Origin of the sequence: Escherichia sp. KTE96 (genome assembly GCF_000408525.1) — a bacterium.
Taxonomy (GTDB): Bacteria; Pseudomonadota; Gammaproteobacteria; order Enterobacterales; family Enterobacteriaceae; genus Escherichia; species Escherichia marmotae.
In genome coordinates this window covers 363,562-421,232 of the sequence record NZ_KE137146.1, presented here as the reverse complement: position 1 = coordinate 421,232, position 57,671 = coordinate 363,562, and the positions used below count along the sequence as shown (strand labels likewise).

General features: G+C 51.2%; 54 protein-coding genes (1 of these 54 running past the window's edge). 37 read left to right on the top strand and 17 right to left on the bottom strand.

What is annotated here, in order from left to right:
• Positions 1-54 precede the first annotated feature (54 nt).
• Positions 55-603 (top strand): NUDIX hydrolase YfcD, encoded by a 549-nt coding sequence (yfcD, locus tag A1WG_RS19315; protein ID WP_000437936.1) that lies wholly within the window; start codon positions 55-57, stop codon positions 601-603.
• 6 nt (positions 604-609) lie between these two features.
• Here the strand turns inward: yfcD and A1WG_RS19320 are convergent, their stop codons facing one another.
• Positions 610-1,629, bottom strand: coding sequence for a LacI family DNA-binding transcriptional regulator (locus A1WG_RS19320; protein ID WP_001516786.1), 1,020 nt, complete (start codon positions 1,627-1,629; stop codon positions 610-612).
• A 251-nt stretch (positions 1,630-1,880) separates the two neighbouring features.
• Here A1WG_RS19320 and A1WG_RS19325 point away from each other — a divergent pair, with 251 nt between their 5' ends.
• The 5 genes from A1WG_RS19325 (at position 1,881) to A1WG_RS19345 (ending at position 5,860) form a co-directional block, all read left to right on the top strand.
• Positions 1,881-2,324: a PTS sugar transporter subunit IIA gene (locus tag A1WG_RS19325; RefSeq protein WP_000935564.1), complete on the top strand. Its 444-nt coding sequence runs from the start codon at positions 1,881-1,883 to the stop codon at positions 2,322-2,324.
• A gap of 79 nt (positions 2,325-2,403) precedes the next feature.
• Positions 2,404-2,676 carry a PTS sugar transporter subunit IIB gene (locus A1WG_RS19330; RefSeq protein WP_000699821.1) on the top strand — a complete coding sequence of 91 codons (273 nt, stop codon included), beginning with the start codon at positions 2,404-2,406 and terminating at the stop codon, positions 2,674-2,676.
• 22 nt (positions 2,677-2,698) lie between these two features.
• A complete protein-coding gene (locus A1WG_RS19335; protein WP_001516785.1) occupies positions 2,699-4,087 on the top strand; it encodes a PTS ascorbate transporter subunit IIC in 1,389 nt (462 codons plus the stop codon).
• Positions 4,084-4,914, top strand: a complete 831-nt coding sequence (locus A1WG_RS19340; protein WP_001101102.1) for a transketolase — start codon at positions 4,084-4,086, stop codon at positions 4,912-4,914. The genes A1WG_RS19335 and A1WG_RS19340 overlap by 4 nt, the downstream gene beginning before the upstream one ends.
• Entirely contained in the window at positions 4,907-5,860 is a 954-nt protein-coding gene (locus tag A1WG_RS19345) for a transketolase family protein (RefSeq protein ID WP_000593041.1), read from the top strand. Before A1WG_RS19340 ends, A1WG_RS19345 begins: the two co-directional genes overlap by 8 nt.
• Before the next feature lie 40 nt (positions 5,861-5,900).
• On the opposite strand, the gene yfcC is transcribed toward A1WG_RS19345, so the two are convergent.
• The 3 genes from yfcC to ackA all read right to left on the bottom strand — a co-directional run bounded on the left by yfcC (position 5,901) and on the right by ackA (position 11,032).
• Positions 5,901-7,421 carry a putative basic amino acid antiporter YfcC gene (gene yfcC / locus A1WG_RS19350; protein WP_032159403.1) on the bottom strand — a complete coding sequence of 507 codons (1,521 nt, stop codon included), beginning with the start codon at positions 7,419-7,421 and terminating at the stop codon, positions 5,901-5,903.
• A gap of 189 nt (positions 7,422-7,610) precedes the next feature.
• Positions 7,611-9,755 (bottom strand): phosphate acetyltransferase, encoded by a 2,145-nt coding sequence (gene pta / locus A1WG_RS19355; RefSeq protein ID WP_000086737.1) that lies wholly within the window; start codon positions 9,753-9,755, stop codon positions 7,611-7,613.
• Between the two features lie 74 nt (positions 9,756-9,829).
• Entirely contained in the window at positions 9,830-11,032 is a 1,203-nt protein-coding gene (gene ackA / locus A1WG_RS19360) for an acetate kinase (protein WP_000095712.1), read from the bottom strand.
• A 337-nt stretch (positions 11,033-11,369) separates the two neighbouring features.
• Between ackA and yfbV the strand changes: the two genes are divergently transcribed.
• From yfbV to A1WG_RS19380, 4 genes are all read left to right on the top strand, one after another.
• Positions 11,370-11,825, top strand: a complete 456-nt coding sequence (gene yfbV, locus A1WG_RS19365; RefSeq protein ID WP_000106629.1) for a terminus macrodomain insulation protein YfbV — start codon at positions 11,370-11,372, stop codon at positions 11,823-11,825.
• An 83-nt stretch (positions 11,826-11,908) separates the two neighbouring features.
• Positions 11,909-12,403, top strand: a complete 495-nt coding sequence (locus A1WG_RS19370; RefSeq protein WP_000426118.1) for a YfbU family protein — start codon at positions 11,909-11,911, stop codon at positions 12,401-12,403.
• 10 nt (positions 12,404-12,413) lie between these two features.
• Positions 12,414-13,064: a hexitol phosphatase HxpA gene (gene hxpA / locus A1WG_RS19375; RefSeq protein ID WP_001516781.1), complete on the top strand. Its 651-nt coding sequence runs from the start codon at positions 12,414-12,416 to the stop codon at positions 13,062-13,064.
• An 86-nt stretch (positions 13,065-13,150) separates the two neighbouring features.
• Positions 13,151-14,983, top strand: coding sequence for an SLC13 family permease (locus A1WG_RS19380; RefSeq protein WP_001012850.1), 1,833 nt, complete (start codon positions 13,151-13,153; stop codon positions 14,981-14,983).
• A gap of 70 nt (positions 14,984-15,053) precedes the next feature.
• Here the strand turns inward: A1WG_RS19380 and yfbR are convergent, their stop codons facing one another.
• Both yfbR and alaA read right to left on the bottom strand, forming a co-directional pair.
• The gene (yfbR, locus tag A1WG_RS19385) at positions 15,054-15,653 is read right to left on the bottom strand and encodes a 5'-deoxynucleotidase (RefSeq protein WP_000813873.1); all 600 of its coding nucleotides are present in this window, start codon (positions 15,651-15,653) and stop codon (positions 15,054-15,056) included.
• A gap of 83 nt (positions 15,654-15,736) precedes the next feature.
• Complete coding sequence (alaA, locus tag A1WG_RS19390; RefSeq protein WP_000074519.1) at positions 15,737-16,954, bottom strand: alanine transaminase AlaA; 1,218 nt, start codon at positions 16,952-16,954, stop codon at positions 15,737-15,739.
• A gap of 922 nt (positions 16,955-17,876) precedes the next feature.
• Between alaA and lrhA the strand changes: the two genes are divergently transcribed.
• The 14 genes from lrhA to nuoN all read left to right on the top strand — a co-directional run bounded on the left by lrhA (position 17,877) and on the right by nuoN (position 34,455).
• On the top strand, positions 17,877-18,815 hold the full coding sequence (gene lrhA, locus A1WG_RS19395; protein WP_001516780.1) for a transcriptional regulator LrhA: 939 nt from the start codon (positions 17,877-17,879) through the stop codon (positions 18,813-18,815).
• A 614-nt stretch (positions 18,816-19,429) separates the two neighbouring features.
• Positions 19,430-19,873 (top strand): NADH-quinone oxidoreductase subunit NuoA, encoded by a 444-nt coding sequence (nuoA, locus tag A1WG_RS19400; protein WP_000062991.1) that lies wholly within the window; start codon positions 19,430-19,432, stop codon positions 19,871-19,873.
• Between the two features lie 15 nt (positions 19,874-19,888).
• Complete coding sequence (gene nuoB, locus A1WG_RS19405; protein WP_000386733.1) at positions 19,889-20,551, top strand: NADH-quinone oxidoreductase subunit NuoB; 663 nt, start codon at positions 19,889-19,891, stop codon at positions 20,549-20,551.
• A gap of 93 nt (positions 20,552-20,644) precedes the next feature.
• Positions 20,645-22,447, top strand: a complete 1,803-nt coding sequence (nuoC, locus tag A1WG_RS19410) for an NADH-quinone oxidoreductase subunit C/D (RefSeq protein WP_000247865.1) — start codon at positions 20,645-20,647, stop codon at positions 22,445-22,447.
• 2 nt (positions 22,448-22,449) lie between these two features.
• Positions 22,450-22,950, top strand: coding sequence for an NADH-quinone oxidoreductase subunit NuoE (gene nuoE / locus A1WG_RS19415; RefSeq protein WP_000545042.1), 501 nt, complete (start codon positions 22,450-22,452; stop codon positions 22,948-22,950).
• Entirely contained in the window at positions 22,947-24,284 is a 1,338-nt protein-coding gene (nuoF, locus tag A1WG_RS19420; protein ID WP_000789507.1) for an NADH-quinone oxidoreductase subunit NuoF, read from the top strand. The genes nuoE and nuoF overlap by 4 nt, the downstream gene beginning before the upstream one ends.
• Positions 24,285-24,336: 52 nt before the next feature.
• The gene (gene nuoG / locus A1WG_RS19425; protein ID WP_001516779.1) at positions 24,337-27,063 is read left to right on the top strand and encodes an NADH-quinone oxidoreductase subunit NuoG; all 2,727 of its coding nucleotides are present in this window, start codon (positions 24,337-24,339) and stop codon (positions 27,061-27,063) included.
• Complete coding sequence (gene nuoH, locus A1WG_RS19430; protein WP_000220077.1) at positions 27,060-28,037, top strand: NADH-quinone oxidoreductase subunit NuoH; 978 nt, start codon at positions 27,060-27,062, stop codon at positions 28,035-28,037. The genes nuoG and nuoH overlap by 4 nt, the downstream gene beginning before the upstream one ends.
• A 14-nt stretch (positions 28,038-28,051) precedes the next feature.
• Positions 28,052-28,594: an NADH-quinone oxidoreductase subunit NuoI gene (nuoI, locus tag A1WG_RS19435; protein WP_000172749.1), complete on the top strand. Its 543-nt coding sequence runs from the start codon at positions 28,052-28,054 to the stop codon at positions 28,592-28,594.
• 11 nt (positions 28,595-28,605) lie between these two features.
• On the top strand, positions 28,606-29,160 hold the full coding sequence (gene nuoJ / locus A1WG_RS19440) for an NADH-quinone oxidoreductase subunit J (protein WP_000393511.1): 555 nt from the start codon (positions 28,606-28,608) through the stop codon (positions 29,158-29,160).
• Positions 29,157-29,459 carry an NADH-quinone oxidoreductase subunit NuoK gene (gene nuoK, locus A1WG_RS19445; RefSeq protein ID WP_000612644.1) on the top strand — a complete coding sequence of 101 codons (303 nt, stop codon included), beginning with the start codon at positions 29,157-29,159 and terminating at the stop codon, positions 29,457-29,459. Before nuoJ ends, nuoK begins: the two co-directional genes overlap by 4 nt.
• Entirely contained in the window at positions 29,456-31,297 is a 1,842-nt protein-coding gene (gene nuoL / locus A1WG_RS19450; protein WP_001516778.1) for an NADH-quinone oxidoreductase subunit L, read from the top strand. The genes nuoK and nuoL overlap by 4 nt, the downstream gene beginning before the upstream one ends.
• Positions 31,298-31,461: 164 nt before the next feature.
• A complete protein-coding gene (gene nuoM, locus A1WG_RS19455) occupies positions 31,462-32,991 on the top strand; it encodes an NADH-quinone oxidoreductase subunit M (protein ID WP_001516777.1) in 1,530 nt (509 codons plus the stop codon).
• 6 nt (positions 32,992-32,997) lie between these two features.
• Positions 32,998-34,455, top strand: a complete 1,458-nt coding sequence (nuoN, locus tag A1WG_RS19460; protein ID WP_001516776.1) for an NADH-quinone oxidoreductase subunit NuoN — start codon at positions 32,998-33,000, stop codon at positions 34,453-34,455.
• 67 nt (positions 34,456-34,522) lie between these two features.
• Here nuoN and A1WG_RS19465 read toward each other — a convergent pair whose 3' ends face one another.
• Together A1WG_RS19465 and A1WG_RS19470 are read right to left on the bottom strand one after the other, a co-directional pair.
• On the bottom strand, positions 34,523-35,026 hold the full coding sequence (locus A1WG_RS19465) for a YfbM family protein (protein ID WP_000525379.1): 504 nt from the start codon (positions 35,024-35,026) through the stop codon (positions 34,523-34,525).
• A 101-nt stretch (positions 35,027-35,127) separates the two neighbouring features.
• Positions 35,128-36,084, bottom strand: coding sequence for a M28 family metallopeptidase (locus tag A1WG_RS19470; protein ID WP_016242525.1), 957 nt, complete (start codon positions 36,082-36,084; stop codon positions 35,128-35,130).
• Positions 36,085-36,221: 137 nt separating this feature from the next.
• Between A1WG_RS19470 and A1WG_RS19475 the strand changes: the two genes are divergently transcribed.
• Positions 36,222-37,985 carry a vWA domain-containing protein gene (locus A1WG_RS19475; RefSeq protein ID WP_016242524.1) on the top strand — a complete coding sequence of 588 codons (1,764 nt, stop codon included), beginning with the start codon at positions 36,222-36,224 and terminating at the stop codon, positions 37,983-37,985.
• Between the two features lie 121 nt (positions 37,986-38,106).
• On the opposite strand, the gene rbn is transcribed toward A1WG_RS19475, so the two are convergent.
• Positions 38,107-39,024 carry a ribonuclease BN gene (rbn, locus tag A1WG_RS19480; RefSeq protein WP_000420121.1) on the bottom strand — a complete coding sequence of 306 codons (918 nt, stop codon included), beginning with the start codon at positions 39,022-39,024 and terminating at the stop codon, positions 38,107-38,109.
• A 64-nt stretch (positions 39,025-39,088) separates the two neighbouring features.
• On the opposite strand from rbn, the gene A1WG_RS19485 reads away from it, so the two are divergent.
• The 9 genes from A1WG_RS19485 to pmrD all read left to right on the top strand — a co-directional run bounded on the left by A1WG_RS19485 (position 39,089) and on the right by pmrD (position 47,360).
• Complete coding sequence (locus A1WG_RS19485) at positions 39,089-39,550, top strand: GNAT family N-acetyltransferase (RefSeq protein WP_000568147.1); 462 nt, start codon at positions 39,089-39,091, stop codon at positions 39,548-39,550.
• A 54-nt stretch (positions 39,551-39,604) separates the two neighbouring features.
• Positions 39,605-39,910 carry a stress response protein ElaB gene (elaB, locus tag A1WG_RS19490; RefSeq protein WP_000070671.1) on the top strand — a complete coding sequence of 102 codons (306 nt, stop codon included), beginning with the start codon at positions 39,605-39,607 and terminating at the stop codon, positions 39,908-39,910.
• A 78-nt stretch (positions 39,911-39,988) separates the two neighbouring features.
• Complete coding sequence (menF, locus tag A1WG_RS19495; protein ID WP_001516773.1) at positions 39,989-41,284, top strand: isochorismate synthase MenF; 1,296 nt, start codon at positions 39,989-39,991, stop codon at positions 41,282-41,284.
• An 88-nt stretch (positions 41,285-41,372) separates the two neighbouring features.
• Entirely contained in the window at positions 41,373-43,043 is a 1,671-nt protein-coding gene (gene menD, locus A1WG_RS19500; protein WP_000116403.1) for a 2-succinyl-5-enolpyruvyl-6-hydroxy-3-cyclohexene-1-carboxylic-acid synthase, read from the top strand.
• Complete coding sequence (gene menH, locus A1WG_RS19505; RefSeq protein ID WP_001516772.1) at positions 43,040-43,798, top strand: 2-succinyl-6-hydroxy-2,4-cyclohexadiene-1-carboxylate synthase; 759 nt, start codon at positions 43,040-43,042, stop codon at positions 43,796-43,798. The genes menD and menH overlap by 4 nt, the downstream gene beginning before the upstream one ends.
• Before the next feature lie 14 nt (positions 43,799-43,812).
• The gene (menB, locus tag A1WG_RS19510) at positions 43,813-44,670 is read left to right on the top strand and encodes a 1,4-dihydroxy-2-naphthoyl-CoA synthase (RefSeq protein ID WP_000640000.1); all 858 of its coding nucleotides are present in this window, start codon (positions 43,813-43,815) and stop codon (positions 44,668-44,670) included.
• A complete protein-coding gene (gene menC / locus A1WG_RS19515; RefSeq protein ID WP_001255642.1) occupies positions 44,670-45,632 on the top strand; it encodes an o-succinylbenzoate synthase in 963 nt (320 codons plus the stop codon). Before menB ends, menC begins: the two co-directional genes overlap by 1 nt.
• Positions 45,629-46,984 (top strand): o-succinylbenzoate--CoA ligase, encoded by a 1,356-nt coding sequence (menE, locus tag A1WG_RS19520; protein ID WP_001516770.1) that lies wholly within the window; start codon positions 45,629-45,631, stop codon positions 46,982-46,984. Before menC ends, menE begins: the two co-directional genes overlap by 4 nt.
• A 109-nt stretch (positions 46,985-47,093) precedes the next feature.
• Positions 47,094-47,360: a signal transduction protein PmrD gene (gene pmrD, locus A1WG_RS19525; RefSeq protein WP_001516769.1), complete on the top strand. Its 267-nt coding sequence runs from the start codon at positions 47,094-47,096 to the stop codon at positions 47,358-47,360.
• Here pmrD and arnF read toward each other — a convergent pair.
• The 7 genes from arnF to arnB are packed head-to-tail and all read right to left on the bottom strand — an operon-like array spanning position 47,354 to position 54,704.
• The gene (arnF, locus tag A1WG_RS19530) at positions 47,354-47,740 is read right to left on the bottom strand and encodes a 4-amino-4-deoxy-L-arabinose-phosphoundecaprenol flippase subunit ArnF (RefSeq protein ID WP_000523874.1); all 387 of its coding nucleotides are present in this window, start codon (positions 47,738-47,740) and stop codon (positions 47,354-47,356) included. The genes pmrD and arnF overlap by 7 nt on opposite strands.
• A complete protein-coding gene (arnE, locus tag A1WG_RS19535; RefSeq protein WP_000638004.1) occupies positions 47,740-48,075 on the bottom strand; it encodes a 4-amino-4-deoxy-L-arabinose-phosphoundecaprenol flippase subunit ArnE in 336 nt (111 codons plus the stop codon). The genes arnF and arnE overlap by 1 nt, the downstream gene beginning before the upstream one ends.
• Positions 48,072-49,724 (bottom strand): lipid IV(A) 4-amino-4-deoxy-L-arabinosyltransferase, encoded by a 1,653-nt coding sequence (gene arnT, locus A1WG_RS19540; RefSeq protein ID WP_001516768.1) that lies wholly within the window; start codon positions 49,722-49,724, stop codon positions 48,072-48,074. Before arnT ends, arnE begins: the two co-directional genes overlap by 4 nt.
• Positions 49,721-50,614, bottom strand: a complete 894-nt coding sequence (gene arnD / locus A1WG_RS19545; protein WP_000598503.1) for a 4-deoxy-4-formamido-L-arabinose-phosphoundecaprenol deformylase — start codon at positions 50,612-50,614, stop codon at positions 49,721-49,723. Before arnD ends, arnT begins: the two co-directional genes overlap by 4 nt.
• 2 nt (positions 50,615-50,616) lie before the next feature.
• Complete coding sequence (arnA, locus tag A1WG_RS19550) at positions 50,617-52,593, bottom strand: bifunctional UDP-4-amino-4-deoxy-L-arabinose formyltransferase/UDP-glucuronic acid oxidase ArnA (protein ID WP_000649097.1); 1,977 nt, start codon at positions 52,591-52,593, stop codon at positions 50,617-50,619.
• Positions 52,593-53,561 (bottom strand): undecaprenyl-phosphate 4-deoxy-4-formamido-L-arabinose transferase, encoded by a 969-nt coding sequence (arnC, locus tag A1WG_RS19555; protein ID WP_000459655.1) that lies wholly within the window; start codon positions 53,559-53,561, stop codon positions 52,593-52,595. Before arnC ends, arnA begins: the two co-directional genes overlap by 1 nt.
• A 3-nt stretch (positions 53,562-53,564) precedes the next feature.
• Positions 53,565-54,704, bottom strand: coding sequence for a UDP-4-amino-4-deoxy-L-arabinose aminotransferase (gene arnB, locus A1WG_RS19560; RefSeq protein ID WP_001516764.1), 1,140 nt, complete (start codon positions 54,702-54,704; stop codon positions 53,565-53,567).
• Between the two features lie 314 nt (positions 54,705-55,018).
• Here arnB and ais point away from each other — a divergent pair, with 314 nt between their 5' ends.
• Positions 55,019-55,621 (top strand): lipopolysaccharide core heptose(II)-phosphate phosphatase Ais, encoded by a 603-nt coding sequence (ais, locus tag A1WG_RS19565; RefSeq protein ID WP_001516763.1) that lies wholly within the window; start codon positions 55,019-55,021, stop codon positions 55,619-55,621.
• 39 nt (positions 55,622-55,660) lie between these two features.
• Here ais and nudI read toward each other — a convergent pair whose 3' ends face one another.
• Positions 55,661-56,086 (bottom strand): nucleoside triphosphatase NudI, encoded by a 426-nt coding sequence (gene nudI / locus A1WG_RS19570; RefSeq protein ID WP_001516762.1) that lies wholly within the window; start codon positions 56,084-56,086, stop codon positions 55,661-55,663.
• Between the two features lie 277 nt (positions 56,087-56,363).
• Here nudI and A1WG_RS19575 point away from each other — a divergent pair, with 277 nt between their 5' ends.
• Positions 56,364-56,906: a YfaZ family outer membrane protein gene (locus tag A1WG_RS19575; RefSeq protein WP_001516761.1), complete on the top strand. Its 543-nt coding sequence runs from the start codon at positions 56,364-56,366 to the stop codon at positions 56,904-56,906.
• Positions 56,907-57,005: 99 nt separating this feature from the next.
• On the top strand, positions 57,006-57,671 hold the 5' portion of the coding sequence (locus A1WG_RS19580) for a nicotinamide mononucleotide deamidase-related protein YfaY (protein ID WP_000921652.1). It continues 537 nt past the right edge of the window; only the first 666 of its 1,203 coding nucleotides appear in the window; it begins with the start codon at positions 57,006-57,008; the stop codon falls past the right edge of the window.

Below are 57,671 nucleotides of genomic sequence, written 5' to 3'. Positions count from 1 at the left end.
CCCCACAACTCAAAATGCGCCGTAAGAGCGCCAGAAAAAGAAGGTTTCCTGATAATGGAACAGCGTCGTTTGGCAAGTACTGAATGGGTGGATATTGTCAATGAAGAGAACGAAGTCATTGCACAAGCCAGCCGGGAACAAATGCGGGCACAGTGTCTGCGCCATCGTGCAACTTACATCGTTGTACATGATGGTATGGGCAAAATTCTTGTGCAGCGTCGTACCGAGACAAAAGACTTTTTACCCGGCATGTTAGATGCGACCGCAGGTGGCGTGGTCCAGGCCGATGAACAACTGCTGGAATCCGCACGTCGCGAGGCGGAAGAAGAGTTGGGCATTGCCGGAGTCCCCTTTGCCGAGCACGGGCAGTTCTATTTCGAAGATAAAAATTGCCGTGTCTGGGGCGCGTTATTCAGTTGTGTCTCCCACGGTCCTTTCGCTCTCCAGGAAGATGAAGTCAGTGAGGTTTGCTGGCTGACGCCGGAAGAAATTACCGCACGTTGCGATGAGTTCACACCAGACTCGCTGAAAGCCCTGGCATTGTGGATGAAGCGCAATGCCAGGAATGAAGTAGAAACGAAAGAAGATCCAGAAGAGGCTTAATAAGTTTCAGCAGCTTTCACGTAAACACAAACTGGGAGCGATGAGTACCTGATCGCTCCAGTTACCTTCTCTAATTCGTTCCAGCAAAGCCTTTCCTGCCTCCAGACCAATTTTCCTGTGAGGAACGGCCATTGTTGTTAATGGTGGTTGGCAAACTTTACTAACGTCACTGTCACCAAATCCCACTACGGCGAGATCGTCTGGTACTTTGATGCGTCTTCGTTGACATTCATACAGAACACCGCAGGCCAACTCATCTGACACACATACCAGGGCATCCAGTTCCGGCCATGCGAGTAAAAATTCCGGTAATTGTGATGCTCCGGTGGAAAAAACCGGTGGCAGAGCAGCGTTAATAACACGGTTGGGAGACATATGATGGCGTAACATAGCTTTATACCATCCCTGTAAATGCTGCTGAAAGATCCACTGTTCCTGGTTGGCGCATAGCAAACCGATATTCTGATAACCACGTTGTACCAGCATATCCGTCAGTTCGAACATTGCTGCGACATTATCAATGCCAATGTTCATATCAATCGGATCGGTACGAATGGCACCGATTTCCATAACGGGAATCGAGGCATTTTTGAGCCAGTTACGCACGGTATTATTATGCTCAACACTGAGCAAAATCGCTGCGGCGATATTAGAAGCCAGCAGAGTTTCCAGCAGTTTTTCTTCTTGCTCCAGACGATGGCGTGACTCAGCCAGGATTATCTGATACCCCGCTGGTTGTAGTACATGTTGCAGCCCGGCAAACATTTCCGTGCATCCTGCTTCAGCCAGGTTTGGTACGACCATTGCAATCGTGTGCGAAGATGCCGATGCCAGCGCGCTTGCAGTGAGGTTGGGCATGTACCCTAATTCATTAACTGCGGCTTCAATCTTCTCCCGCAGTTTATCGGAAACTTGTTCGGGAGTGCGTAACGCTCTGGATACAGTCATTGTGCCAACTCCTGCGAGTTGCGCGACATCGGCGATAGTGACTTTACCAGTACTACGACGTTTTCGGGTTATTGCCATACAAAATCCTGCTCAGCGACTACATATGGAGATCTTTTTTTACTTATCATCAACGGCTTCCTGTTGGTAGCAGAGTATACCCCTTAATTTCTGGTAGAAGTTTGGATTTCATCAGTGAAATCCGTTTTGATAGCGCTATCACAAATATGAATGATACATACTGATAGCGCTATCTTTGTGAGATTGATCTCAGATATGCCGCCGTTGCTTGCTTAAAGTCTGCTCATTGACACGGAAAATGAGGAGGACAAGTGCTTAATACCTGGCTTTCTGATTCAACAATCGCATTACGAAAGAATGTCACAACCTGGCAGCAAGCATTAGATATTTGTGCCAGACCGTTACTGGAGGCGGAGATAATTACGACGGATTATCTCAGTGCGATAAAAACACAACATGAAAAACTGGGGCCTTATTATGTCCTGGCGCCTGGGCTGGCAATGCCCCATGCCCGACCAGAAGAAGGTGCAAAAGGATTGGGGTTATCATTATTAAAACTCGAAGAAGGTGTCAGTTTTAATGCAGAGGAATTTGATCCTGTAGATGTCATCATTTTACTTGCCGCACCAGATAAACACAGCCATATCGAAATGATATCTGCACTGGCTGAGTTATTCTCCAGTGAGAAGGATTTACAGGAATTGCATCAGGCTCGCAACCTGGAGGAAATAAAAACGATAATTTCACGATTCTAATTACATTCAAAATTCAGTCTTGTCACAACATTACGCCGTTGCGTGATGAGAACTTCTACAACTTAACATGGTGAATATAATGAAAATTATGGCTATTTGTGGCTCAGGGCTTGGTAGTAGTTTTATGGTCGAAATGAATATTAAAAAAGTTCTGAAAAAAATGGAGATAGAAGCGGAAGTGGAACATTCCGATCTCTCATCAGCAACGCCAGGGGCTGCCGATTTATTTGTGATGGCTAAAGATATTGCCGCCAGTGCCAGCGTACCGGAAAGTCAGTTGGTGGTTATCAACAACATCATTGATATTAATGAACTTGAAACGCAACTGCGTAACTGGTTCGCAAAACAATAACCTTAATTGAAGCGAGGTGGATATGTTTATCCTTGAAACGCTGAATTTTGTTGTTGATATACTCAAAGTACCCTCGGTACTGGTCGGCTTGATTGCCTTAATCGGTCTGGTTGCTCAGAAAAAAGCATTTTCAGATGTTGTGAAAGGCACAATTAAAACCATTCTCGGATTTATTGTTCTGGGCGGTGGTGCCACTGTTCTGGTTGGTTCTTTAAATCCTCTGGGTAGTATGTTTGAACATGCCTTTAATATTCAGGGTATCATTCCGAATAATGAGGCTATTGTTTCTATTGCGTTGGAAAAATATGGCGCGTCGACGGCGCTTATTATGGCATTTGGTATGGTGGCGAATATTATTGTTGCCCGCTTTACCCGCCTGAAATATATTTTTCTTACCGGACACCACACATTTTATATGGCCTGCATGATTGGTGTGATTCTGACAGTGGCTGGTTTTGAAGGTATATCACTGGTATTTACCGGTTCTCTTATTCTGGGATTAGTGATGGCGTTTTTCCCTGCGTTAGCACAACGTTACATGAGGCGTATTACCGGGAATGATGAAATCGCTTTTGGTCACTTTGGTACTTTGGGGTATGTACTCTCTGGCTGGATTGGCAGCATGTGCGGTAAAGGTTCGCGTTCCACCGAAGAGATGAATTTGCCCAAAAATCTGAGCTTCCTGCGCGATAGCTCCATCTCTATTTCCCTTACGATGATGGTGATTTATCTGATCATGGCGATCAGTGCGGGGCGCGAGTACGTTGAAAGCCAGTTTAGTGGCGGTCAAAACTACCTTGTCTACGCCATTATTATGGCCATCACCTTCGCCGCAGGCGTATTTATCATTCTGCAAGGTGTGCGTTTAATCCTTGCTGAAATTGTTCCGGCATTTACCGGATTTTCAGAAAAGCTGGTGCCGAATGCGCGTCCCGCCCTCGATTGTCCGGTTGTGTATCCGTATGCGCCAAATGCAGTGTTAGTTGGCTTCTTATTTAGCTTTCTTGGTGGTTTGGTGGGGCTATTTTTGTTGGGACAGATGAAACTGGTGCTGATTCTTCCTGGTGTCGTTCCTCACTTCTTCACCGGAGCAACTGCGGGTGTATTTGGTAATGCTACGGGTGGGCGTCGCGGCGCGATGATTGGTGCTTTTGCGAATGGTTTATTGATTACCTTCCTGCCAGTGCTGTTATTGCCAGTTCTGGGGGCGATAGGTTTTGCAAATACGACCTTTTCCGATGCGGATTTTGGTGCTGTCGGCATCGTTCTCGGGAACCTGGCGCGTTATCTCTCGCCTTTTGCCATAACCGGACTTGTAGTAGCGCTATTTGTGCTGCTGGTTGCCTGGAACATTTTCGCCAATAACAAACTCGCTGCCAAAGTGCAGGAGAAGAGCGGAGCCAAATCATGAATGTTAAAGAAGTGACACAACTTGCACGGGATATTCGTATCCAGACGCTTAAATCATTAACTCATCTTGGCTTTGGTCATTATGGTGGCAGCATGTCTGTTGTGGAAACGCTGGCAGTTCTTTATGGCGCGGTGATGAAAATTGATCCTGCTGATCCCGACTGGCCTGATCGTGACTATTTTGTATTGTCAAAAGGGCATGCCGGACCTGCGCTCTACAGTACTCTGGCGCTGAAAGGTTATTTTCCACTGGAAGAATTAAGCACCTTAAATCAGAACGGAACTCGCTTACCAAGTCATCCGGATCGGCTAAAAACGCGTGGTGTTGATGCCACTACAGGATCGCTGGGGCAGGGGATATCCATTGCAGGAGGGATGGCGCTGTCGCATAAACTGGCGGGGCGCAAGAATCGGGTTTTTTGTATTGTTGGCGATGGTGAACTTAACGAAGGCCAATGTTGGGAAGCCTTCCAGTTTATTGCTCATCATCGTTTGAATAATCTCACTGTGTTTGTGGACTGGAACAAACAGCAGCTTGATGGCGAACTGGATGAAATTATTAATCCATTTGATTTAGAAGGAAAATTTCGCGCTTTCGGTTTTGATGTCGTGACAGTGAAGGGCGATGATATTGAGGGGTTGTTGAATGTAGTTAAACCTGTTCTACCAGCCGAGGCCAGACCGAGAGTAGTCATTCTCGATAGTATCAAAGGGCAGGGGGTAGCGTGTCTTGAGCAACTCAGTAATTCTCATCATTTACGCCTCACGGAAGAAATGAAGGAGATGCTAAACGAAACAATTCGCCAACTGGAGGCCATGCATGATTAAGCTCGCACCGGCAGGACAAAAAGACAGCATCGAGATGCGCAAAATTTATGCAGGCTTTATTGCGCAACAGATTGAAAACGGTAATTCTGTCATTGCCCTTGAGGCTGATTTAATGAGTTCCATGGCAATGGACAGCGTGGCGCGGGATTATCCACAGTACGTCATTAATTGCGGCATTATGGAAGCTAATGTTATCGGCACCGCTGCAGGGCTGGCCTTAACCGGGCGCAAGCCATTCGTGCATACCTTTACCGCATTTGCCAGTCGTCGCTGTTTTGATCAGCTCTTTATGTCGCTTGATTACCAGCGTGCTAATGTCAAAGTGATTGCTTCTGATGCGGGTGTTACCGCTTGCCACAATGGCGGGACACATATGTCATTTGAAGATATGGGAATTGTGCGTGGGCTGGCGCATTCGGTGGTGATGGAGATGACCGATGCGGTGATGTTTAGTGATATTTTACGCCAGCTTGTAGAGCTTGATGGGTTTTACTGGGTTCGTACGATCCGTAAGCAAGCGACAAGTATTTATTCTCCTGGGACAACCTTCTCTATTGGTAAAGGCAATGTACTGCGTGAAGGTACTGACATCACGCTGATTGCTAATGGCATTATGGTGGCTGAAGCCCTGGAGGCCGCACGTCAACTGGAACAGAGCGGTGTAAGTGCGGCAGTAATTGATATGTTTACTCTTAAACCTGTTGACCGAATGTTGATTAAAAATTATGCCGAGAAAACGGGGCGTATTGTGACCTGTGAAAACCATAGTATTCACAATGGGCTAGGGTCAGCCGTTGCCGAGGTATTAGTCGAAAGTTGCCCAATACCAATGCGTCGCGTGGGCGTGAAGGAGCGTTATGGTCAGGTTGGAACTCAGGACTTTTTACAGAGAGAGTACGGGTTAACCGCGCATGATATTGTGGCGGCAGCCAGAGAGCTATTGTAATCAGTTCCCCTTGCCAGAGACTGGCAAGGGGATTATTGACTTAATGGTAACCCATTAACTGAGCGCCTATCACCACGACGCTGGACATAATAAACAGCAGTCCAAGCAGTGTTGCACCCACTTTCAGCCAGTTACGGAAATCTACCCGGCAAACACCGAGCGTCGCCATTAACGAAGCCGAGGTCGGGTAAATGATATGGCTGAAGCCATCGCCAAACTGGAACGCCAGCACGGTAACCTGACGGTTAACGCCAACCAGATCGCCAAGCGGTGCCAGTAACGGCATGGTTAACGCTGCCTGACCAGAACCGGATGTCACAAAGAAATTGAATACCGCCTGGAAGAGCAGCATAAACCAGGCCGCGACCGCGTTATCCAGGCCGCTAATGGCATTGGCAATGCTATTGAGAATAGTATTCAGCACGCTGGCATCACCCGCTTCGCCATTGCCAACCAGCAGTAAAATCCCTTTGGCAAAACCGACCAGCAGTGCAGGAGCAATCATCATTCTCGCCCCTTCGGTAAATGACGAGGCCATGGTGTTAACGGTCATACCGTTAAGGCGGAAGGCAACGCCGATGATGCCAATCACCAGACCCATAGTGAAGAACTGGCTGGCAATCTCTGGAATAAACCAGGCGTTAACGATCACGCCCCAAATCACCCAGATCATGACGGCGGTCAGGACAATCAATATCAGCCAGTCACCGAAAGTGAACGGCCGCTGTTCAACATCAGCTTGTTTTTCGCGGAAGAAGCGATCGGAATCATGCACGCGTGACAACAAAGGATTCTTTTTCACCCGTGAGGCGTACACCATGGTAAAGATGAGGCCAATCAGAGTGGCGATAACCCACACCACAATGCGCAACCCGGAGCCGGAAAGGACAGGAACGCCAGCAATCCCCTGGGCGACAACCACGCAGAACGGGTTCATCCACGAGCTGGCAAAACCGATTTGCGTTGCGATGTAGGTTACCAGGACGGTGGTAATACTGTCGTAACCCAGGCGTACCATTAGTGGGGCAATGATGATGGCAAAGGCGACGGCCTCTTCCCCCATGCCAAATACCGCACCGCCGAGTGAAAAGAGAATAAACAGTGCCGGAATGAAAAGAATTTCATTCCCTCGAGTGTGGCGGATAAGCGCGAGAATCCCGTTATCAATGGTTCCTGTGCGCATCACGATACCAAACGCGCCGCCAATCACCAGCATAAACATGATGATGCCAACGGCTGTCCCATATTTCGAGCCAGAGGTTAGCCCTTCGAACGGGAAGTTCATCAAACCGGGGCGTTCATCTCCCGTCGTGAACAGTTGTACTCGGTGATACTCGGGTTCGCCTGCCTCGTTGGTCAGAATGCGAAATGAGTGAGGATCTACAACTTTGCGAGTCTTCGTCTGACCATCAACCTGATATTGCACTTCCTGACTGTCAAACATTCCCACCGGAACAACCCAGGTGGCGAGACTGGTTAAAATAGCAACAAAAAAGATAATCACCAACGTATCGGGCATTGCCCATCTTCTGGTTGGTTTGGATTCAGTTATTGCGGACATAGCGCAAATTTTCCCTTGCACAAGACAAAGTGGTAAGTATGCAAAGTGAGATGGCGCAATTCATTGATGCAGCGCAGTTAAGCAAGATAATCAGAAAGGAGTAATGCAAATTAAGAGAATAAAAAACCGGAAATAGTGACTATTTCCGGTTCAGATATCCGCAGCGCATGGCTGCGGATAATGACGAGATTACTGCTGCTGTGCAGACTGAATCGCGGTCAGTGCGATGGTATAGACGATATCGTCAACCAGTGCGCCACGGGACAGGTCGTTAACCGGCTTGCGCATACCCTGCAGCATCGGCCCGATGGAGATCAGGTCGGCAGAACGCTGTACCGCTTTGTAAGTGGTGTTACCGGTGTTCAGATCCGGGAAGATGAACACGGTAGCGCGACCTGCAACCGGAGAGTTCGGCGCTTTAGATTTCGCAACGTCAGCCATTACCGCAGCGTCGTACTGCAGAGGACCGTCGATCATCAGGTCAGGACGTTTTTCCTGAGCCAGACGAGTTGCTTCGCGAACTTTCTCTACGTCACTACCTGCACCAGAAGTACCGGTGGAGTAGGAGAGCATAGCCACGCGCGGTTCGATACCGAAAGCAGCGGCGGAATCAGCAGACTGAATTGCGATTTCAGCCAGTTGTTCTGCGGTCGGATCCGGGTTGATCGCGCAGTCACCGTAAACGTAAACCTGCTCCGGCAGCAGCATGAAGAACACGGAAGATACCAGAGAGCTGCCCGGTGCAGTTTTGATCAACTGCAGCGGCGGACGGATGGTGTTTGCGGTGGTGTGAACAGCACCGGAAACCAGACCATCAACTTCATCCTGTTCCAGCATCAGCGTGCCGAGAACCACGTTGTCTTCCAACTGTTCGCGTGCAACAGTTTCGGTCATGCCTTTGTTCTTACGCAGTTCGACCAGACGAGCAACATAGTTTTCGCGAACCACTTCTGGATCAACGATTTCAATGCCTGCGCCCAGTTCTACGCCCTGAGACGCTGCAACGCGGTTGATCTCTGCCGGGTTACCCAGCAGTACGCACGTTGCGATACCACGTTCGGCACAGATAGCGGCTGCTTTAACGGTACGCGGTTCGTCGCCTTCCGGCAGAACGATACGTTTGCCTGCTTTGCGTGCCAGTTCGGTCAGTTGATAACGGAACGCTGGCGGAGACAGACGACGGCTGCGTTCGGAAGTTGCAGTCAGGGAATCGATCCAGTCAGCGTTGATGTAGTTAGCAACGTATTCCTGAACTTTCTCGATGCGCTCGTGATCGTCAACCGGAACTTCCAGGTTGAAGCTTTGCAGGCTCAGAGAGGTTTGCCAGGTGTTGGTGTTCACCATGAATACCGGCAGGCCGGTAGCGAAAGCACGTTCGCACAGTTTAGAAATGCGCGCGTCCATTTCATAGCCGCCAGTCAGCAGCAGAGCACCGATTTCTACGCCGTTCATTGCAGCCAGACAAGCGGCAACCAGTACGTCAGGACGGTCTGCGGAAGTCACCAGCAGAGAGCCGGCACGGAAGTGCTCCAGCATGTGCGGAATGCTGCGTGCGCAGAAAGTCACAGATTTCACGCGGCGAGTGTTGATGTCGCCTTCGTTGATGATGGTGGCGTTCAGGTGGCGTGCCATATCGATCGCACGAGTTGCGATCAGATCAAAGCTCCACGGCACAGCGCCGAGAACCGGCAGCGGGCTGGAGTCTTGCAGCTTCGCCGGATCAACATTGTTGACTTTCGCTTTGGAAGAGTCATCGAAAATCTCAGACAGATCCGGGCGAGTACGACCCTGCTCATCAACCGGAGCATTCAGTTTGTTAACGATAACGCCAGTGATATTGGTGTTTTTTGCACCGCCGAAGCTGTTGCGAGTCAGTTCGATACGCTCTTTCAACTGCTCCGGGGTATCAGTGCCCTGAGACATAACGAAGACGATTTCCGCGTTCAGCGTTTTGGCGATTTCGTAGTTCAGAGACTGGGCAAACTGGTGCTTACGTGTCGGGACCAGACCTTCAACCAGAACCACTTCGGCATCTTTGGTGTTGGCGTGGTAGTTCGCGACGATCTCTTCCATCAGCACATCTTTCTTATTGCTGGAAAGCAGACCTTCAACGTAACTCATTTTCAGCGGTTCAGCGGCTGTCGTGGTGGAAGAACTCGCACGCACGATAGTCGTTGTCTGATCGGGCGCATCGCCACCGGTACGCGGCTGAGCGATAGGTTTAAAAACGCTCAGACGAACGCCTTTGCGTTCCATTGCACGGATCACGCCAAGACTGACGCTGGTCAGACCGACGCTGGTTCCGGTAGGGATCAGCATAATAATACGGGACACGGTTTATCCTCTTTCGTTACCGCCAGTTTGGCGGGTTACAAAACAGCACCGCCAGCAGGGCTGGCGGTGTGGAATCAGGCGGTCAGGCGGCAGGCGTCTTGCGCGATAACCAGCTCTTCGTTGGTCGGGATCACAACAGCAGGGCGGGTGCCTTCTTTGTTGATGAAACCAGATTTGCCGAAACGTGCAGCCAGGTTGCGTTCATGATCAACCTCAAAGCCCAGCACGCCCAGTTTGCCCAGAGACAGTTCACGAACCATCGCGGCATTTTCACCGATACCACCGGTGAATACAACTGCGTCCAGACGACCATCCATCAGCGCAGTGTATGCACCGATGTACTTCGCCAGGCGATGGCAGTAAACGTCCATTGCGCGCTTCGCGTCTTCTTTCGTCGCGTAGTTGTCTTCAACATAGCGGCAATCGCTGGTTACTTCGGTCAGACCTAGCAGGCCAGACTCTTTGGTCAGCATTTTGTTGATTGCGTCAACGCTCATGCCGAGGGTGTCGTGCAGGTGGAAGATGATAGCCGGGTCGATATCGCCAGAGCGAGTACCCATTACCAGACCTTCCAGCGGGGTCAGACCCATAGAGGTGTCAACGCATTTGCCGTTGCGGATAGCAGAAACGGAACCACCGTTGCCCAGGTGGCAGGTGATGATGTTCAGCTCTTCTACCGGTTTGTTCAGCATTTTCGCCGCTTCCTGGGTTACATAGAAGTGGCTGGTGCCGTGTGCGCCGTAACGACGAATGCCGTGCTCTTTGTACAGGTTGTACGGCAGGGCGTAGAGGTAAGACTCTTCCGGCATAGTCTGGTGGAACGCGGTGTCGAACACAGCAACGTTTTTGTCTTTCAGTTGCGGGAAAGATTTCAGTGCTTCTTCGATACCAATCAGGTGAGCCGGGTTGTGCAGCGGTGCAAAAGAAGCTGCATCTTTGATACCCTGAATAACAGACTCATCGATCACTACGGAGCTGGTATACTTCTCGCCGCCGTGTACGATACGGTGACCGATAGCAGTCAGTTGCGCAGAAAGTTCTGGTTTTTGTGCCAGAATAGTATTAACGATAAAGTTGAGCGCTTCGCTGTGAGCGGCGCCTGCACCTAGAGCCGCTTCTTGTTTATTGCCGTCCATTTTCCATTTGATGCGTGCTTCGGGCAGGTGAAAACATTCGGCTAAACCAGAAAGGTACTCTTCACCATTTACTGCATCGATGATTGCAAATTTCAGTGAAGAACTACCGCAGTTCAGAACCAGTACTAACTTACTCGACATGGAAGTACCTATAATTGATACGTGGCTAAAAAAACGTCAGGGAGCCATAGAGCGTAGCGCATGATGACGCTGACATTTATGATTAACATCATGCACTGCAAATTTTTTTTGCATGATGGAATAAATATCTTGAGTCTATGCCATTTTGCGTAATTTTCAGCCAATGGCATAATGTATATGAATTTGACGACTCAATGAATATGTACTACTTAGGCCTTCAGGCCGCTAAAGGATACCTGATAGTGGGTATGGAAGACAAAATGTTTTGAACGTTGTCCCGCTGAGTTGTGAATTTGCACAAATTTTTGAATATTTATATGTGAAGTTGAGGTGAAGCATGTCAACGCCGGATAATCGTTCTGTTAATTTTTTTAGTTTGTTCCGCCGGGGACAGCACTACTCAAAGACGTGGCCGCTGGAAAAACGCCTTGCCCCGGTGTTTGTTGAAAATCGCGTTATTAAGATGACGCGTTATGCGATCCGCTTTATGCCGCCGATCGCCGTATTTACTCTCTGCTGGCAGATTGCGCTGGGCGGTCAGCTTGGTCCGGCAGTTGCTACAGCATTGTTCGCTCTGAGTTTACCGATGCAGGGATTGTGGTGGTTGGGCAAGCGTTCCGTTACGCCATTACCGCCAGCGATCCTGAGTTGGTTTTATGAAGTTCGCGGTAAATTGCAGGAAGCCGGGCAAGCGTTAGCACCGGTAGAAGGCAAGCCTGACTATCAGGCATTAGCTGACACGCTTAAGCGCGCCTTCAAACAACTGGATAAAACTTTCCTTGATGATTTGTAATTGATCCCTGATTACGCATATAAAAGAAGGCAGACATCGGCCTTCTTTTTTTTCACCGTAGTAAAGTGATACAGGAGTCAACAATGGAAATGACCAACGCGCAACGTCTTATTTTGTCTAACCAGTACAAAATGATGACTATGCTCGATCCGGCAAATGCTGAACGTTACCGTCGCTTGCAAACAATCATTGAGCGTGGCTATGGGTTACAGATGCGCGAGCTGGATCGCGAGTTTGGCGAGCTGAAAGAAGAAACCTGCCGCACTATCATCGACATTATGGAGATGTATCACGCGCTGCATGTTTCCTGGTCTAATTTGCAGGATCAGCAAGCTATCGATGAACGCCGTGTCACTTTCCTCGGCTTCGACGCCGCTACTGAAGCGCGTTATCTCGGTTATGTACGCTTTATGGTTAATGTCGAAGGGCGTTACACGCATTTTGACGCCGGAACTCATGGCTTTAATGCCCAGACACCAATGTGGGAGAAATATCAGCGCATGTTGAACGTCTGGCATTCCTGCCCGCGTCAGTATCATTTGAGTACCAACGAAATTAATCAAATCATTAACGCCTGAGGAGGCCTGCGTGCGGTGCAAAGGTTTTCTGTTTGATCTTGATGGTACGTTAGTGGACTCCCTGCCTGCGGTAGAGCGGGCGTGGAGCAACTGGGCGAAACAGCATGGGCTAACGCCGGAAGAGGTGCTTGCTTTTATTCACGGTAAACAGGCAATAACGTCTCTGCGTCACTTTATGGCGGGGAAAACCGAGGCAGAAATTGCCGCCGAGTTTACGCGTCTGGAACAAATCGAGGCCACGGAAACCGAAGGCATTACCGCGCTCCCGGGGGCGATAGCTTTACTCAATCATTTGAATAAAGCGGGTATTCCGTGGGCAATTGTCACTTCAGGTTCTATGCCAGTTGCGCGAGCGCGCCATAAAGTGGCCGGACTTCCTGCGCCGGAGGTGTTTGTTACCGCTGAACGGGTTAAGCGTGGAAAACCTGAGCCGGATGCGTATCTGTTAGGCGCGCAACTGCTGGGGCTTGCGCCGCAGGAATGCGTGGTAGTGGAAGATGCTCCCGCTGGCTTGCTTTCTGGTCTGGCGGCAGGTTGCCATGTTATTGCTGTTAATGCACCGGCAGACACCCCGCGTCTGAATGAGGTAGATTTGATCCTTCATAGTCTGGAGCAAATTACCGTGACCAAACAGCCAAATGGTGACGTTATTATTGCGTGAAACGCCAGATCATGATTTAGCCCCGTCCCGACGGGGCTTTTTTGTGGCAGAATCAAACCATCCCCCTCAATTAACAAGGATATGTTGTGAACGGTGAATTGATTTGGGTTCTCTCATTGCTGGCGATTGCGATAGTCTTGTTTGCGACGGGCAGAGTGCGTATGGATGCTGTCGCTTTGTTTGTCATTGTCGCGTTTGCATTAAGCGGTACGCTGACTATCACCGAAGTCTTTTCCGGCTTTTCCGATCCTAACGTTGTGCTGATCGCCGCCCTGTTTATTATTGGCGATGGTTTAGTTCGTACAGGCGTTGCAACCGTGATGGGGACATGGCTGGTCAAAGTTGCGGGCAGCAGTGAAATCAAAATGTTGGTTTTACTGATGCTGACAGTTGCCGGTCTTGGCGCGTTTATGAGTTCAACCGGCGTCGTCGCTATCTTTATTCCTGTTGTGTTAAGTGTTGCTATGCGTATGCAGACGTCGCCGTCGCGCCTGATGATGCCATTGAGTTTTGCCGGACTGATAAGCGGCATGATGACGCTGGTGGCGACGCCGCCTAACCTGGTGGTGAACAGTGAGCTGCTACGTGAAGGCTATCATGGTTTCAGTTTCTTTAGCGTAACCCCTATCGGCCTGGTCGTATTGGTACTTGGCATTTTATACATGCTAGTGATGCGCTTTATGCTAAAAGGGGATACCCAGGCTCCGCAGCGCGAAGGCTGGACGCGTCGCACCTTCCGCGATCTCATTCGTGAATACCGTCTTACCGGGCGTGCGCGTCGTCTGGCTATTCGTCCCGGTTCACCGATGATTGGCCAACGACTGGACGATCTCAAATTGCGTGAACGTTATGGCGCAAACGTCATTGGTGTTGAACGCTGGCGGCGTTTTCGTCGCGTTATCGTGAACGTGAACGGGGTGTCTGAATTCCGCGCGCGTGACGTTTTGCTTATTGATATGTCTGCGGCTGACGTCGATCTCCGTCAATTTTGTAGTGAACAATTGCTGGAGCCGATGGTTTTGCGCGGCGAGTATTTTTCCGATCAGGCTCTTGATGTCGGTATGGCAGAAATTTCATTAATTCCCGAGTCAGAGCTTATTGGCAAATCGGTGCGTGAAATTGGCTTTCGTACCCGCTACGGACTAAATGTGGTGGGGCTGAAACGCAACGGTGTGGCGCTGGAAGGTTCGCTGGCGGATGAGCCTCTGCTGTTGGGTGACATTATTCTGGTGGTCGGTAACTGGAAGCTTATCGGTATGTTGGCAAAACAAGGCCGCGACTTTGTGGCGTTAAACTTACCGGAAGAGGTGAGTGAAGCATCGCCCGCTCACAGTCAGGCACCCCATGCCATTTTCTGTCTGGTGTTGATGGTGGCGTTAATGTTGACCGATGAAATTCCTAATCCTGTTGCGGCTATCATTGCCTGCCTGCTGATGGGCAAATTCCGCTGTATCGATGCTGAAAGTGCCTATAAGTCTATTCACTGGCCGAGCATTATTTTGATCGTTGGGATGATGCCGTTTGCTGTGGCATTGCAAAAAACCGGTGGCGTCGCGCTGGCGGTGAAAGGATTAATGGATATTGGCGGTGGTTACGGGCCGCATATGATGCTGGTCTGTTTGTTTGTCTTGTCGGCGGTTATAGGCTTGTTTATCTCTAACACTGCGACGGCGGTGTTGATGGCCCCGATTGCGCTGGCTGCTGCCAAAACTATGGGCGTATCGCCTTACCCTTTTGCCATGGTAGTGGCGATGGCAGCATCCGCTGCCTTTATGACACCAGTCTCTTCACCCGTTAACACATTGGTTTTAGGGCCGGGGAATTACAGCTTCAGTGATTTTGTGAAGCTGGGGGTTCCGTTTACCATTATTGTGATGGCGGTTTGCGTGGTGATGATCCCGATGCTGTTTCCGTTTTGACGAGCTCCTGATGTCGCCACCGACGTAGGCCTGATGCGACGCTGGCGCGTCTTATCAGGCCTACGTCGGCTTACAGCGGTGAATCCTGGCTAATCTCATCGAGAGACAGATGGAAGCTGGGAACAAACACTTCCATAAAGTAGTCCATCTCCTGACTGCGGCGTGATTCAAGCGTCGTTTCCAGCCGCGTTTTTGCCAGTAAGAACTCATTATTGCCGGCTGCGAGTTCTTCCAGGCATTTCAGATACGCACACAGCGCATCTGCCTGTTTAACCAGCGACTTTTCTTCATCGCTATACGCATGTTCATCGATTAATGGTGCAAAAATATCCCGCAACTCCTCCGGAACCATATCGACCAGTTTTTGCTGAGCGATTTTCTCAATGGCTTTATATTCCTGGGCGATTTGCGAGTTGAAGTATTTCACCGGAGTAGGAAGATCACCAGTGAGCACTTCAGAGGCATCGTGGTACATCGCCAGCAACGCGATACGTTCTTCATTAACCTGGCCGCCAAATTTGCGATTCTTGATGGCTGCCAGCGCATGGGCGACCATCGCTACCTGCAAACTGTGTTCGGACACATTTTCAGTCCGCACGTTACGCATCAACGGCCAGCGGTTAATGAGCTTCAGGCGGGAGAGGTGGGCAAAAAAATGGCTCTGTTTCATAGCGACCTTACGAGTGATGGCATCATGAGGTCATTGTGGGGGGATAACACTGCCGGATGCAATCTCCGGCAGTGAATTTAAGATTACAACTGATGATAACCAGAAAGGAAACGAGCGAACTTGCTCAAGGACAGTTCGATATCATCAACACGCGGCAGCGTGACAATGCGGAAGTGATCCGGCCACGGCCAGTTAAATGCGGTTCCCTGTACCAGCAGAACTTTTTCCTGCAACAGGAAATCCAGCACCATTTTCTGGTCGTCGTGAATATTAAAGCGTTTGGCGTCTATTTTCGGGAACATGTATAGCGCGCCGCGAGGTTTTACGCAGGAAACGCCAGGAATATCATTAATCAACTCCCACGCACGGTTACGCTGCTCGTAAAGACGCCCGCCCGGCATGATAAACTCGCTGATGCTCTGATAGCCGCCCAGCGCTGTCTGTATCGCGTGTTGCGCGGGAACGTTGGCGCACAGCCGCATTGAGGCCAGCATTTCCAGACCTTCGATATAACCTTTGGCGTGTTTTTTCGGCCCGTTCAGCACCATCCAGCCCTGGCGGAATCCCGCAACACGATACGTTTTCGACAGCCCGTTAAAGGTAATGGTCAGCAGGTCAGGAGCCAACGGCGCGATCGAGTGATGCTCGGCGTCGTCGTAGAGGATTTTATCGTAAATTTCATCAGCGAAGATAATGAGGTTATGCTGACGCGCAATCTCCACAATCTCCATTAATAGCTCTTTGGAATAAACCGCGCCTGTTGGGTTGTTCGGGTTGATAATAACAATGCCGCGCGTGCGTGGCGTAATTTTGGCGCGAATGTCATCGAGATCCGGGAACCAGTCAGAGGATTCATCGCAAAGATAGTGCACCGCTTTACCGCCTGAGAGCGAAACTGCCGCTGTCCATAGCGGGTAATCAGGTGCAGGAACCAACATCTCATCCCCACTGTTCAGCAATGCTTGCATTGCCTGAACGATAAGCTCCGATACACCATTTCCGATGTAAATATCTTCCACGGTAACATCACGCATGCCACGTGCCTGGTAATGCTGCATGATAGCCTTACGCGCAGAATAGAGGCCTTTTGAATCGCAATAACCCTGAGCTGTCGGGAGGTTGCGTATCACGTCAACCAGAATCTCATCGGGAGCGTCAAAACCGAACGGGGCTGGGTTGCCGATGTTCAGTTTCAATACCTTATTACCTTCTTCTTCCAGGCGTTTTGCTTCTTTCAGCACCGGACCACGGATGTCATAACAGACATTCTCTAATTTGCTGGATTTTTCAATGGGTGACATGAATCTTGACCTTTTTTGCTGTTATCGCCACTCCCTGCCGTGGAAGTCAGCTTAGAACAATGTACTCCCCCGAGGCGGCGTTTTGAAGTTCTGCAGAACAAGATTTTGCCAGGAGAGAAAGCGGAATTGTGCTGTTAATAACTTAATAATCGTTAAATAATAAGATGCATATACTTAATAAATGAGATTTAGTAGTGATTTATTCTGTGTATTAATTCAGGATGTGGTTTTTTTACCTGTTAGATAAATGTGTAAAATTTCTTCGGTTTAAGAAATCACGAACATAAAGCATTCATGATATTTTCGTTATAAGTGAAACATTAACAGAGTAGTGATCGCCGGTGGGGCATATAGGTGGTGACGGAGGAAATTATTGTTAAGAGGAATTAATGTATGCAGGTGGTGCTAATTAATTATTATTTAATATTCAAAAAGACTTTGTTGTGCATATTAATAATAGAAGATTACTTTGCCTAACATAACATAACTTTGCATCAGATAATTCGCAATGACCCTTATAAATAAAAGGTTTTTAGGGTAAAATGCTTGCTTTAATGACGGAACACCTGCTTTGATGCAGGCTTACTCTCGCTATTTGTTCGCGCTCATGTTCGAGCCGCACCGTTGCGAGAGAGTGGAGCAAGGACCAACATTTACATTTACACAAACTCGCGCATGTCATAAATAGAAAAGAGTGAGTAACTTAATAGATATGCGATTCCTGAAGATATATTCTGTGATCTACTTCAGGCATTATAACGGAACAATGTGAGCCACATTTTTTAGTGCAACTCATATGCATTTTTACTTTCGTCCGGGTTCCGGATGAAACTGCCAGGGAGGCACATTACAAATGGAATTGCTTGTTTGTGTGTGCACAGCATTAACCAGCTCAGTATGAGCCGCCAGTAAGTGATAATATATGATAAGTGCAAATCGTCCGATAATTAACCTCGACCTCGATCTGCTGAGAACATTTGTTGCTGTTGCCGATCTGAACACTTTTGCTGCCGCAGCTTCCGCTGTGTGTCGTACTCAGTCCGCTGTTAGTCAGCAAATGCAACGTCTGGAACAACTCGTTGGGAAAGAACTGTTCGCTCGGCATGGTCGCAACAAACTGTTGACTGAACATGGTATTCAGCTTCTTGGCTACGCCAGGAAAATCCTGCGTTTCAATGATGAGGCTTGCTCATCATTGATGTTCAGTAATCTTCAGGGCGTGTTAACTATCGGTGCTTCAGATGAATCTGCTGATACGATCTTACCTTTCCTGCTCAATCGCGTAAGCTCGGTTTATCCGAAACTTGCGCTGGATGTCCGCGTTAAGCGCAATGCCTATATGGCAGAAATGCTGAAGTCCCAGGAAGTGGATTTAATGGTTACCACTCATCGTCCTGATACCTTTAAGGCGTTGAATCTGCGTACTTCTCCAACACACTGGTATTGCGCTGCGGAATATGTATTGCAAAAAGGTGAACCGATCCCTCTTGTGCTGCTGGATGATCCTAGTCCGTTCCGTGACATGGTTCTGGCAACGCTCAATAAAGCGGATATTCCCTGGCGTCTGGCTTATGTCGCCTCTACGCTACCGGCGGTTCGTGCTGCAGTAAAAGCGGGCCTTGGTGTGACGGCAAGACCGGTTGAGATGATGAGTCCTGACCTGCGCGTTTTGAGTGCGGTAGATGGTTTACCACCACTACCAGATACCGAATATTTGCTGTGCTATGATCCGTCCTGCGACAATGAGTTGGCGCAGGTGATATACCAGGCTATGGAGAGTTATCACAACCCGTGGCAATACAACCCGTTGACTGCTCAGGAAGGGGACGATTCCCTGTTGATTGAAGGGGATTACGAATAATCTCCAGGCAATAACAATTCAGTAAAAAACGCCATTGGTGATTAATAAAACGCCAGTGGCTTTTTTTTACAATAAAACCTTACGAATGTTCCCGACAACGAACAAAAATGTTCATTTTTCAATCACCAGCCATTCCCCACGCTAACGAACAAAAAATCGCCTGAAAAAAATCTCCTGCTACAATAATGTTAAAAAATGAGTAAAATTATTGCTGTGTTTTTGTTATGGATTAACAAAAGCGTGTCACAGATCAAGAAAATACTCTCTTTTGGGGGGAGGAATCGTCACCAATTCCTGTCAAAATAGGCCCGTATTTTTTCCATTGCTTCACAACGGACACGATTCAACAACATCTAATTTTCCTGGAGTTGTCAACAATCTGGGGTTAAAGGCATTAAATGCAAAAGTTGTTGATATCATGTAAATTAATGTGAAGAAACCTTTGTTAAAGTTGACAAAAGGTTATAGAAAGGAGTAAAAGACCACATCAATTAGCTGTATAAAATAGTTTCTACAGCGATTGTAAGGTTTTTTTTATTCCTCCCCATGAATCGATGTGGCGTCCATCTGCCGTGAAGAGCAGTGAATCTGGCGCTACTTTTGATGAGTAAGCAATGAGTATGTCAACATCCACTGAAGTCATCGCTCATCACTGGGCATTCGCTATCTTTCTTATCGTTGCCATTGGCCTGTGTTGCCTGATGTTGATTGGCGGTTGGTTTTTAGGCGGTCGCGCGCGCGCGAGGTCAAAAAACGTGCCGTTTGAATCAGGTATCGACTCGGTCGGCTCCGCCCGCTTACGCCTGTCTGCCAAGTTTTATCTGGTGGCCATGTTCTTCGTTATCTTCGACGTTGAAGCGCTGTATCTGTTCGCATGGTCAACTTCCATTCGCGAAAGCGGCTGGATTGGCTTTGTAGAAGCGGCAATTTTTATTTTTGTGTTACTGGCAGGTCTGGTTTATCTGGTGCGTATTGGCGCGCTGGACTGGACGCCCGCGCGTTCACGCCGCGAGCGTGTGAACCCGGAAACGAACAGTATCGCTAATCGTCAACGCTAACCGCGAGGCATTAAGATGGATTATACGCTCACCCGCATAGATCCCAACGGTGAGAACGACCGTTACCCCCTGCAAAAGCAGGAGATCGTAACCGACCCTCTGGAGCAAGAAGTTAATAAAAACGTGTTTATGGGCAAGCTCAATGACATGGTTAACTGGGGTCGTAAAAACTCAATTTGGCCGTATAACTTCGGTCTTTCCTGCTGTTACGTTGAGATGGTGACCTCGTTTACCGCGGTTCATGACGTGGCGCGTTTTGGCGCAGAAGTATTGCGTGCTTCGCCGCGTCAGGCTGACCTGATGGTGGTGGCTGGAACCTGTTTTACCAAAATGGCGCCAGTTATTCAGCGTCTCTATGACCAGATGCTGGAGCCGAAGTGGGTTATCTCCATGGGCGCATGTGCGAACTCCGGCGGTATGTACGATATTTATTCCGTTGTGCAGGGTGTTGATAAATTCATTCCGGTTGATGTGTATATCCCGGGTTGCCCGCCGCGTCCTGAAGCGTACATGCAGGCACTGATGCTATTGCAGGAATCTATCGGCAAAGAACGTCGCCCGCTCTCCTGGGTGGTTGGCGATCAGGGCGTATATCGCGCCAATATGCAATCAGAGCGCGAACGCAAGCGCGGTGAACGCATTGCCGTTACCAACCTGCGCACACCTGACGAGATTTAATTTGCGCCTGTCGGCAAAGGCATTTTTCTTCGCTTATTCCTAAATCTATTTCGCGAAGTTAACTACGCCGACAGTCACCACGGACCATATGCAATGGTGAACAATATGACCGACTTAACCGCGCAAGAACCCGCCTGGCAGACCCGTGATCATCTTGATGATCCGGTGATTGGCGAACTGCGCAACCGTTTTGGGCCGGATGCCTTTACTGTTCAGGCGACTCGCACCGGGGTTCCCGTTGTGTGGATCAAGCGTGAACAATTACTGGAAATTGGCGATTTCTTAAAGAAACTGCCGAAACCTTACGTCATGCTGTTTGACTTACACGGCATGGACGAGCGTTTGCGCACACACCGCGAAGGGTTACCTGCCGCCGATTTTTCCGTTTTCTACCATCTGATTTCGATCGATCGCAACCGCGACATCATGCTAAAGGTGGCGCTGGCAGAAAACGATCTACATGTGCCGACTTTTACCAAACTGTTCCCGAACGCCAACTGGTATGAGCGCGAAACCTGGGATCTGTTTGGCATTACTTTCGACGGTCACCCGAACTTGCGTCGCATCATGATGCCGCAAACCTGGAAAGGTCACCCGCTGCGTAAAGATTACCCGGCGCGTGCTACCGAATTCTCGCCGTTTGAGCTGACCAAAGCCAAACAGGATCTGGAGATGGAAGCCCTGACCTTCAAACCGGAAGAGTGGGGGATGAAGCGCGGCACCGAAAACGAGGACTTCATGTTCCTCAACCTCGGTCCGAACCACCCGTCGGCGCACGGGGCTTTCCGTATCGTTCTGCAGCTCGATGGTGAAGAGATTGTCGACTGCGTACCAGACATCGGCTATCACCACCGTGGCGCGGAGAAAATGGGCGAACGCCAGTCCTGGCATAGTTACATACCGTACACCGACCGTATCGAATACCTCGGCGGTTGCGTTAACGAAATGCCATACGTGCTGGCGGTAGAAAAACTGGCCGGGATCACCGTGCCGGATCGCGTTAACGTAATCCGCGTAATGCTTTCCGAATTGTTCCGCATCAATAGCCACCTGCTGTATATCTCCACCTTTATTCAGGACGTCGGTGCAATGACGCCAGTGTTCTTTGCCTTTACCGATCGTCAGAAAATCTACGATCTGGTGGAAGCAATCACTGGTTTCCGTATGCATCCGGCGTGGTTCCGTATTGGCGGTGTGGCGCATGACCTGCCGCGAGGCTGGGATCGCTTGCTGCGTGAGTTCCTTGACTGGATGCCGAAACGTCTGGCTTCTTACGAGAAAGCCGCGCTGCGTAACACCATCCTGATTGGCCGTTCCAAAGGCGTTGCCGCCTACGGCGCGAAAGAGGCGCTGGAGTGGGGCACCACAGGTGCTGGCTTGCGTGCCACCGGGATCGACTTCGACGTGCGTAAGGCGCGTCCTTATTCTGGCTATGAAAACTTCGACTTTGAAATCCCGGTCGGTGGTGGCGTTTCTGACTGCTACACCCGCGTAATGCTGAAAGTGGAAGAGCTGCGCCAGAGTCTGCGCATTCTTGAGCAGTGCCTCAACAACATGCCGGAAGGCCCGTTCAAAGCGGATCACCCGCTGACTACGCCGCCGCCGAAAGAGCGCACGCTGCAACATATCGAAACCCTGATCACCCACTTCCTGCAAGTGTCGTGGGGGCCGGTGATGCCTGCCAATGAGTCCTTCCAGATGATTGAGGCGACCAAAGGGATCAACAGTTACTACCTGACCAGTGACGGTAGCACCATGAGTTATCGCACCCGTATCCGCACCCCGAGTTATGCGCATTTGCAGCAAATTCCGGCGGCGATCCGCGGCAGCCTGGTGTCTGACCTGATTGTTTATCTGGGCAGTATCGATTTTGTTATGTCAGATGTGGACCGCTAATTATGCACGAGAATCAACAACCACAAACCGAGGCTTTTGAGCTGAGTGCGGCAGAGCGTGAAGCGATTGAGCACGAGATGCACCACTACGAAGACCCGCGTGCGGCGTCCATTGAAGCGCTGAAAATCGTTCAGAAGCAGCGTGGCTGGGTGCCGGACGGCGCGATCCACGCGATCGCTGACGTTCTGGGTATTCCGGCAAGCGATGTTGAAGGTGTGGCAACGTTCTACAGCCAGATCTTCCGCCAGCCGGTGGGTCGCCATGTGATCCGCTATTGTGACAGCGTGGTTTGTCACATCAACGGTTACCAGGGAATTCAGGCGGCGCTGGAGAAAAAACTGAATATCAAACCAGGGCAAACGACGTTTGACGGTCGCTTTACGCTGCTGCCAACCTGCTGCCTGGGGAACTGCGACAAAGGGCCAAACATGATGATCGATGAAGACACTCACGCGCATCTGACCCCGGAAGCGATCCCTGAACTGCTGGAGCGGTATAAATGAAAAACATTATCCGTACTCCCGAAACGCATCCGCTGACCTGGCGTCTGCGCGATGACAAACAGCCGGTGTGGCTGGACGAATACCGCAGCAAAAACGGTTACGAAGGGGCGCGTAAGGCGCTGACCGGGCTTTCTCCGGACGAAATCGTCAATCAGGTCAAAGATTCCGGTCTGAAAGGGCGCGGCGGTGCGGGCTTCTCTACTGGCCTGAAGTGGAGCCTGATGCCGAAAGACGAATCCATGAACATCCGTTACCTGCTGTGTAACGCCGATGAAATGGAACCGGGCACCTATAAAGACCGTTTGCTGATGGAGCAACTGCCGCACCTGCTGGTGGAAGGTATGTTGATCTCTGCCTTTGCGCTGAAAGCGTATCGCGGCTACATCTTCCTGCGTGGCGAATATATCGAAGCGGCAGTGAATCTGCGTCGTGCCATTGCCGAAGCGACCGAAGCGGGGCTGCTCGGTAAAAACATTATGGGAACAGGTTTTGATTTCGAACTGTTCGTCCATACCGGGGCAGGACGCTACATCTGCGGTGAAGAAACTGCGTTAATCAACTCTCTGGAAGGGCGTCGCGCTAACCCGCGCTCGAAGCCACCATTCCCGGCAACCTCAGGCGCATGGGGCAAACCGACCTGTGTTAACAACGTCGAAACCCTGTGTAACGTTCCGGCGATCCTCGCTAACGGCGTGGAGTGGTATCAGAACATCTCGAAAAGCAAAGATGCTGGCACCAAGCTGATGGGCTTCTCTGGTCGGGTGAAAAATCCGGGTCTGTGGGAACTGCCGTTCGGTACTACCGCGCGTGAAATCCTTGAAGATTACGCTGGTGGTATGCGTGACGGGCTGAAATTCAAAGCCTGGCAGCCAGGCGGCGCGGGCACTGACTTCCTGACAGAAGCGCACCTTGACCTGCCGATGGAGTTCGAAAGTATCGGTAAAGCGGGTAGCCGTCTGGGTACGGCGCTGGCGATGGCCGTTGACCACGAGATCAACATGGTGTCGCTGGTACGTAACCTGGAAGAGTTTTTCGCCCGTGAATCCTGTGGCTGGTGTACGCCGTGCCGCGATGGTCTGCCGTGGAGTGTGAAAATTCTGCGTGCACTGGAGCGTGGCGAAGGTCAGCCTGGCGATATCGAAACACTTGAGCAACTGTGTCGATTCTTAGGCCCGGGTAAAACCTTCTGTGCCCACGCACCAGGTGCAGTGGAGCCGTTACAGAGCGCCATCAAATATTTCCGTGAAGAATTTGAAGCGGGAATCAAACAGCCGTTCAGCAATACCCATTTGATTAATGGGATTCAGCCGAACCTGCTGAAAGAGCGCTGGTAACCGAATTTCGATTAACGCTCAGTCTATGACTGAGAAAACTGGAAGCATGCTAATGGCTACAATTCATGTAGACGGCAAAGAATACGAGGTCAACGGAGCGGACAACCTGCTGGAAGCTTGTCTGTCTCTGGGCCTTGATATTCCTTACTTTTGCTGGCATCCGGCGCTGGGAAGCGTCGGTGCTTGCCGCCAGTGTGCGGTGAAGCAATACCAAAACGCGGAAGACACGCGTGGTCGCCTGGTGATGTCCTGTATGACACCGGCTTCCGATGGCACCTTTATTTCCATTGACGACGAAGAAGCGAAACAGTTCCGTGAAAGTGTGGTCGAGTGGTTAATGACCAACCACCCGCACGACTGTCCGGTCTGTGAAGAGGGGGGTAACTGCCATCTTCAGGATATGACCGTGATGACCGGGCATACCTTCCGTCGCTACCGTTTCACCAAACGTACCCACCGCAATCAGGATCTGGGGCCGTTCATCTCTCATGAAATGAATCGCTGCATCGCCTGCTACCGCTGCGTGCGTTACTACAAAGATTACGCTGACGGTACGGATCTGGGCGTTTATGGCGCGCACGACAACGTTTACTTCGGTCGCCCGGAAGACGGCACCCTGGAAAGCGAGTTCTCCGGTAACCTGGTGGAAATTTGCCCGACCGGCGTATTCACCGATAAAACGCACTCCGAGCGTTATAACCGTAAATGGGATATGCAGTTTGCGCCGAGTATCTGCCAGCAATGTTCCATCGGTTGTAACACCAGCCCGGGTGAACGTTATGGTGAACTACGTCGTATCGAAAACCGTTACAACGGTACGGTAAACCATTACTTCCTCTGCGACCGTGGTCGTTTCGGCTACGGCTACGTCAACCTGAAGGATCGTCCACGTCAGCCGGTACAGCGTCGTGGCGATGATTTCATCACCCTCAACGCCGAGCAGGCGATGCAAGGTGCGGCAGATATTCTGCGTCAGTCGAAGAAAGTCATCGGCATCGGTTCTCCGCGTGCCAGCGTGGAAAGCAACTTTGCGCTGCGTGAACTGGTTGGCGAAGAAAACTTCTACACCGGTATCGCTCACGGTGAGCAGGAACGTCTGCAACTGGCGCTGAAAGTGCTGCGTGAAGGCGGCATTTATACTCCGGCACTGCGTGAAATCGAATCTTACGATGCGGTACTGGTGCTGGGCGAAGATGTTACTCAGACCGGGGCACGCGTCGCGCTGGCGGTTCGTCAGGCAGTAAAAGGCAAAGCGCGCGAAATGGCGGCAGCACAGAAAGTGGCTGACTGGCAGATTGCGGCAATCCTCAACATTGGCCAACGTGCCAAGCACCCGCTGTTTGTTACTAACGTTGATGACACCCGCCTGGATGACATCGCGGCGTGGACTTACCGCGCACCGGTTGAAGATCAGGCACGTTTAGGTTTTGCCATCGCTCACGCGCTGGACAACTCCGCACCAGCGGTTGACGGTATCGAGCCGGAGCTGCAAAGCAAAATCGACGTCATCGTGCAGGCACTGGCTGGTGCGAAGAAACCGTTGATTATCTCCGGCACTAACGCCGGTAGCACAGAAGTGATTCAGGCTGCCGCTAATGTAGCAAAAGCCCTGAAAGGTCGCGGCGCTGACGTAGGTATCACTATGATTGCCCGTTCCGTAAACAGTATGGGGCTGGGCATTATGGGCGGCGGTTCGCTTGAAGAAGCCCTGACCGAACTGGAAACCGGACGCGCCGATGCAGTGGTGGTGCTGGAAAACGATCTACATCGTCACGCTTCCGCGACCCGCGTGAACGCCGCGCTGGCAAAAGCTCCGCTGGTGATGGTGGTTGACCATCAGCGCACGGCGATTATGGAAAACGCCCATCTGGTGCTTTCCGCTGCCAGCTTTGCTGAAAGCGATGGTACGGTGATCAACAACGAAGGTCGTGCTCAACGTTTCTTCCAGGTTTACGATCCGTCTTACTACGACAGCAAAACGGTGATGCTGGAAAGCTGGCGCTGGTTACACTCGCTGCACAGTACACTGCTGAGTCGAGAGGTGGACTGGACGCAGCTCGACCATGTGATTGACGCCGTCGTGGCGAAGATCCCGGAACTTGCTGGCATCAAAGATGCCGCGCCGGATGCGACATTCCGCATTCGTGGTCAGAAACTGGCTCGTGAGCCGCACCGTTACAGTGGTCGTACCGCCATGCGCGCCAATATCAGCGTTCATGAACCGCGTCAGCCGCAGGATATCGACACCATGTTCACCTTCTCGATGGAAGGTAACAACCAGCCGACCGCGCACCGTTCGCAAGTGCCGTTTGCCTGGGCACCGGGCTGGAACTCCCCGCAGGCGTGGAACAAATTCCAGGACGAAGTGGGTGGCAAATTGCGCTTTGGCGATCCGGGCGTGCGTTTGTTTGAAGCCAGCGAAAACGGTCTGGATTACTTCACCAGCGTACCGGCACGCTTCCAGCCGCAGGAAGGGAAATGGCGTATCGCGCCGTACTACCATCTGTTTGGCAGCGATGAACTGTCACAGCGTGCTCCGGTATTCCAGAGCCGTATGCCGCAGCCGTATATCAAACTCAACCCGGCAGATGCCGCGAAGTTGGGCGTGAATGCGGGTACTCGCGTCTCCTTTAGTTACGATGGCAACACGGTCACGCTACCGGTTGAAATCGCAGAAGGGCTGACGGCAGGGCAGGTGGGCTTGCCGATGGGCATGTCCGGCATTGCTCCGGTGCTGGCTGGCGCGCATCTTGAGGATCTCAAGGAGGCACAACAATGACCTGGTTATCACCGGAACTGATTGAGATCCTGCTGACCATCCTCAAAGCGGTGGTGATCTTGCTGGTGGTTGTCACCTGCGGGGCATTCATGAGCTTTGGTGAACGTCGTCTGCTGGGGCTGTTCCAGAACCGTTACGGACCTAACCGTGTTGGCTGGGGCGGTTCGCTTCAGTTGGTCGCGGACATGATCAAAATGTTCTTTAAAGAAGACTGGATCCCGAAATTCTCGGATCGCGTCATCTTTACCCTTGCGCCGATGATCGCCTTTACCTCGTTGCTGCTGGCCTTTGCGATTGTGCCAGTCAGTCCGGGTTGGGTGGTTGCCGACCTGAACATCGGGATTTTGTTCTTCCTGATGATGGCAGGTCTGGCGGTTTACGCAGTGCTGTTTGCGGGCTGGTCAAGTAACAACAAATACTCGCTGCTGGGTGCGATGCGTGCTTCTGCGCAGACCCTAAGCTACGAAGTGTTCCTCGGGCTTTCCCTGATGGGCGTGGTGGCGCAGGCCGGTTCATTCAACATGACCGACATCGTTAACAGCCAGGCGCATGTATGGAACGTCATCCCGCAATTCTTTGGTTTTATTACCTTTGCCATCGCGGGCGTGGCGGTATGTCACCGTCACCCGTTTGACCAGCCGGAAGCCGAGCAGGAACTGGCGGATGGTTACCACATTGAATATTCCGGGATGAAATTCGGCCTGTTCTTCGTGGGTGAATACATCGGGATTGTGACCATCTCCGCACTGATGGTGACGTTGTTCTTCGGTGGCTGGCAAGGCCCGTTGTTACCGCCATTCATCTGGTTCGCGCTGAAAACTGCGTTCTTTATGATGATGTTCATTTTGATTCGTGCGTCGTTGCCGCGTCCGCGTTATGACCAGGTAATGTCCTTCGGCTGGAAAATCTGCCTGCCGCTGACGCTGATCAACTTGCTGGTAACGGCGGCTGTCATTCTCTGGCAGGCGCAATAAGGGGCACTAAGACCATGACCTTAAAAGAATTGTTAGTAGGTTTCGGCACCCAGGTTCGTAGTATCTGGATGATCGGCCTGCACGCGTTTGCCAAGCGCGAAACGCGAATGTACCCGGAAGAGCCGGTCTATCTGCCGCCCCGTTATCGTGGTCGTATCGTTCTGACCCGCGATCCGGACGGCGAAGAGCGTTGCGTAGCCTGTAACCTCTGCGCAGTAGCCTGCCCGGTCGGCTGTATCTCGCTGCAAAAAGCAGAAACCAAAGACGGTCGCTGGTATCCGGAATTTTTCCGCATCAACTTCTCACGCTGCATTTTCTGTGGTCTGTGCGAAGAAGCCTGTCCGACCACGGCGATTCAGTTAACCCCGGATTTCGAGATGGGGGAATACAAACGCCAGGATCTGGTTTACGAGAAAGAGGATCTGCTGATCTCCGGTCCGGGCAAATACCCGGAATATAACTTCTACCGGATGGCAGGTATGGCAATCGACGGCAAAGATAAGGGCGAAGCAGAGAACGAAGCCAAGCCTATCGACGTCAAGAGCCTGTTACCGTAAGGAGAGGGGCAATGGAGTTCGCTTTTTATATCTGTGGCCTGATAGCCATACTTGCGACCTTGCGAGTGATCACCCATACCAATCCGGTACACGCATTGCTGTACCTGATTATTTCGCTGCTGGCGATTTCCGGGGTGTTCTTCTCACTGGGCGCTTACTTTGCCGGTGCGCTGGAAATTATCGTCTACGCGGGTGCCATTATGGTGCTGTTCGTGTTCGTGGTGATGATGCTCAACCTGGGCGGTTCGGAAATCGAACAGGAACGCCAGTGGCTGAAACCGCAGGTGTGGATTGGTCCGGCAATTTTGTCGGCCATCATGCTGGTGGTGATTGTTTACGCCATTCTCGGTGTTAACGATCAGGGTATCGATGGTACGCCAATCAGCGCCAAAGCAGTGGGTATTACGCTGTTTGGGCCTTACGTGCTGGCGGTTGAACTGGCCTCTATGCTGCTGCTGGCCGGTCTGGTTGTGGCCTTCCACGTCGGTCGCGAAGAGCGTGCGGGTGAAGTGCTGAGCAATCGCAAAGACGACAGCGCGAAAAGAAAAACGGAGGAGCACGCATGATCCCCTTACAACATGGACTGATCCTCGCGGCAATCTTGTTCGTTCTTGGCTTAACCGGTCTGGTTATCCGTCGCAATCTGCTGTTTATGCTGATTGGTCTGGAAATCATGATTAACGCCTCCGCGCTGGCCTTTGTGGTCGCCGGGAGCTACTGGGGCCAGACCGACGGTCAGGTGATGTACATTCTTGCCATCAGCCTCGCGGCGGCGGAAGCGAGTATCGGTCTTGCGCTGCTGCTGCAACTTCACCGTCGTCGCCAGAACCTGAACATCGATTCAGTAAGTGAGATGCGCGGATGAACATGCTTGCCTTAACCATTATTTTGCCATTAATTGGCTTCATTCTGCTGGCGTTCTCTCGCGGACGCTGGTCTGAAAATGTCTCAGCGATCGTTGGCGTTGGCTCTGTGGGCCTGGCTGCGCTGGTGACTGCTTTTATCGGCGTCGATTTCTTCGCTAACGGTGAGCAGGCTTACAGCCAGCCGCTGTGGACGTGGATGTCGGTAGGCGACTTTAACATCGGTTTCAACCTGGTGCTGGACGGCCTGTCACTGACCATGCTCTCAGTGGTCACCGGTGTGGGTTTCCTGATCCACATGTACGCCTCCTGGTATATGCGCGGTGAAGAGGGCTACTCTCGCTTCTTCGCTTACACCAACCTGTTCATTGCCAGCATGGTGGTTCTGGTTCTGGCCGACAACCTGCTGCTGATGTACCTCGGCTGGGAAGGCGTGGGCCTGTGCTCCTATCTGCTGATCGGTTTCTATTACACCGATCCGAAGAATGGTGCCGCGGCAATGAAAGCGTTTGTCGTGACCCGTGTCGGTGACGTGTTCCTCGCTTTCGCGCTGTTCATTCTCTACAACGAACTGGGCACGCTGAACTTCCGCGAAATGGTGGAACTGGCACCGGCGCACTTTGCAGACGGCAATAACATGCTGATGTGGGCGACGCTGATGCTGCTGGGTGGTGCGGTTGGTAAATCTGCGCAGTTGCCGTTGCAGACATGGCTTGCCGACGCGATGGCTGGCCCGACGCCTGTCTCTGCGCTGATCCACGCCGCAACCATGGTAACCGCAGGTGTTTACCTGATCGCCCGTACCCACGGCCTGTTCCTGATGACCCCGGAAGTTCTGCATCTGGTGGGTATTGTCGGGGCGGTTACCTTGCTGCTGGCTGGTTTTGCTGCGTTGGTACAGACCGACATCAAACGTGTTCTCGCTTACTCCACCATGAGTCAGATTGGCTACATGTTCCTCGCGCTTGGCGTGCAGGCATGGGATGCGGCGATTTTCCACTTGATGACCCACGCATTCTTTAAAGCGCTGCTGTTCCTGGCATCCGGTTCTGTCATTCTGGCCTGTCATCACGAACAGAACATCTTCAAGATGGGCGGTCTGCGTAAATCTATTCCGCTGGTTTATCTCTGCTTCCTGGTGGGCGGCGCGGCGCTGTCGGCACTGCCGCTGGTCACTGCGGGCTTCTTCAGTAAGGATGAGATCCTCGCGGGTGCGATGGCGAATGGTCATATCAATCTGATGGTGGCTGGTCTGGTCGGTGCGTTTATGACCTCGCTCTACACCTTCCGTATGATTTTCATCGTCTTCCACGGAAAAGAACAAATTCACGCTCACGCCGTGAAAGGGATCACCCACAGCCTGCCGCTGATTGTGCTGCTGATCCTTTCCACCTTCGTTGGCGCACTGATTGTACCGCCGCTGCAGGGCGTGCTTCCGCAAACCACGGAGCTGGCACACGGCAGTATGTTGACCCTGGAAATTACCTCTGGCGTGGTTGCGGTTGTTGGCATTTTGCTGGCAGCCTGGCTGTGGCTGGGTAAACGTACTCTGGTGACTTCTATCGCCAACAGTGCACCGGGTCGTCTGCTGGGGACCTGGTGGTACAACGCCTGGGGCTTTGACTGGCTGTACGACAAAGTGTTCGTCAAACCGTTCCTGGGGATCGCCTGGTTGCTGAAACGCGATCCGCTGAACTCAATGATGAACATCCCGGCGATCCTCTCGCGCTTTGCGGGTAAAGGTCTGTTGCTCAGTGAGAACGGCTACCTGCGCTGGTATGTGGCATCCATGAGCATCGGTGCGGTCGTGGTGCTGGCACTGTTGATGGTACTGCGTTGAGTTAAGGATTGTGGGATTTGCCCTCGGGCATATAAGAACGTAGGTCGGATAAGCCACTACAGCGGCGCATCCGACACTCCCCCCAATCCGAAGTGAATTTTCTGTCGTGAGAATTCGTTGAAAATCCGGTCCTGACGGGACTTTTACAAGGAATAAAGATCGCCATGTTACTACCCTGGCTAATATTAATTCCCTTTATTGGCGGCTTCCTGTGCTGGCAGACCGAACGCTTTGGCGTAAAGGTGCCGCGTTGGATCGCGCTAATCACCATGGGATTGACGCTGGCGCTGTCGCTGCAACTGTGGTTGCAGGGCGGTTATTCACTGACGCAATCCGCCGGAATTCCGCAGTGGCAGTCTGAATTCGACATGCCGTGGATCCCGCGTTTTGGAATCTCTATTCACCTCGCCATTGATGGTCTGTCGTTGCTGATGGTCGTGCTGACAGGTCTGCTCGGCGTGCTGGCGGTACTTTGCTCGTGGAATGAGATCGAAAAATATCAGGGCTTCTTCCACCTCAACCTGATGTGGATCCTGGGCGGTGTTATCGGCGTGTTCCTTGCCATCGACATGTTCCTGTTCTTCTTCTTCTGGGAAATGATGCTGGTGCCGATGTACTTCCTGATCGCACTGTGGGGGCATAAAGCTTCTGACGGTAAAACGCGTATCACGGCGGCAACCAAATTCTTCATCTACACCCAGGCGAGTGGTCTGGTGATGTTGATCGCCATCCTGGCGCTGGTCTTCGTTCACTACAATGCGACTGGTGTCTGGACCTTCAACTATGAAGAGCTGCTGAATACGCCAATGTCCAGCGGTGTGGAATATCTGTTGATGCTGGGCTTCTTCATAGCCTTTGCGGTGAAAATGCCGGTGGTTCCACTGCACGGTTGGTTGCCAGATGCCCACTCCCAGGCACCGACTGCCGGTTCCGTTGACCTCGCGGGGATCTTGCTGAAAACCGCCGCTTACGGTCTGCTGCGTTTCTCCCTGCCGTTGTTCCCGAACGCGTCGGCAGAGTTTGCGCCAATCGCGATGTGGCTGGGTGTTATCGGCATCTTCTACGGTGCGTGGATGGCCTTTGCCCAGACTGATATCAAACGTTTGATCGCCTACACCTCGGTTTCCCACATGGGCTTCGTGCTGATTGCTATCTATACCGGCAGCCAGTTGGCCTACCAGGGCGCGGTTATTCAGATGATTGCGCACGGCTTGTCGGCGGCGGGTCTGTTTATTCTCTGCGGTCAGCTCTATGAACGTATCCACACCCGTGACATGCGCATGATGGGCGGTCTGTGGAGCAAAATGAAATGGCTGCCAGCACTGTCGCTGTTCTTTGCTGTGGCAACGCTTGGGATGCCGGGCACTGGTAACTTCGTCGGTGAATTTATGATTCTGTTCGGCAGCTTCCAGGTCGTCCCGGTCATTACCGTTATCTCTACTTTTGGGCTGGTCTTTGCGTCTGTTTATTCGCTGGCAATGCTGCATCGCGCTTACTTCGGTAAGGCGAAAAGCGAGATTGCCAGCCAGGAACTGCCAGGGATGTCGCTGCGTGAGTTGTTTATGATCCTGTTGCTGGTGGTGCTGCTGGTACTGCTGGGCTTCTGGCCGCAGCCGATTCTGGATACCTCGCACTCCGCGATTGGCAATATCCAGCAGTGGTTTGTTAATTCCGTTACTACTACAAGGCCGTAAATCGCCATGACAATAACTCCACAAAACCTGATCGCACTGCTACCGTTGCTGATCGTCGGCTTGACGGTGGTGGTTGTGATGCTCTCCATTGCGTGGCGACGCAATCACTTCCTCAACGCCACGCTGTCGGTCATTGGGCTTAACGCGGCGCTGGTTTCGCTCTGGTTTGTTGGCCAGGCGGGCGCTATGGACGTCACGCCGCTGATGCGTGTTGATGGTTTCGCCATGCTCTACACCGGGCTGGTACTTCTGGCGAGCCTCGCCACCTGTACTTTTGCCTACCCGTGGCTTGAAGGTTATAATGACAATAAGGACGAGTTCTACCTGTTGGTGTTAATTGCCGCCTTGGGTGGGATCTTGCTGGCGAATGCCAACCATCTGGCGTCTCTGTTCCTCGGTATCGAACTGATCTCTCTGCCGTTGTTTGGCCTGGTCGGTTACGCTTTCCGCCAGAAACGATCGCTGGAAGCCAGTATCAAATACACCATTCTTTCTGCCGCAGCGTCTTCTTTCTTGCTGTTCGGTATGGCGCTGGTGTACGCGCAGTCTGGCGACCTGTCGTTCGTCGCGCTGGGTAAAAACCTCGGTGATGGTATGCTCAACGAGCCGCTGTTACTGGCGGGTTTTGGCCTGATGATTGTCGGCCTCGGCTTCAAACTTTCTCTGGTGCCGTTCCACCTGTGGACACCAGACGTATACCAGGGCGCGCCTGCGCCGGTTTCCACCTTCCTGGCGACGGCGAGCAAAATCGCTATCTTCGGCGTGGTGATGCGTCTGTTCCTTTACGCACCGGTGGGCGACAGCGAAGCGATTCGCGTGGTGCTGGCGATTATCGCCTTTGCCTCCATCATCTTCGGTAACCTGATGGCGCTGAGCCAGACCAATATCAAACGTCTGCTCGGTTACTCGTCTATCTCTCACCTCGGTTATCTGCTGGTGGCACTGATTGCGCTGCAAACCGGCGAGATGTCGATGGAAGCGGTAGGGGTTTACCTCGCCGGTTATCTGTTCAGCAGCCTCGGCGCGTTCGGTTTGGTCAGCCTGATGTCCAGCCCGTATCGTGGCCCGGATGCTGATTCCCTGTTCTCTTACCGCGGACTGTTCTGGCATCGTCCGATCCTCGCGGCGGTGATGACGGTGATGATGCTGTCACTGGCCGGTATCCCGATGACGCTGGGCTTTATCGGTAAGTTTTACGTGCTGGCGGTTGGTGTTCAGGCGCACCTGTGGTGGCTGGTGGGCGCTGTGGTTGTCGGTTCGGCAATCGGCCTCTACTACTACCTGCGCGTGGCGGTGAGCCTGTACCTTCATGGTTCAGAACAGCCAAACCGTGATGCACCGTCAGACTGGCAGTACACGGCAGGCGGCATCGTGGTGCTGATCTCCGCACTGTTGGTACTGGTGCTGGGTGTATGGCCGCAACCGCTGATTAGCATTGTACGTTTGGCAATGCCGCTGATGTAAGCAGTCAGTTCGTAAGTCAGAAAGCCGCCGACATGTTCGGCGGTTTTTTATGGTGCCTTTGACACCATCACCCAACAATAACCGTCAGCGCATGATTCCCTTGTCGCAGCATACGTCGATACGCGCTAATCAACTTCTCCATATCAAGCATGATCGACGCAAAGAGTTGCCCCTCTAACTCTTCTGAAAAGGTCACTCCCGGATAAATCTCCATTTCATTGAGTCGCTTAATGGAAAACTGTTTACGCAGCTCACTTCGATCCAGAGCTTCCAGGCGGTCGATTGTCGCGGCTAACTCCTGATTCCAGGTCAATCCCAGGAAACCATCTATGCCATCTTCGAGGCTGTGTTCACCAAGCACGGCACGACTTAGCGGGTCATTCTTCGCGGGATCAAAAGCAGAGGTACCTGTCAGGCCAAAATGTAAAAAATCCCAGCGCTTATCAATATCCAGTCGGCGTAAACCTGAAAGCGTGTCGTGAATATTGTCCATCAAAGGTTTTTCAGTAGACTCAAGCAGTTGGTTAACCTTTTCTGAATTAATTTCCGCAAAATAACCAATCATTCCCATTTGTTTTCCTCCGTTGAATTTCATTTTTCGCATCTTAAATCAGATGCCACAAAATAAAATTACAGCAGTCATTTTTCTGGAGCTGCCTCGAGAAATTTTTATTATTTACTGTTATGCAACAAACTAATAACGCCATCAATTACCTGCGCCATTTTCTGGTAATTGAGTCTGTCTGCAGTATCGCCAGACTGGTGATATTGTTTATTTCGATAAAACGCAGTGTCTGTAATCATGACGGCAGGAATATCTTGCTGCCAGTAATTGAGATGGTCGGAGAAATCGATACCGGGAATAAATCCCGGTGCGTTAATAGAATAAACAGGCAACTCTGTTGCTGATAACAACGCAGATTTTACCTGACGCACAGCGCTGATATCCTGCATTCTGCCAACCACTGCAATAAAATCACCACGGTCGGGATAAAGCCAGGACATGACAGAGTAAGGGTAATCCTGACTCCCGGATGCGGAGTCGTAATAACCAATCATCTCCAGCGCTATCATTAATTTCACCGGACGCTCAAGCGAAGCGGCGTGTACCGCGCTCCCCATTTCATCGCTACGAAAGAAGGGCGAGGCGACTAGTTGAACGCCTGTTTTCGGCGCTTGCTGCTGTAACAAACGTGCCAGCTCCAGTAGTCCGGCGACGCCGCTGGCGTTATCATCCGCGCCTGGCGTATAGATTAATTGGTCGTTTTCATAACTGGTTGCGGAATCATAGTGCGCCCCAATAATAATCAGCGATCCATCGGCAGGACCGTAATCAGCAACAATGTTTTTGTAGGGGCCACCAGTAATGGGGACGTCCTGCACGGTAACTCTGGCACCGCTACTGACAAAGACCTCTTTTATATACTCTGCGGATCTATTCAGATTATCAATATTGTCAGCACTACGTGGATGCACAGTTTGTGTAAAGTAACGAACTGTTTTTTCTAATTGCTCGGGACTTGCGTGCCGGGGCGTTGGCGGTAATGCATTGACCCAGGGTTGATAAAAAACAATTAGAGGAAGTGAAAGCAAGAACAATATAAAAAATGGAAAGGTTATTTTTTTCATATACAAATTATTAATAGGTTTTGTTGTTGAATTATTATTTGTTATGGGTTTCGGGATTGTATTTTATTAAGATTGGTCGGATTATACAAAGAGTCTATTTTATGTCTGGTAGCTGAGTTTATTTAAAAGGATTTTATATGCGAAATAAAAATATAATCATGTTGCTTATTAGTAGTTTGATTTTGTCAGGATGTGGGCAGGAATCTGATGATAAGGAAAGTCAGCAACAACAATCTACTACACCCACAGACCAGCAAGTACTTGCCGCGCAACAAGCGGCAACAAAAGTGGCGGAGCAAAGAGCCGCCGCCGCTAAAGCCGCTGCAGATGCGAAAGCAAAAACCTTAGCCCAGCATGAAGCGCAACAATCCTCAGACAAACAGGCTTTGCAGGGGCGATTGCAGGAAGCGCCAACATTTGCAAGAGCGGCTAAAGCAAAAGCTACACGTATCGCAAATCCAGGAACAGCTCGCTACCAGCAGTTCGATGATAATCCGGTTAAGCAGGTAGCGCAAAACCCGTTGGCGACGTTTAGCCTTGACGTCGACACCGGCAGCTATGCAAATGTACGGCGTTTCCTCAATCAAGAGCTGTTACCTCCGCCAGACTCTGTGCGGGTGGAGGAGATGGTCAATTATTTTCCGTCAGACTGGGTTATTAATGATAAAAGCAATAATAAAGAGCCTGTTCCCGCCACTAAGCCAATACCTTTCGCTATGCGCTATGAACTGGCATCTGCGCCCTGGAATGAGCAGCGAACATTGCTGAAAGTTGATATCCTGGCGAAAGATCGCAAAAGTGAAGAGTTACCAGCTTCTAATCTGGTCTTTCTTATCGACACTTCTGGTTCAATGATTTCTAGTGAACGTTTGCCACTTATTCAGTCTTCGTTGAAATTATTGGTCAAAGAACTTCGTGAGCAGGATAACATTGCCATCGTAACCTACGCTGGCGACTCCCGTATTGCGTTGCCTTCTACCTCAGGGAATCACAAGTCAGAAATTAATGCCGCGATTGATTCGCTGGATGCGGAAGGCAGTACCAATGGCGGTGCCGGGCTGGAACTGGCTTATCAGCAGGCGGCGAAGGGGTTTATTAAGGGCGGCATCAATCGCATTTTATTGGCCACTGACGGTGACTTTAACGTTGGTATTGACGATCCAAAATCGATTGAATCAATGGTCAAAAAACAGCGGGAGTCCGGTGTTACTCTTTCGACGCTTGGCGTGGGGGATGACAATTACAACGAGGCAATGATGGTGCGAATTGCCGATGTTGGTAACGGCAACTACAGCTACATTGATACTCTCTCTGAAGCGCAGAAAGTGTTGAACAGTGAAATGCGGCAGACGTTGATTACCGTAGCAAAAGATGTCAAAGCGCAAATAGAGTTTAACCCCGCGTGGGTAACGGAATACCGTCAGATTGGTTATGAAAAGCGCCAACTTCGGGCGGAGGATTTTAATAACGACAACGTTGATGCGGGGGATATTGGCGCAGGTAAACATATAACGTTGTTATTCGAATTAACGCTGAATGGGCAAAAAGCATCAATTGATAAGTTACGCTATGCCCCGGATAACAAATCAGCGAAATCAGATAAAGCGAAAGAACTGGCCTGGTTAAAGATTCGTTGGAAATACCCGCAGGGAAAAGAAAGTCAGTTAGTTGAATTCCCGTTGGCACCCACAATAAACGCACCTTCAGAAGATATGCGTTTTCGCGCAGCAGTCGCTGCGTTTGGGCAAAAATTGCGCGGTTCTGAATACCTGAATAATACATCCTGGCAGCAGATCGAACAGTGGGCGCGGCAAGCGAAAGGACCGGATCAACAAGGCTACAGAGCGGAATTTATTCGCCTGATTGGGCTGGCGGAAGGTCTGGACAATTCACAAAACTAAAAATGATAAATCTGTTTGCCGGATATCGACATCAAGCGTATTCGGCAAACAGATGAAAAATACGTCAAATAAGTGCGTTGGCATCATTAAATTAATCTGCCAACTAACCACCGCTTTCGACTTAAATGCTAAACACCGCGAAATCGCTCGCCAGTTCGGTTGCCGGGAAAATCGACCGACATTCGTGTAACAAGTGCTGACAGCCTTTATCATCATAGCGCGAACTAACATGGGTAATGATTAGTTTACCGACACCAGCTTCACGGGCCAGTGCCGCCGCCTGGCGTGTGGAGCTGTGGCCGCGACTGTTGGCTTTGGCCTCCATCGCCATATCCAGCGTCGCTTCGTGAACCATTATGTCGACACCTTTAGCAAGGTCGATTGCGGCATCGCAAGGGCCGGTATCACCGAAAATGGCGATTGATTTACCCGGTGTAGGCGCGTCTAAATAATCAGCGCCGTTAATCTGCCGACCGTCTTCCAGCGTGACTGTTTTGCCTTTTTTCAAATCCTGAAACAACGGACCGGGTTGTACACCGGCATCTTTTAACGCCCGGGCGTTCAGCGCGCCAGGTTTATCATGTTCTTCAATACGATAGCCGTAACATTCCAGCGGATGTTCCATCGGATAAGCTGTCACTTTACGCAAGCCATCATCAAGAATTTCGCCTGCGCTAATTTCAATAATCTCCAGTGGATAATCAGTCCACGAGCCACTAATGCGTAACGCTGTCTCAACAAATTCACGGATACCTTGCGGACCATAAATGGTTAAGGGTTGCACAATGCCTGACATGGAACGACTGCATAGCAACCCGGGCAAGCCAAAAAGATGATCGCCATGTAAATGGCTTATAAAAATCCTGTCCAGTTTTCCGGGGTTAAATGCCGTGTGCAACATCTGGTGTTGTGTACCTTCACCGCAGTCAAATAACCAAAGCCCGGCTCGCGTTGGATGTTGCAGATTAAGCAATATTGCCGTGACATTCCGTGTTCGGGTCGGAACCCCCGCTGAAGTACCTAAAAAAATTAATTCCATGAGTTCATCACGCTGCTGAAAATATTCCAGCTAGTATAAAGCAAACAGCACAAAGGAGCCTTCCATGATCGACTGGCAAGATCTGCATCATTCTGATTTATCTGTTTCTCAGCTTTATGCCTTATTACAACTACGCTGCGCGGTATTTGTGGTGGAGCAAAACTGCCCTTATCAGGATATCGACGGTGATGATCTGGTAGGAGAAAATCGCCATCTTCTCGGCTGGCATCACGGGACACTGGTGGCGTATGCGAGGATCCTGAAAAGTGATGATGATCTCGAACCGGTGGTGATTGGTCGGGTGATTGTCAGCGAAGCCTTACGCGGCGAAAAAATCGGTCAGCAATTGATGAGCAAGGCGCTGGAATCATGTACGCGCCACTGGCCGGACAAGGCGATTTATCTGGGGGCGCAGGCGCACTTACAAAACTTTTATGAGCAATTTGGTTTCATCCCAGTGACCGATATTTATGAGGAAGATGGTATTCCGCATATCGGGATGGCGCGCGAGGTTAATCAGGCGTGATTGATAACAGTTGTCTATAGTTAGTGGCAGGTTTTACGTAAATGGAGAACGAGAATGTCTAATCAATTTAGTGATACACGTATCGATGACGACCTGACGTTACTGAGTGAAACACTGGAAGAGGTGCTACGCTCCTCTGGCGATCCCGCCGATCAAAAATATGTTGAGCTAAAGGCGCGGGCAGAAAAGGCGCTGGATGATGTGAAAAAAAGGGTAAGTCAGGCTTCCGACAGCTATTACTATCGGGCGAAGCAGGCGGTATATCGTGCCGATGACTACGTCCATGAAAAACCCTGGCAGGGGATTGGTGTGGGCGCGGCCGTTGGACTGGTATTAGGACTGTTGCTGGCACGCCGTTAAAACCTCCCTACACTGGGGTACTGCATTTTTTGTGCAGTACCCCGTATAATGTGAGGCTTTTAACAGGGAGAGGTCCGCGTGCAATCACTTACTACGGCGCTGGGAAATCTACTGCGCCATTTGTCGCAAGAGATTCCGGCGACACCCGGCATTCGGGTTTTCGATGTTCCTTTCCCCCTTAATGACGCTTTTGATGCTTTAAGCTGGTTGGCCAGTCAGCAAACGTATCCGCAATTCTACTGGCAACAACGTAATGGTGATGAAGAGGCCGCGGTGCTGGGCGCGATTGCCAGCTTTACGTCGTTGGACCAGGCACAACGTTTTCTTCGTCAGTACCCGGAACATCCCGACTTACGCATTTGGGGGCTGAATGCGTTTGACCCGTCACAAGGTCATTTACTTTTGCCGCGTCTGGAATGGCGGCGCTGTGCGGGAAAAGCGAGCTTTCGCCTGACCCTTTTCAGCGAAACGTCCCTTCAGAATGACGCAAATCAGGCAAAAGAATTCATTACTACACTGGCGAATACCAAACCGTTGCCCGCGTTGCATTTAACCACTCCACAAGAAAACCACTGGCCAGACAAATCGGGCTGGACGCGGTTAATTAAACTGGCGACCGACACCATTGCGGAAGGTGAGCTGGATAAAGTCGTACTGGCGCGGGCGACAGATCTGCATTTTGCAAGTCCGGTCAATGCGGCGGCAATGATGGCTGCCAGCCGTCGACTGAATCTTAACTGTTACCATTTCTACATGGGCTTTGATGGCGAAAGCGCATTTCTCGGCTCAACGCCTGAGCGACTATGGCGGCGGCGTGACAAAGCGCTGCGCACTGAAGCCCTTGCCGGAACGGTGGCAAATCACCCCGACGATAAACAGGCGCAGCGGTTGGCCGAGTGGCTGATGGCGGATGATAAAAACCAACGTGAAAACATGCTGGTGGTGGAAGATATCTGCCAGCGATTACAGTCTGATACCCAGACACTGGATATTTTGCCGCCGCAGGTACTTCGCCTGCGAAAAGTACAACATCTGCGTCGCTGCATCTGGACTTCACTCAATAAAGCAGATGACGAGGTTTGCTTGCATCAGTTGCAGCCAACGGCAGCCGTAGCAGGCTTACCGCGCGATCTGGCGCGGCAGTTTATCGCGCAACACGAACCGTTTACCCGTGAATGGTACGCTGGCTCTGCGGGTTATCTTTCTCTACAACAAAGTGAATTCTGCGTTTCCCTGCGCTCGGCAAAAATCAGTGACAATGTAGTGCGTCTGTATGCCGGAGCAGGTATTGTCCGTGGCTCAGATCCCGAGCAAGAGTGGCAGGAAATCGACAACAAAGCGGCAGGACTGCGGACTTTATTACAAATGGAATAGTAATGAGTCGCATCATTATCGATTCATATCAATAATCTAATTTTGTAGCTCTCTATACTTAGCCGCAATATTGATACCGGACAAACTCATGTCAGTAAGCGCATTTAACCGACGCTGGGCGGCGGTCATTCTGGAAGCATTAACACGTCACGGCGTCAGACACGTCTGCATTGCCCCTGGCTCTCGTTCTACGCCATTAACTCTGGCGGCAGCGGAAAATTCCGCATTCATTCATCACACCCATTTTGATGAGCGTGGGCTGGGACATCTGGCGCTGGGGCTGGCGAAGGTCAGCAAACAGCCGGTGGCGGTGATTGTGACCTCCGGCACGGCGGTAGCGAATCTCTATCCGGCGCTGATTGAGGCTGGGTTAACTGGAGAAAAACTGATCCTGTTAACCGCCGATCGTCCTCCGGAACTGATTGATTGCGGTGCGAATCAGGCGATTCGCCAGCCGGGTATGTTCGCTTCTCATCCCACGCATAGCATTTCACTACCACGCCCGACCCAGGATATTCCTGCGCGTTGGCTGGTTTCCACCATCGATCACGCTTTAGGTACGCTGCATACGGGGGGAGTCCATATCAACTGCCCGTTTGCCGAACCGCTGTATGGCGAGATGGACGACACGGGGCTGGCGTGGCAACAACGCCTGGGCGACTGGTGGCAGGATGATAAACCGTGGCTGCGTGAAGCCCCTCGGCTGGAGAGCGAAAAACAGCGCGACTGGTTCTTCTGGCGGCAAAAGCGCGGCGTGGTGGTTGCGGGGCGCATGAGTGCGGAAGAGGGCAAAAAAGTTGCCCAGTGGGCGCAAACTCTTGGCTGGCCGCTGATTGGCGACGTGCTGTCGCAAACCGGGCAACCGCTGCCGTGTGCCGACTTGTGGTTAGGTAATGCTAAAGCGATTGGCGAGTTACAGCAGGCGCAGATTGTGATCCAGGTGGGTAGTAGCCTGACCGGAAAACGGTTACTGCAATGGCAGGCGAATTGTGAACCGGAAGAATACTGGATTGTTGATAACATCGAAGGGCGACTCGACCCGGCGCATCACCGTGGACGTCGGCTGATTGCCAATATTACCGACTGGCTGGAGTTGCATCCGGCTGAAAAACGTCAGCCCTGGTGCGTGGAGATCCCGCGTCTGGCTGAACAGGCGATGCAGGCAGTTGTTACCCGTCGCGATGCATTTGGCGAAGCGCAACTGGCGCACCGCATCAGCGAATACCTACCGGAACAGGGGCAACTGTTTGTCGGTAACAGCCTGGTGGTGCGTTTGATCGACGCACTCTCGCAACTTCCGGCAGGTTACCCGGTTTACAGCAACCGTGGAGCCAGCGGTATTGACGGTCTGATCTCGACCGCCGCTGGCGTTCAGCGGGCGAGCGGTAAACCGACACTGGCGATTGTTGGCGATCTCTCGGCGCTTTACGACCTGAACGCGCTGGCCTTGTTGCGCCAGGTTTCCGCGCCGCTGGTATTAATTGTGGTGAACAATAACGGCGGGCAAATCTTCTCGCTACTTCCCACACCAAAAAGCGAGCGTGAGCGTTTTTATTTAATGCCACAGAACGTTCATTTTGAGCACGCTGCCGCCATGTTCGAACTGAAATATCATCGCCCGCAAAACTGGGATGAGTTTGAATCGGCTCTGGCTGGCGCATGGCGCACCCCGACCACCACCGTGATTGAAATGGTCGTTAACGATACTGATGGTGCGCAAACACTCCAGCAGTTGCTGGCGCAGGTAAGCCATTTATGATCCTGCATGCGCAGGCAAAACACGGCAAGCCAGGTTTACCCTGGCTGGTTTTTCTGCACGGTTTTTCCGGAGATTGCCGCGAATGGCAGGAAGTGGGCGAGGCGTTTACGGACTACTCGCGATTGTATGTGGATCTCCCCGGACACGGCGGTTCAATGGCTATCAGCGTTGATGGTTTTGCTGATGTCACCGATTTGCTGCATAACACCCTTATTAGTTACAACATACTAAATTACTGGCTGGTGGGATACTCCCTCGGTGGACGCGTGGCGATGATGGCGGCTTGTCAGGGGATGCCGGGGATTGGTGGGGTGATTGTCGAAGGCGGGCATCCAGGGCTGCAAAGTGCTGAACAACGTGCAGAACGTCAGCTTTCCGATCACCGCTGGGCGCAGCGTTTTCGCTCAGAACCGTTAACCGCGGTATTTACCGACTGGTATCAACAGCCTGTTTTTGCCTCGCTCAACGATGAGCAACGCCGGGAGCTGGTGGCACTGCGCAGCAACAATAACGGTGTAACTCTTGCCGCCATGCTGGAGGCTACTTCTCTCGCCGTCCAGCCTGATTTACGTGCTAACCTTAGCGCCCGCACATTTACGTTTTATTATTTATGTGGTGAACGTGACAGCAAATTCCGCGCTCTGGCAGCGGAACTGGCTGCCGACTGCCATGTCATTCCTCGCGCCGGACATAACGCGCACCGGGAAAATCCCGCTGGCGTAATCGCAAGTCTGGCGCAGATCTTGCGTTTCTGACTAAAGGACACAATATGATTTATCCTGATGAAGCAATGCTTTACGCACCGGTTGAATGGCACGACTGTTCCGAAGGTTTCGAGGACATTCGTTATGAAAAATCCACCGACGGTATCGCAAAAATCACCATTAATCGTCCGCAGGTGCGCAATGCCTTCCGTCCTCTGACGGTAAAAGAGATGATCCAGGCGCTGGCGGATGCGCGTTATGACGATAACATCGGCGTAATTATTCTGACTGGCGCAGGCGATAAAGCATTCTGCTCTGGCGGCGATCAGAAAGTGCGCGGCGACTACGGCGGCTATAAAGATGACTCCGGCGTACATCACCTGAACGTGCTGGACTTCCAGCGTCAGATCCGTACCTGTCCGAAACCGGTTGTCGCGATGGTTGCAGGTTACTCCATCGGCGGCGGTCATGTTCTACATATGATGTGCGACCTGACCATTGCGGCTGAAAACGCTATTTTCGGTCAGACTGGTCCGAAAGTTGGTTCCTTCGACGGTGGCTGGGGCGCTTCTTATATGGCTCGCATTGTCGGGCAGAAAAAAGCGCGTGAAATCTGGTTCCTGTGCCGTCAGTACGACGCCAAACAGGCGCTGGATATGGGCCTTGTGAACACCGTTGTACCGCTGGCGGATCTGGAAAAAGAAACCGTCCGCTGGTGTCGCGAAATGCTGCAAAACAGCCCAATGGCACTGCGCTGCCTGAAAGCCGCGCTGAATGCTGACTGTGATGGTCAGGCGGGGCTGCAGGAGCTGGCAGGTAACGCCACCATGCTGTTCTACATGACGGAAGAAGGTCAGGAAGGTCGTAACGCTTTCAACCAGAAACGTCAGCCTGATTTCAGCAAATTCAAACGGAATCCGTAATGCGTAGCGCGCAGGTATACCGCTGGCAGATCCCCATGGACGCGGGGGTGGTTCTGCGCGACAGGCGGTTAAAAACCCGCGACGGGCTGTATGTTTGCCTGCGTGAGGGCGAGCGTGAAGGGTGGGGAGAGATCTCCCCACTGCCGGGTTTCAGTCAGGAAACCTGGGAAGAAGCGCAGAGCGTGCTGCTTTCCTGGGTAAATAACTGGCTGGCAGGTGATTGCGAGCTACCGCAGATGCCTTCCGTCGCCTTTGGTGTGAGCTGTGCGCTGGCGGAGCTTACTGATGCGTTGCCGCAGGCAGCCAATTACCGTGCAGCGCCGCTGTGTAATGGCGATCCCGACGACCTGATCCTCAAACTTGCCGATATGCCTGGTGAGAAAGTGGCGAAGGTCAAAGTGGGATTGTACGAAGCGGTGCGCGACGGCATGGTGGTGAATCTGTTGCTGGAAGCGGTTCCGGATCTGCATTTGCGTCTTGACGCAAATCGCGCCTGGACGCCGCTGAAGGGTCAGCAGTTTGCGAAATACGTCAACCCTGATTACCGCGACCGCATCGCCTTCCTTGAAGAACCGTGCAAAACCCGTGATGATTCGCGCGCGTTTGCCCGTGAAACCGGCATCGCTATTGCCTGGGATGAAAGTCTGCGTGAGGCGGATTTTGCCTTTGTGGCAGAAGAAGGGGTTCGGGCTGTGGTTATCAAGCCCACGCTAACCGGTAGCCTGGAGAAAGTGCGTGAACAGGTGCAGGCAGCCCACGCGCTGGGGCTGACGGCGGTGATCAGTTCTTCCATCGAGTCGAGTTTAGGTTTAACGCAACTGGCGCGGGTTGCCGCCTGGTTAACGCCCGACACTATTCCGGGGCTGGATACGCTGGATCTGATGCAGGCGCAGCAGGTTCGTCGCTGGCCGGGTAGCCCGCTGCCGTTAGTGGAAGTGGATGCACTGGAGCGGCTGCTATGATCTTCTCTGACTGGCCGTGGCGTCACTGGCGGCAAGTGCGGGGAGAAGCCATTGCCTTGCGTCTCAATAACGAGCAACTCAACTGGCGCGAGCTTTGTAGTCGCGTCGATGAGTTGGCTTCGGGTTTTGTGGCGCAGGGTGTGGTTGCAGGCAGCGGGGTGATGTTGCGGGCATGGAATACACCGCAAACGCTGCTCGTCTGGCTGGCGCTACTACAATGTGGGGCGCGAGTTCTGCCCGTAAACCCACAGCTTCCGCAACCGTTGCTTGAGGAATTGTTGCCCAATCTTACTCTGCAATTCGCGTTGGTGCCGGAAGGAGAAAACACGTTTCCGGCGTTAACTTCGCTGCAAATTCAGGTAGGAGAAGGCGCATACGTTGCCTCGTGGCAGCCGCAGCGTTTGTGCTCCATGACCTTAACTTCTGGTTCCACCGGTTTGCCGAAAGCCGCTGTCCATACCTGCCAGGCACACCTTGCCAGTGCGCAAGGTGTGTTATCGCTGATCCCCTTTGGTGAGCACGATGACTGGTTGCTCTCTTTGCCGCTGTTTCATGTTTCCGGTCAGGGGATTTTGTGGCGCTGGTTATACGCTGGCGCGCGGATGACGGTACGCGACAAACAACCGCTGGAACAAATGCTGGCAGGCTGTACTCACGCCTCGCTGGTGCCGACGCAGCTCTGGCGATTGCTGGTAAATCGCAGTTCGGTTTCCCTGAAAGCGGTGTTGCTTGGCGGCGCGGCAATTCCGGTCGAACTGACGGAGCAGGCACGCGGGCAGGGCATTCGTTGCTTTTGCGGCTATGGCCTGACAGAGTTCGCCTCTACGGTGTGTGCGAAAGAAGCCGACGGTCTGGCTGATGTCGGTTTTCCGTTGCCGGGGCGGGAAGTCAAAATCGTCAAGGATGAAGTATGGCTACGGGCTGCCAGCATGGCGGAGGGTTACTGGCGGAACGGACAACTGGTGCCGCTGGTCAATGATGAAGGCTGGTACGCTACCCGCGATCGTGGTGAGCTGCATAATGGCAAGCTGACTATTGTCGGGCGCTTAGACAACCTGTTCTTTAGCGGCGGCGAAGGTATTCAGCCAGAAGAGGTGGAGCGGGTTATTGCTGCGCATCCGGCGGTTTTGCAGGTATTTATCGTTCCCGTTGCAGACAAGGAGTTTGGTCATCGACCGGTAGCCGTTGTGGAGTATGACCAGCAAAGTGTTGATCTTAGCGAATGGGTGAAAGACAAGCTGGCGCGTTTTCAGCAACCAGTGCGTTGGCTTATGCTGCCGCCAGAGTTGAAAAACGGTGGTATTAAGATTTCACGCCAGGCGTTAAAAGTGTGGGTTCAACGCCAGCAGTAATGGAGCATCCGTTTCACTCCTCATTTTTGCCATTCCATTGCCGTTGATAAAGAGTTTATCTGTTAATCTGTAAATTAATGTGAAAGTTCTTATTAAACAGGATGGTGCAATGGAATGGCTGGTCAAAAAATCGTGCAGTGATAAGCAAGATAACAGACACATACTGAAGCTTTGTGATGCTGGCGGCACGATAAGAATGATTGCTGAAGTGCAAACTGACTTTAGCGTTAAATCAGGTGACCTGCTTTCTCCTCTACAGGATGCGCTTTATTGCATTAACCGGGAAAAGCAGCACACGGTGAAAGTCCTCTCGGCAAGCAGTTATAGTCCTGATGAGTGGGAACGACAGTGTAAATCTGGTGAAAAACATCAGTAACGTTGTTTTGCAATCGGCATGAAAATCAGCGTTAATCCGCACATAATACAGGCTACGCCCAGCATAGCCTTCAGCGAAAAAGTTCCTTCCCAGCCGGGAAGTATCATTGATGCAATCCATACCAGTACATAACTTACACTCAGTAAGGCGTAGGCTTTGCTGAGTGCCAGTTGATGTAACGCTTTATACCAGCAAAAAACGGAGATCAGATAACCAACCAGGCCGACAACCAGCATTCGGGCACCGAAATCAAAAGCAAAAAGCGCTGCGATAAAATCCCATAATTGCGTCATCGGCGGCAGATGACTCGCCGCATAACCCAGACTTAATTGTGCAGCGGAAGCAATAATGACGCTGAATAATCCCCACATCAGGCCCATTACACCGTACTCCCCAGGATCACAATGCCGCCAATAATGAATGCCACCCCACACCAGTGGCGAAAAGACACCGGTTCGTGCCACAGTTTTATTGCTGCCAGCGTCACCCAGACAAAATTCAGGCTCAACATCGGGTAGGCAATGCCTACCGGCACGTTCTGTAATACCAGTAGCCAGAGTGCCATTGCCAGCCCGAGGCACACCAATGCCAGCGTCAGCCACAGTGCAATATGTTTGCGCCGTTTACTTACCGCCACAAAGCGAGTTGCCTGTTTCTGGCAGAGTTGCCCGGCTACGCTAAGCAGGCTGGCAAAGACTAAAATCAGCCAGATCATTTGGGGCGATACTGAATGAGCACCAGACGCCCCTGATGATCGACGGCATCTGCAGGTGGAATGGCGAGACGGTTGATATCCTCATCGTGGTCAACCGAAAGCACGAGTGTAATAATCCCCTCCTGTCGATGCTGATTTAGCCATTTGGCAAAATCATCGCCGCTGACAAATCTGCTTTTCGCATCCGGGTAATTAAGACCATATTTCAATTCACCCGTCTGGCGATACATGATGATGTCGTCGCGTTGCAGGCTCCATGCCAGACCAGCGGCAACACCGACGCTATCAGTAAGAATATAGCGGCTCGGCTGGAGTGACTCTTGCGTCATCTCAACAAAAAACTGCGGGTGTTTCCCTTCCATGACTCTGTCGGGGATCGCAAATCCCACGAGCAACGCCAGCCCCAACGGACAAAGCGCCGCAAAGGGCCAGTTTTTTTCCACATTCGTTAAGGTGTACCAACCGAAAAATGCCCACAGCGAAAAAATCGACCAGGAACAAAAGACCTTATAGATTTCGAAAGTCTGCCAGACAGGCGTGCCCATTGGTCCCCAGGGCGAAACAACAAACGTGGCAATAATGCCAGTGACGCCAAAAGCGATGTTAATCCAGCCATTAATCCGCAGCGCCAGAGGATTATTTTTTGCTGCCAGCAAAGCGTAATGCACCATCAGCATTGCCAGAGGCGCAAAGCAGGAGAGAATATAGGTCGGTAATTTACCTTTGGCGACAGAGAAAAACAGCAGCGGCATCACCGCCCAGCTCAAGAGATAGACGGTTGCGGAATGACGACGGTTTTTCCAGCTTGCGCGCAGCGCGCCGGGGAGCAATCCCAGCCACGGCAGGCTACCGGCAATGATGACAGGTAAGTAGTACCAGAACGGGGCTTTATGTTGGGCATCATCCATCGCAAAGCGTTGAACATGTTCAACCCAGAAAAAGTAATGCCAGAAGTCAGGCTCCCGTTGTGCTATTGCCAGCCCCCAGGGAAGAACAGTCAGTACGCAACTGGCAACAGCCAGTCCGCCGTAAATAAGGAGATCTTTCCAGCGTTTTTGCATGGCTACCCACGGCAGCACGCTCAATACCGGTACGGCGAGGGCGAGAAAACCTTTAGTCATCACCCCCATGCCGCAGGTTAACCCCAGCAGTAAAAATCCCGCGCTTTTGCCTTTCCAGGTTTGCGCGTCCATTGCCAGCCAGAAGCTGCACATTCCCGCCATCAGCCAGAATGCAATGAATGGGTCGAGCACCGCATAAGTGCCGATGGCGTAGACAATAAACAGCGAGAGATAAACCACTGCGGCGAGTAGTGCCAGACGCTTATCGTGCCATAAACGCAGAGAAAACCAGGCCACCAGCGCGGCGGTTAACAGGGTCGCAAAGATAACGCCTGCCCGCACACCAACGTTATTCGCGCCAAACAGCCATTGCCCAATACTGTTGATCCAGTATCCGGCAATGGGTTTTTCGAAATAGCGTAGCCCTAACAGATGGGGCACAATCCAGTCGCCGGAGGCCAGCATTTCCCGACTGATTTCCGCATAACGCGTTTCATCGGGTTGCCAGAGCAGACGATAATTAATCGGCAAGAGATAATAGACAGTGATAAACGCAAAGAATGCTGCGTAATAGCGAACAGATTTCATGGACGAGTTCCCGCAGCTTGTTGGCAACCGAGCCAGCCTTCACGTCCGGCAATACTTCCGCGGACAACTTGCCCGAGTGGCAAAGTCTCTGATAACAACTCGCTTAAAGGGCAAAACGTAATACCTGCACAGGCGGCACGTTTCAGAAGATCGACAAAATAATGCTGATAAGTGCAGCCTTCGACTTCTGCATGAATGGTATAAACCGGCGTCCCTTTCTCTCGCAGGATGCGGTTGAGCAGCCAGCCGTTAAAATCTTCCGCTTTCACATCCCGGCCAATGACTTCATCCCAGGTGGGTAACGTCACCGGGATTTGTGCTGTACCCGGTTTTCCTGATTCGAGCAACGGACGAAACGGCATTACTCCGCGACAATCGCTGTTGTAGCGCAAATGGAACGCTTCTTTTGCCTCAATCACCTGTTGATCGGCTCGCCAGCCAGCGGCGGCGGAACAGGTTATCGGTTGGCCAATAATCTCTTCCAGTGTGTGAAGACCACGCGCGATATCGTTCACCATCGTTTGCCGATCCCAGCTACCGCTATGGGCTTGCCAGGCGTGGTGATCCCAGGCGTGCAGGCCAACTTCGTGGTGTTTAGCCGCTTCACGAATGATGTCGGCATTGGCGTGGCCAATCTCTTTTCCTGGCCATGCAGTGCCTGCCAGCAGAATATCCCAGCCATAAAGCGACGCTGCGTTTGATCGCAACATCTTCATCAAAAACTGCGGCTTCACCAGCCGCCAGAGATGACGGCCCATATTGTCGGGGCCGACGCTGAAAAAAATGCTGGCCTGAATATTATGCTGACTCAAGATTTCCAGCAGACGCGGCACGCCTTCGCGGGTGCCGCGAAAGGTATCAACATCAATGCGTAAGCCCACTTTGATCATGATTATTTATCCGTAAGATCGACAGTGCGCAGGAAGAAATCCAGCGTCTCATCGATGGTTTCCTGCATATCAATTTTCGGTTCCCAATCCAGGCAGCGGCGGGCATTGCGGATGCCAGGCTTACGATGTGCCACGTCCTGATATCCTTTACCGTAGTAGCTGCTACTTTCGACGATGCGAAAGCCTGCAAACGGTGGGAAGTGATGGCGTAGAGGATGTTTTTCAAAGCTTGCCAGTAGCATCTGGCCCAGTTCTTCAATGCTCGCTTCGTTATCGGGGTTGCCGATATTAATAATCTCGCCATCACAGCGATTTCCCGTGTTTTCGATAATGCGAAACAGTGCTTCGATGCCGTCCCGAATATCAGTAAAGCAGCGTTTTTGTTTTCCGCCATCAATCAGCTTAATTGGCGATCCTTCTACCAGGTTTAGAATGAGTTGTGTAATGGCGCGCGAACTGCCAATTCGCGCTGCATTAAGGTTATCCAGCCGTGGCCCCATCCAGTTAAACGGCCGGAAGAGGGTAAACTGCAATCCTTCTTTTTCGCCGTACGCCCAAATCACCCGGTCAAGCAATTGTTTTGATACCGAATAAATCCAGCGCGGTTTATTCACCGGCCCGACGATCAAATTAGAATGGTCTTCGTCGAAATATTTATCATTACACATCCCGTAAACTTCCGAGGTCGACGGGAAGATAATTCGCTTACGGTACTTCACGCAGTAACGGATAATGCGCAGATTCTCTTCAAAATCGAGTTCAAATACGCGCAGCGGGTTGCGGGTATACTCAATCGGTGTGGCAATCGCCACCAGCGGCAATACGACATCACATTTTTTGACGTGGTACTCAATCCATTCAGAATGAATGCTGATATCACCTTCGACAAAGTGAAAATGCGGATGATTAAGGAAACGACTAATGGCGTCGCTGCCGATATCCAACCCGTAGACTTCATAATGATCTTCGCGCAGCAGGCGTTCTGTCAGATGGTTGCCAATAAAGCCATTCACCCCGAGGATCAACACCCGGGTACGGCGTCGGGCGGTGCAAACAGGTTGACTGTTAAGTCTTGAACCTTCAACCAGCCCTAGCGTCTGGGCTAATTGCGAACCTTGCATAGTAATTCCATCGCCCGCCTGTCCGGTGACAATTTCCAGCGCACCATCGCCACAGGCAATTAACAGCGGTGCAGCAGAAATCACGCTCCCCGGTTGTGCTGTGGACGCATGAGAATGCACGCGTGACGACCAGACGGTGAATTTCTGATTGCCTACATAGCTGAAGGCGCCAGGCCACGGATCGGCAACGGCACGCACCATGTTATGCAGTACGGATGCCGGTTTGTGCCATTCAAGGACGCTGTCATCTGGCGTTCTGCGACCAAAACAGGTGGCTTCGTTCTCGCGCTGGGCGATTTCCAGAATATTACCGTGTTTAATGGCGGGTAACGTCTGTTCCAGCAACTGACGCGCGGCGTAGCACAATTTATGATGCAGCGTAATGGCGATATCGTCCGGTGCAATGGCAACGCGTAGCTGGGCAACAATGGCTCCGGCATCGGCACGTTTCACCATCCGATGCAACGTAACGCCAGTTTCCGTTTCACCGTTCACCAGTACCCAGTTCAGTGGCGCGCGGCCGCGATATTTCGGTAACAGCGAACCATGCAGATTAAACGCGCCAGTGGGGGCAAGTTGCAAAATCTCGTCGCTGATCAAATGGCGATAATAAAAAGAGAAAATCACATCAGGTGACAGTTGGGCAATGCGTTCCACCCACAGAGGATGATTAACGTTATCCGGCGCGTAAACCGGAATCCCTCTTTCCGCCGCCAGGCGAGCGACCGAACCATAAAATGCTTTTTCGCCAGGATTATCGGTATGAGTAAAAATGGCGCTAATTTCGTAACCGGCAGCCAGCAAGGCTTCAATACCCAGGCAACCCATATCGTGATAGGCAAAAACGACGGCTTTCATTATTCATTTTCCTTGCTGGATGGACGGATAACTTGCTGCACAAAATAGCGGGGGCGGGCGCGGACATCGGTGTAGATCCGGCCAATATATTCACCGAGTAATCCCATGCCGATAAACTGAGCGCCAATAAAGGTAAACAGTACGGCAAACAGCATAAAGACGCCTTCTGCCGCCCACTGCGGTCCGAACGTCAGGCGTAAAATCACCAGTAGTACCGCAATGCTAAAACCACCAATCGCAATAATGCTGCCAAGCAGACTAAGCATACGTAACGGTGTGGTCGTGAGGCAGGTCACCAGGTCGTACATCAAATTAATCAGGCGCATAAAGCTGTATTTTGATTCGCCAAACTCACGCTCGGCATGGTGTACCGGAATTTCAATGGCGCGGCGGGCGAAGATATTCGCCAGAATCGGAATAAAGGTGCTGCGTTCATGGCAGTGCAACATGGCATCGACAATATGACGACGATAAGCGCGCAGCATACAGCCGTAGTCGCCCATCGCTTTGCCGGTGGTGCGCTGGATCAGTCGGTTAATCATCTTCGAGGCAGTTTTACGAAACCAGGTGTCCTGGCGGTTCTGGCGCACAGTCCCTACCACGTCGTAACCTTCATCGGCTTTTTCCACCAGGTGGGGGATCTCTTCTGGCGGATTCTGGAGATCGGCATCAAGAGTAATGATTAAGTCGCCGGTAACGTGACTGAAACCCGCCATAATTGCCGAATGTTGTCCGTAATTGCGGTTAAGCAAAATAGACACAATATGGCTGCCCTCTGCTTGTGAGGCATCGACCAGCATTTGCGCAGAATTGTCGTTACTGCCGTCATCAACCAGCAGTATTTCATACTCTTTGCCCAGCAATTCACAGGCTGCGGTGGTGCGCCTGATTAATTCCGGTAAACTTTCCTGCTCGTTATAAACGGGAATAACCACCGAGACTTTCTTAACAGGGTGGATGTCAAACATGGCTTATTGTCCTGCGAGTTGCTGAAGGGCTGTGATGACGCGGTCGGCATCGGCGGTGGTCATATCCGGGAAAAGCGGCAACGAACAGATGCGTTCGCTATTCCATTCGGTATTCGGTAACGACAGCGTGGGAAAACGCTCACGATAATATTTTTGCGTGTGAGCTGCGCGGAAATGTAACCCAGTGCCAATGCCTCTTTCTTTCAGTGCTTCCATCAACGCATCGCGGCTGATATCACAACGTTGTTCATCAACACGAATAATAAACAGATGCCAGGCGTGAACATGTGGCCATGTGGGAAGCTTCAGAGGCTGGAAGGGTAGATCCACCAGTGCTTGTTGATATTGCAGGGCAATTTCTCGACGACGGGTATTTAGTTGCTCTAATTTATTCAACTGCGTCAGAGCAATCGCGGCGTTAATATCGGTCAGATTGTACTTATAGCCTGGTGTTAATACTTCAGCCTGCGGTGCGCGACCCCATGTTTTTCGGTCGTATGCATCGACACCCAGACCATGAAATTTCAACATGCGTAACTGGCGAGCGAGATTTTCGTCATCAGTAACGACTAATCCACCTTCCGCACAGGTAATATTTTTGATGGCGTGAAATGAAAAAATAGCGGTGCCCTTCGCGCCAATATGTTGACCTTTGTAATTTGTACCGACGGCATGGGCGGCATCTTCAATGACTGCGATATCGTAGCGTTCACCAATGGCGCGAATGGCGTCAATATCTGCCGGCGCTCCGGCATAATGCACCGGGATGATCGCTTTGGTACGAGGCGTAATGGCCGCTTCGATCGCTTCAGGCGTGACCATCAGCGTATCGCGATCAACGTCCACCATCACCGGTGTTGCGCCCAACAGGGAGATCATATTGAGAGTTGAAACCCAGGTCATGGAGGGAGTAATGACTTCATCATCAACACCAACCCCCAGCGCCATCAGCGTGATGTGCATTCCGGCAGTGGCTGAACTGACTGCGATGGCATGCTGATTTCCCGTTAACAGGCAAAAGGCTTGTTCAAGTGCCTGATTCTTCGGACCGGTAGTGATCCATCCTGATTCGAGAACTTCTTTAACCGCGGCGAGTTCTTCCACACCCATTGCCGGACGTGAAAAAGGCAAAAAGTCTGACATGGTTTTTCCTTCGGTCATTGAATATCTTTCCCAGTTATTCGCTAATATTTGTCATAGGGAGCGTTATGTCTATTTTGCCATTTGGAGTGAAATTCTAAGGTTAGAATATTAATTTAACCTTAAGGAATAAATATAAGACTTAAATATTATTTTTTTTGTTTTTTCATCTTATTCGGGCTTTTAATTTGACAAAATTTAAGGCATTTTGCGTGCGCCGTAATGTTTTAATTTATCCCGCCACTATTTACCGATGAAAATGACGTTTGTTTTCACGGCCATTTAGTTGGCTACGCTTGTCTATAGGTGGAGCTTACGTGTTAGCTTTTTGTCAGGCTTCGTTGAAGTCTAAAAAATATATCTTCATTTTACTGGTGCTTGTGGCGATTGTGGGGCTGGGTACACATGCTGCCTGGAGCAGTAATGGTTTGCCACGTATCGACAATAGAACGCTGGCCAGATTAGCGCAGCAGCACCCGGTTGTGGTTCTGTTTCGCCATGCGGAACGCTGCGACCGTTCCTCCAATCACTGCTTGTCAGATAAAACAGGCATTACGGTGAAAGGTACTCAGGATGCCCGTGAACTGGGCAAAGCTTTCAGCGCGGACATCCCTAATTTCGATCTTTATTCCAGTAATACCGTTCGGACTATTCAATCAGCGAGCTGGTTTTCTGCTGGAAAAAAACTGACGGTAGATAAACGATTTCTACAATGTAGAAATGAGATTTATAGCACAATTAAGGAGTTACAAAGCAAAGCACCAGATAAAAATATCGTTATTTTCACCCATAACCATTGTCTGACCTATATCGCTAAAGATAAACGTAACGTGACATTTAAACCAGATTATCTGGATGGGCTGGTAATGCATGTGGAAAAAGGCAACGTTTTACTGGATGGTGAATTTGCTAATCGCTGATATTTTTAATATGACAGCCAATAATGGCTGTCATTACTGTTACATCAGACCTTTCAAACGTAATGTTTTTTTGGTGGCGACATTCAAATCATAGTGCGCAAGATCTTCAGGTTTTACCCATGCATAGTCCTGAAACTCTTCGTTAATTTTTACTTCACGGTTGGCAGAGACGCAGTCAAAGATTAGGTAAATCATATAAATCTCTTCCTTGCGACCATCTGCGTAGGTCTTGATGCGGATATCATCACTGAAGGTCCATGGTGTGATGTCAGTAAGAATCAGTTGTTCGCCCAGCTCTTCTCTGATTTCACGACGTAATGCTTCTTCAATACGCTCACCGGGCTCTACGCCGCCACCAGACAGCGCCCATTGTCCGGGGAAAACGCCGCGATCGTCGGCCATTTTACACAGCAGATAAGCACCATCATTTTGAATTAAGGGACAAACGATAGTCCGTTGTCGCATGGGAATATTCCTTACCATCGAAAATAAAATAAAAGAATACGGCAATGGACAAACAGGTGAAAGTAGCATTTGTCTTTTGGGTGATGATAGCCACGATGATTATTTGGCTGGCAATCAATTTTTGATGGCTGCTTTTTCTGCACTTAATTATTCAAGAAGTATTTAGTTACAATAAGTTAGCAGATCGCTTTTTTCACGCATTGAATCCTCTGCGTCAGGCAGTACAATCCCGCAGCTTTGGGGACTTTTAATTATCTTCTTGCGGGAAAAGGTAAAAATGAAAAAATTGGCGCTGCCAGTTCTGGCTGGAATGCTATTGGTTTCTGCATCGGCAAATGCGATGAGTATCAGCGGTCAGGCGGGAAAAGAATATACCAATATTGGTGTTGGTTTCGGTACTGAATCGACCGGTCTGGCATTAAGCGGTAACTGGACACATAACGATGACGACGGTGACGTCGCGGGCGTTGGTCTGGGATTGAATCTGCCGCTGGGTCCGCTAATGGCAACCGTGGGTGGTAAAGGCGTTTATACCAACCCGAACGACGGTGATGAAGGTTATGCCGCGGCGGTAGGCGGTGGCTTGCAGTGGCAAATTGGCGATAGCTTCCGTTTGTTTGGCGAGTATTACTACTCTCCGGATTCGCTCTCCAGCGGTATTAAAAGTTATGAAGAAGCGAATGCAGGCGCGCGTTACACTATTATGCGTCCAGTCAGCATTGAGGCGGGCTACCGCTATCTGAATCTGTCGGGTAAAGACGGCCACCGCGACAACGCGGTGGCTGACGGCCCTTATGTCGGGGTTAACGCCAGCTTCTGATGCCTTTCGGCGCGGCGTTCTGCCGCGCCATTCAGTTTCTTTCTACGCCTTATCTCCCTTTGCGTTATAGTGATTCGATAACAAAAGCAGGAGATAACCATGTTAAAAGTGGAAATGTTATCCACAGGGGATGAAGTGTTACACGGGCAAATCGTTGACACTAACGCTGCCTGGCTGGCTGATTTTTTCTTTCATCAGGGGTTGCCATTATCTCGCCGTAATACGGTGGGCGATAACCTTGAGGATTTAGTCACCATTCTGCGTGAACGTAGCCAGCACGCCGATGTGCTGATCGTCAACGGTGGTCTGGGGCCGACCAGCGATGATTTAAGCGCACTGGCCGCTGCGACAGCAAAAGGTGAGGGATTAGTTCTTCATGAAGCCTGGCTGCAAGAGATGGAACGCTATTTCCGCGAACGTGGGCGCGTGATGGCGCCGAGTAACCGCAAACAGGCGGAGCTGCCAGCCAGTGCTGAATTTATCAATAATCCGGTTGGCACGGCCTGTGGTTTTGCTGTGCAACTTAACCGTTGCCTGATGTTCTTTACCCCAGGCGTGCCTTCGGAATTTAAAGTGATGGTGGAGCATGAAATTCTGCCGCGCCTGCGTGAGCGTTTTTCCTTACCGCAGCCACCGGTTTGCCTGCGTTTGACTACCTTTGGTCGTTCAGAAAGCGATCTGGCGCAAAGCCTGGACACGTTGCAACTGCCGCCGGGCGTAACGATGGGCTATCGCTCTTCCATGCCGATTATCGAATTGAAACTC

Excerpts from the sequence above, each read along its gene's own strand:
- nuoK (WP_000612644.1), top strand. The coding sequence starts at position 29,157 with ATGATCCCCTTACAACATGGACTGATCCTCGCGGCAATCTTGTTCGTT.
- nuoJ (WP_000393511.1), top strand. The coding sequence starts at position 28,606 with ATGGAGTTCGCTTTTTATATCTGTGGCCTGATAGCCATACTTGCGACC.
- A1WG_RS19330 (WP_000699821.1), top strand. The coding sequence starts at position 2,404 with ATGAAAATTATGGCTATTTGTGGCTCAGGGCTTGGTAGTAGTTTTATG.
- nuoG (WP_001516779.1), top strand. The coding sequence starts at position 24,337 with ATGGCTACAATTCATGTAGACGGCAAAGAATACGAGGTCAACGGAGCG.
- nudI (WP_001516762.1), bottom strand. The coding sequence starts at position 56,086 with ATGCGACAACGGACTATCGTTTGTCCCTTAATTCAAAATGATGGTGCT.
- nuoC (WP_000247865.1), top strand. The coding sequence starts at position 20,645 with ATGGTGAACAATATGACCGACTTAACCGCGCAAGAACCCGCCTGGCAG.
- yfcC (WP_032159403.1), bottom strand. The coding sequence starts at position 7,421 with ATGTCCGCAATAACTGAATCCAAACCAACCAGAAGATGGGCAATGCCC.
- A1WG_RS19465 (WP_000525379.1), bottom strand. The coding sequence starts at position 35,026 with ATGGGAATGATTGGTTATTTTGCGGAAATTAATTCAGAAAAGGTTAAC.
- menD (WP_000116403.1), top strand. The coding sequence starts at position 41,373 with ATGTCAGTAAGCGCATTTAACCGACGCTGGGCGGCGGTCATTCTGGAA.
- arnC (WP_000459655.1), bottom strand. The coding sequence starts at position 53,561 with ATGTTTGACATCCACCCTGTTAAGAAAGTCTCGGTGGTTATTCCCGTT.
- nuoF (WP_000789507.1), top strand. The coding sequence starts at position 22,947 with ATGAAAAACATTATCCGTACTCCCGAAACGCATCCGCTGACCTGGCGT.
- A1WG_RS19340 (WP_001101102.1), top strand. The coding sequence starts at position 4,084 with ATGAATGTTAAAGAAGTGACACAACTTGCACGGGATATTCGTATCCAG.
- alaA (WP_000074519.1), bottom strand. The coding sequence starts at position 16,954 with ATGTCACCCATTGAAAAATCCAGCAAATTAGAGAATGTCTGTTATGAC.
- elaB (WP_000070671.1), top strand. The coding sequence starts at position 39,605 with ATGTCTAATCAATTTAGTGATACACGTATCGATGACGACCTGACGTTA.
- A1WG_RS19485 (WP_000568147.1), top strand. The coding sequence starts at position 39,089 with ATGATCGACTGGCAAGATCTGCATCATTCTGATTTATCTGTTTCTCAG.
- pmrD (WP_001516769.1), top strand. The coding sequence starts at position 47,094 with ATGGAATGGCTGGTCAAAAAATCGTGCAGTGATAAGCAAGATAACAGA.
- A1WG_RS19320 (WP_001516786.1), bottom strand. The coding sequence starts at position 1,629 with ATGGCAATAACCCGAAAACGTCGTAGTACTGGTAAAGTCACTATCGCC.
- arnE (WP_000638004.1), bottom strand. The coding sequence starts at position 48,075 with ATGATCTGGCTGATTTTAGTCTTTGCCAGCCTGCTTAGCGTAGCCGGG.
- nuoN (WP_001516776.1), top strand. The coding sequence starts at position 32,998 with ATGACAATAACTCCACAAAACCTGATCGCACTGCTACCGTTGCTGATC.
- rbn (WP_000420121.1), bottom strand. The coding sequence starts at position 39,024 with ATGGAATTAATTTTTTTAGGTACTTCAGCGGGGGTTCCGACCCGAACA.
- nuoM (WP_001516777.1), top strand. The coding sequence starts at position 31,462 with ATGTTACTACCCTGGCTAATATTAATTCCCTTTATTGGCGGCTTCCTG.
- nuoA (WP_000062991.1), top strand. The coding sequence starts at position 19,430 with ATGAGTATGTCAACATCCACTGAAGTCATCGCTCATCACTGGGCATTC.
- yfbV (WP_000106629.1), top strand. The coding sequence starts at position 11,370 with ATGTCAACGCCGGATAATCGTTCTGTTAATTTTTTTAGTTTGTTCCGC.
- nuoH (WP_000220077.1), top strand. The coding sequence starts at position 27,060 with ATGACCTGGTTATCACCGGAACTGATTGAGATCCTGCTGACCATCCTC.
- A1WG_RS19470 (WP_016242525.1), bottom strand. The coding sequence starts at position 36,084 with ATGAAAAAAATAACCTTTCCATTTTTTATATTGTTCTTGCTTTCACTT.
- arnD (WP_000598503.1), bottom strand. The coding sequence starts at position 50,614 with ATGATCAAAGTGGGCTTACGCATTGATGTTGATACCTTTCGCGGCACC.
- nuoI (WP_000172749.1), top strand. The coding sequence starts at position 28,052 with ATGACCTTAAAAGAATTGTTAGTAGGTTTCGGCACCCAGGTTCGTAGT.
- A1WG_RS19370 (WP_000426118.1), top strand. The coding sequence starts at position 11,909 with ATGGAAATGACCAACGCGCAACGTCTTATTTTGTCTAACCAGTACAAA.
- A1WG_RS19345 (WP_000593041.1), top strand. The coding sequence starts at position 4,907 with ATGATTAAGCTCGCACCGGCAGGACAAAAAGACAGCATCGAGATGCGC.
- menH (WP_001516772.1), top strand. The coding sequence starts at position 43,040 with ATGATCCTGCATGCGCAGGCAAAACACGGCAAGCCAGGTTTACCCTGG.
- menE (WP_001516770.1), top strand. The coding sequence starts at position 45,629 with ATGATCTTCTCTGACTGGCCGTGGCGTCACTGGCGGCAAGTGCGGGGA.
- yfcD (WP_000437936.1), top strand. The coding sequence starts at position 55 with ATGGAACAGCGTCGTTTGGCAAGTACTGAATGGGTGGATATTGTCAAT.
- arnB (WP_001516764.1), bottom strand. The coding sequence starts at position 54,704 with ATGTCAGACTTTTTGCCTTTTTCACGTCCGGCAATGGGTGTGGAAGAA.
- nuoE (WP_000545042.1), top strand. The coding sequence starts at position 22,450 with ATGCACGAGAATCAACAACCACAAACCGAGGCTTTTGAGCTGAGTGCG.
- arnT (WP_001516768.1), bottom strand. The coding sequence starts at position 49,724 with ATGAAATCTGTTCGCTATTACGCAGCATTCTTTGCGTTTATCACTGTC.
- arnF (WP_000523874.1), bottom strand. The coding sequence starts at position 47,740 with ATGGGCCTGATGTGGGGATTATTCAGCGTCATTATTGCTTCCGCTGCA.
- menC (WP_001255642.1), top strand. The coding sequence starts at position 44,670 with ATGCGTAGCGCGCAGGTATACCGCTGGCAGATCCCCATGGACGCGGGG.
- nuoL (WP_001516778.1), top strand. The coding sequence starts at position 29,456 with ATGAACATGCTTGCCTTAACCATTATTTTGCCATTAATTGGCTTCATT.
- nuoB (WP_000386733.1), top strand. The coding sequence starts at position 19,889 with ATGGATTATACGCTCACCCGCATAGATCCCAACGGTGAGAACGACCGT.
- lrhA (WP_001516780.1), top strand. The coding sequence starts at position 17,877 with ATGATAAGTGCAAATCGTCCGATAATTAACCTCGACCTCGATCTGCTG.
- menB (WP_000640000.1), top strand. The coding sequence starts at position 43,813 with ATGATTTATCCTGATGAAGCAATGCTTTACGCACCGGTTGAATGGCAC.
- ackA (WP_000095712.1), bottom strand. The coding sequence starts at position 11,032 with ATGTCGAGTAAGTTAGTACTGGTTCTGAACTGCGGTAGTTCTTCACTG.
- A1WG_RS19475 (WP_016242524.1), top strand. The coding sequence starts at position 36,222 with ATGCGAAATAAAAATATAATCATGTTGCTTATTAGTAGTTTGATTTTG.
- A1WG_RS19335 (WP_001516785.1), top strand. The coding sequence starts at position 2,699 with ATGTTTATCCTTGAAACGCTGAATTTTGTTGTTGATATACTCAAAGTA.
- A1WG_RS19575 (WP_001516761.1), top strand. The coding sequence starts at position 56,364 with ATGAAAAAATTGGCGCTGCCAGTTCTGGCTGGAATGCTATTGGTTTCT.
- yfbR (WP_000813873.1), bottom strand. The coding sequence starts at position 15,653 with ATGAAACAGAGCCATTTTTTTGCCCACCTCTCCCGCCTGAAGCTCATT.
- arnA (WP_000649097.1), bottom strand. The coding sequence starts at position 52,593 with ATGAAAGCCGTCGTTTTTGCCTATCACGATATGGGTTGCCTGGGTATT.